Here is a 55,289-nt window from a genome sequence, read left to right on the forward strand (position 1 = left end):
CTCAAGGTCACGGGAAACGGCGGCCAGTATCCTCGCCCCGCCCGCAAAGACCAATACCCCTATTAATAATAAGGGTTGCTCGAACGCCAGCCGATACGAGCAATCGCTTCAGGAATTTTGTGTATGAATACCCGTTTTAAGCCTTGGCGCCGCCTCGTGTGGGCCCTGCCAATGATCGCGCTGCTGGCCGGTTGCGACACCGGCAAGGACGAAAAAGCCAAGCCCCACGCCATTGCTACCTACGTCGGCGCCACCTGGGAAAACCTGCCGGCCGTGTCGGACAGCGACCTGCAAGCCGGCTTCGAATCCTGGCGCAGTGCCTGTCAACGCCTCAAGACTGACCCGGTATGGGGCGCGACGTGCGCGGCATCGGCCACCGTGCCGTCGACCGCAGTGGCGATTCGTGACTTCCTCAAGGCCAACCTCGACGTCTACGGCCTGCGCTCGGCAGACAACAGCCCCAACGGCCTGATCACAGGCTACTACGAACCGGTTTACCCCGGCAGCCTCACCGAAACCGCCACCGCCCATGTACCGGTGTTCGGCGTGCCGGATGACCTGATCATCGTCAACCTGGAAAGCATCTACCCGGAGCTCAAGGGCAAGCGCCTGCGCGGTCGCCTGGAAGGCCGGGTACTCAAACCCTATGACGACGCCAGCACCATCAACCACCAAGGCTCCACCGCCAAGCCCATCGCCTGGCTGACCAACCCGATGGACCTGCAATTCCTGCAGATCCAGGGTTCAGGTCGTATCCAACTGGCCGACGGCCGCCAATTGCGGGTGGGTTACGGCGACCAGAACGGTTACCCGTACCGCCCCATCGGCCGCTGGCTGGTGGAGCAGGGCGAGCTGAAAAAAGAAGACGTGACCATGGGCGCCATCGCGGCCTGGGCCAAGGCGCATCCGCAGCGTATTCCTGAATTGCTGGCAAGCAACCCCAGCTACGTGTTCTTCAGTGCCCGCCCCGACAGCAACGAAGGCCCGCGTGGCTCGCTGAACGTGCCGCTGACTGCGGGGTATAGCGTTGCGGTGGATCGCAAGGTGATTCCACTGGGCAGCCTGTTATGGCTGTCGACTACCCGACCGGATGGTGCGCCGATTGCCCGCCCGGTGGCTGCGCAGGATACCGGTGGTGCAATTACCGGCGAAGTGCGGGCCGACCTGTTCTGGGGAACCGGTGATGCCGCTGGTGAGTTGGCGGGCAACATGAAGCAGCAGGGCCAGATCTGGATGCTGTGGCCCAAAGGCGCAGCGTTGCCAAAAGTGCCGGACGCGCCGACAGGCACCTGAAGAACACCAAGGTCTATGTGGGAGCGGGCTTGTGTGGGAGCGGGCTTGCTCGCGAATGCGGTGGATCAGTCGATACATCCGGTGACTGACACACCGCATTCGCGAGCAAGCCCGCTCCCACACTTGAACAGTGTCAGGCTTCAGATCGAGACGAAGAAGAAGCTCGCAATCAACGCCATCCCTACCGCCCACACCACCGACCGCAGCATCGCCCAGTCCGCCAGGTAGCAGATGATGTAGAGCAACCGGCTGGTGATGAACAGCACCGCCAGGACGTTGATCGTCACCAGCGACGCAACGCCAGCCAGATGGGCAATGATCACCGCCGCCGCAAAGGCCGGGGTCACTTCGAAGCTGTTGAGTTGCGCACTGTGGGCGCGCTTGGCAAACCCCTCGAGGGTGTCGAGGAACGCCCGCGGGTCATGGTTCTGCCGGGGCCCGAACTTGCCGCCGCTGAACTTGGCCACGCCCGTGCACAGGTACGGCAGAAAAATTGCGATCAACACACACCAGAAAGCGACTGTCATAACCCATTCCTTTTTTAGTTTTATCCGACGGTTAGAGTTTCATCACGAACATGCCGATCAGCACCAACCCACAGGCTATGAGCCGTGGGCGGCCGAAAGGTTCTTTCAGGTAACGCATGCCGAACAGCACCACCAGGATCACGCTGACTTCGCGCAGCGCAGCGGCTTCGGCAATCGAGCCCAACTGCATGGCCCAAAGCACCAGAGCGTAGCTCAACAACACGCACAACCCGACACTCAGCCCCAGCCGCCACTGCGTGCGCCAGAACAGCCCGAACGCCGCCCGTTTGCGCACCATCGCCAGCAACGGAAACGGCCATGCGCTTATCAGCGTCAGCCACACCAGGTAGTCCAGCGGGTGTGACCAACGGCGCAATGCCTGGCCATCGAGGAAGGTGTAGCAACCGATACACAGGCCGATCAACGCCACCACCGGCAGCATCGACCAGGGCAACCGGTCGCCACCGCCGCCCTGCCATAACAGGCACAGCATGCCGAACGGAATCAGCAGAATGCCGAGAATCTGCTGGGGACTGAGCACCTCACCGGCAAACACCAGCGTCAGCGCCAGCACCACCAAAGGCGACAAGCCGCGCATCAATGGGTACACCAGGCCCAGGTCACCCACGCGATAGGCCTGGATCAGCAGGTAGCGGTAGAGCAATTCAAACAACGCCGAGGCGATGATCCACGGCCAGATTTCCAGTGGCGGAAACGATACAAACCCCACCGCCAGCACCACAAACAGCAACGCCACCGTGTCCATGCACGCGATGACCAACAGGCGCTCGCCGCTGAATTTGATCAAGGTGTTCCACGTCGCATGCAACAACGCCGCTACCAGTACCAGAGCTGTTGCAATCACGGTGACTCCCCAGTCATAAAAAGCGGAATTGATTCGCCATATTTCAGCACCTGTTTATACTAAAGCCGACCACGCCGCACTCAGTTGCGCAAAGACCTGGACCAATAAATTTTTGCTGCTGCCCGATCTTCGCCGATCCGGGCGTCGGCCTGCGTATGCCTGATCAGAGCGTCGCGATTACCGAAGGAGAACCTCACCTGCCGCTCGGCGCCTGGATCGGCGGGATGGTGGTGGCGGCACTTTTGTTCATCGACCTGCAACGTCGTCGCCCTGCTGCGGTCAACGTAGCCAACTGATAAATGTGTTCTGTGTGGGAGCTGTCGAGCTTTAGCGAGGCTGCGATACAGGCGCTGCGGTCTTGCAGCCTCACCCAGGTGATGCCATCGCAGCCTCGCTGGGGCTCGACAGCTCCCACATATGATCTCTACTCACTCCTCCATCCAAGGACCCCGGATGCTTGAACTTGTCGCTGCGTTTATTTGCCTCACCACCCTGCTCACCTATGTGAACTACCGCTTCATCGGCCTGCCGCCCACCATCGGTGTGATGGTCACGGCACTGATGTTTTCCCTGCTGCTGCAAGGCTTGAGCTTTATCGGCTACCCCGGCCTTGAAGAGCGCATCCAGCAGTTGATCGGCCAGATCGACTTCGGCGACCTGCTGATGAACTGGATGCTCTCGTTCCTGCTGTTCGCCGGCGCCTTGCACGTCAACCTGAGCGACCTGCGCAGCTACCGCTGGCCCATCGGCCTGCTTGCCACCTTCGGCGTATTGATTGCCACGGTGGTGATCGGCAGCCTGGCCTTCTACATCTTTGCCCTGTTCGGCTGGCACGTGAGTTTCCTGTACTGCCTGCTGTTCGGCGCGCTGATTTCCCCCACCGACCCGATCGCCGTGCTCGGTGTGCTGCGGACCGCCAATGCGTCGAAACCACTGAAAACCACCATCGTCGGCGAATCGCTGTTCAACGACGGCACGGCGGTGGTGGTGTTCACCGTGTTGCTGGGCATCGCGCAACTGGGCGAGACGCCTACGGTCGGCGCCACGGCCATGCTGTTTGCCCATGAGGCGATTGGCGGCGTGGTGTTCGGCGGGCTGATCGGCTACATCGTGTATCTGATGATCAAGAGCATCGAGCAGTATCAGATCGAAGTGATGCTGACCCTGGCCCTGGTGATCGGCGGCTCGGCGATGGCCACTGAACTGCACGTCTCGGCACCGATTGCGATGGTGGTGGCGGGCCTGATCATCGGCAACCTCGGCCGCAAGCTGGCGATGAACGACATGACCCGGCGCTACCTGGACGGTTTCTGGGAACTGCTCGATGACATGCTCAACGCCCTGCTGTTTGCGCTGATCGGCATGGAACTGCTGCTGTTGCCGTTCAACTGGCTGCACGTGTTGGCCGCCAGTTTGCTGGCCGTGGCAATCCTGTTGTCACGCCTGCTGACGGTGGCCCCGGCGATCCTGCTGCTGCGGCGCTGGCGCACGGTGCCCCGCGGCACCATCCGCATCCTCACATGGGGCGGCTTGCGCGGCGGGGTTTCCGTGGCACTGGCCCTGGCCCTGCCACTGGGCCCGGAGCGTGACTTGCTGCTGAGCATCACCTACATCGTGGTGCTGTCTTCGATCCTGTTGCAGGGCTTGAGCATCGGCAAGCTGGTCAAGCATGTGACCAAGGATGAGCCGGCGCCTGCTGCGGCGCCGGAGACTCACTGACCCTTGTTGATCTGCTGCGGATGCCTAGGGTCCGCAGCGGCTTTGCCCGGCAGGCTGCTTTCGCTGCGAATCTGCGCATGGCTGATCAGCGCAAAGATAAAGCTGCCGCCGATGATATTGCCCGCCAGCGTCGGCCCGGCGAACACCAGCCAGAAGTCTTTCCACGGCAGCTCGCCGGCGAATACCAGGTACGACACTTCCGCCGAGCCCACCACGATGTGGGTGAAGTCTCCCAGTGCCATCAGGTAGGTGATCAGGATGATGATCCAGATTTTGGCGCTTTCCATGGAGGGGATCATCCACACCATGGTGGCGATCATCCAGCCCGACACGATGCCCTTGGCGAACATCTGGTAGGCGTCGTTTTCCATGACCTTGCGCCCGATTTCCAGGAAGGCCAGGTCGGTCTTGGTGTCAAAGATCGGCAAGTGCAGCATCACGTACGCCACCAGCAAGGTGCCGCACAGGTTGCCCACCAGCACCACGGCCCATAAACGCAGCAGGCGTGCGAAATTCTTCAGCGTGGGTTTGCTCATCACCGGCAACACCGCGGTCAGGGTGTTTTCGGTGAATAACTGCTGACGGGCGAGGATCACGGCAAGAAAGCCGGCGCAGTAACCAAAACTGGTGATCACCTTGAACTCTTCGCCATCCGGCAGGCGCGAGTTGAGCAAGCCCATGCCCATCAGTGACAGGCCCATGGTCAGGCCGGCGGCCAGCGCCGACCACCACAACGCGGCGACGTTGCGCTCCAGTTCCTGATCGCCTTGAGTGCGGATGATTTCATGCAGAACCGCCGCGCGAGGCGGCTGGTTCTTGTCGACGTCGTGCTGCTCTTCCTGCGACAGATTGGGGGTCTTGCCGTCTTCTTGCGTGGCCATGGTGATACCTGAACGGGGGGCGATGTTCAGGTACGACCTATGGTTGATCAAGAGCGTTCACTGGCCCTGCGCAGGATTACTCGCCGAGGCCTTCCGACTGGAACTGATCCTTCACGTACTTGATCTCGGTACGGCCGTGGGGCGCCGGCAGACCGTCTTCACCCAGGTTCACGAAGACCATTTTTTCCACCGTCAGAATGCTCTTGCGCGTGATCTTGTTGCGCACTTCACAGGTCAGGGTGATGGAGGTGCGACCGAACTCGGTGGCGGTGATGCCCAGTTCGATGATGTCGCCCTGGCGCGAGGCGCTGACGAAGTTGATTTCGGAGATGTACTTGGTCACCACCCGCTGGTTGCCCAACTGGACAATCGCGTAGATGGCCGCTTCTTCGTCGATCCAGCGCAGCAGGCTGCCACCGAACAGGGTGCCGTTGGGGTTGAGGTCTTCGGGTTTTACCCATTTGCGGGTGTGGAAGTTCATGTTCACTCCAAAGCGTGTTGCGAAATGATGGGCAACATCATGGCAGAGGCCGGGCCCAAGCTCTATGAGCCATTGCCTATCAACCCCATGAGCGATCTTCATGCCGCCGACAGAAAGGCTTTAGAAGTCAGGCGCAGGCGGCTATAATCGCCTCCGCTTCAAAACGGTCATCTTCGATTGATACCGTTCTCCCGCCACCTGTCCGAGGGGCGCTGCAGCAGGCTCGACCTGTCAGGCTCGGATGGGGCGTTGTCCGGCCTGGTTAGCCAGCTGGATACTAAACGCACAACGGCGCCCATTCGCACACTACGAATGGAGGCTCTTCATGAGCGCTGTAATCACGCCTGCAGGTTTTACCGACTACAAAGTCGCCGACATGTCCCTCGCTGCCTGGGGCCGTCGCGAAACCTTTATCGCCGAATCCGAAATGCCAGCCCTGATGGGCCTGCGTCGCAAGTACGCCGCTGAGCAGCCGCTCAAGGGCGCGAAGATTCTCGGCTGCATCCACATGACCATTCAGACTGCCGTGCTGATCGAAACCCTGGTTGCCCTGGGTGCCGAAGTACGCTGGTCGTCCTGCAACATTTTCTCGACTCAAGACCAGGCCGCTGCCGCTATCGCTGCTGCCGGTATCGCCGTGTTCGCCTGGAAAGGCGAAACCGAAGAAGAGTACGAGTGGTGCCTGGAGCAAACCATCCTCAAGGATGGCAAGCCATGGGACGCCAACATGATCCTCGACGACGGCGGCGACCTGACCGAGCTGCTGCACAAGAAATACCCGCAGATCCTCGACCGCGTCCACGGCGTGACCGAAGAAACCACCACCGGCGTTCACCGCCTGCTGGACATGCTGGCCAAGGGCGAGCTGAAAATCCCGGCCATCAACGTCAACGACTCGGTGACCAAGAGCAAGAACGACAACAAGTACGGCTGCCGTCACAGCCTGAACGATGCGATCAAGCGCGGCACCGACCACCTGTTGTCCGGCAAGCAAGCGCTGGTGATCGGCTACGGTGACGTGGGCAAGGGTTCGTCCCAGTCCCTGCGTCAGGAAGGCATGATCGTTAAAGTCTCCGAAGTCGACCCGATCTGCGCCATGCAAGCCTGCATGGACGGTTTCGAAGTGGTTTCGCCGTTCATCAACGGCCAGAACGACGGCACCGAAGCCAGCATCGACAAGGCCCTGCTGGGCAAGATCGACCTGATCGTGACCACCACCGGCAACGTGAACGTGTGCGACTCGAACATGCTCAAGGCCCTGAAAAAGCGCGCCGTGGTGTGCAACATCGGTCACTTCGACAACGAAATCGACACCGCTTTCATGCGCAAGAACTGGGCATGGGAAGAAGTGAAGCCACAGGTACACAAGGTTCACCGTACCGGTGCTGGCGATTTCGACCCGCAGAACGATGACTACCTGATCCTGCTGGCCGAAGGCCGTCTGGTCAACCTGGGCAACGCCACTGGCCACCCAAGCCGCATCATGGATGGCTCGTTCGCCAACCAGGTACTGGCCCAGATCTTCCTGTTCGGCCAGAAATACGCCGACCTGTCGCCCGCCCAGAAAGCCGAGCGCCTGACCGTGGAAGTACTGCCGAAGAAACTCGACGAAGAAGTGGCCCTGGAAATGGTCCGCGGCTTCGGCGGCGTAGTGACTCAACTGACCAAGACCCAGGCCGACTACATCGGCGTGACGGTCGAAGGCCCGTTCAAGCCGCACGCTTACCGCTACTGATTTGCCTGCTGCCTGCTCCCCATGTGGGGGCAGGCTTTTGTGGGAGCGGGCTTGCTCGCGAAGGCGGTGTGTCAGTCGACTTATCTACTACTGACATACCGCCTTCGCGAGCAAGCCCGCTCCCACATTGACGGTGTGCACCTTCTGGCTTTATGAGTTTCCATAGGTATGACCATGTCCCAAGACCGTCGCTACAGCTTCGAGTTCTTCCCGACCAAGACCGATGCTGGGCATGAAAAACTGATGGCAACTGCCAAGCAGTTGGCCAGCTACCACCCCGATTTCTTCTCCTGCACCTACGGTGCCGGTGGCTCCACCCGCGATCGCACGATCAACACCGTGCTGCAGCTGGAAAGCCAAGTCAAAGTACCTGCAGCTCCGCATTTGTCCTGCGTGGGCGACAGCAAGGCCGACCTGCGCAGCCTGCTGACCCAATACAAGCAAGCCGGCATCAAGCGCATCGTCGCCCTGCGCGGTGACCTGCCGTCCGGCATGGGCATGGCCAGCGGCGAGCTGCGCTACGCCAATGACCTGGTGAGCTTCATTCGCGAAGAAACCGGCGATCACTTCCACATCGAAGTGGCCGCTTATCCGGAGATGCACCCCCAGGCGCGCAATTTCGAAGACGATCTGCAGAATTTCGTGCGCAAGGCCAACGCCGGCGCCAACAGCGCGATCACCCAGTACTTCTTCAACGCAGAGAGCTACTTCTACTTCGTTGAGCGTGTACAAGCGATGGGCGTGAACATTCCGATCGTGCCGGGCATCATGCCGATCACCAACTACAGCAAACTGGCGCGCTTCTCTGACGCCTGCGGCGCGGAAATCCCACGCTGGATTCGTAAACAACTGGAAGCCTACGGCGACGACGTCAAGAGCATCCAGGCGTTCGGCGAACAGGTCATCAGCGAAATGTGTGAACAATTGTTGCAAGGTGGCGCGCCAGGGTTGCACTTCTATACCCTGAACCAGGCTGAGCCAAGCCTCGCTGTCTGGAACAACCTGAAGCTGCCACGCTAAGGTCTGTGCCGAAATGCAAAGGCCCTCATAATGAGGGCCTTTGCCGTTCTAAACGCCCACGGAATTCTGCAGTCCATGAATACAACCGCCCCGACGTCCCGCCCGCAACTGGTCTACCTGGTGTTCGGCGCAGAGACTTACCATCAGGAAGCGGTATTCAGCATCGCCAGCGCCCTGTCGTTCCTGCGGGACGAGCCGGACACAGGCATCGACATCCAGGTCTTCACCGACAACCCCGAGCCCTACCGCCTGCTGCCGGTACGGGTACGCCCGCTGGACGAAGCCACGCGCAAACGCTGGAGCGAGCCTCACGGCTATCACTTTCGCACCAAGCACGTGGTGCTGCGGCAAGTGTTGCAAGAATCCGAAGTGGCGCTGCTGATCGACACCGATACGTTTTTCCATCATTCGCCCCTGGCGCTGTTTGAACGCGTGCAGCCGGGCACCCTGCTGTGCAACGCCTTCTACACCAAGTACGGCGACAACCACGAAAGCATTCTGTACAGCGCCCTGTACCAGCGCCTGCTGGACATGGGCGTGGCCGACGATGACATGATGACCCTCAATTCAGGGGTCATGGGCCTGACGCAGCAGGACGCGCACATCCTCGACCGCTCGATCGATTTGATGGACAAACTGTTTCCCCATGCCCAGGGCGCCTACACCCTGGAAGAGTTCTGCCTGTCCATTGCCGCCTATCGCACCCTCAACGTGCGCGAATGCCCGGACCTGATCCACCATTACTGGAGCCGCAAGCAGCTGTTCCGGGCCAAGGTCAAGGCGTGGATCGCCAAGCATGGGGCAAACCCCACCAGCGCCACGGCCCTCGATGACACGCGCCAGGTTTCCGCCCACCTGCCCCGCCCGCCTCGTCTGCAACGCTTGATGTACAAGCTGATCACCCTGGCACTGCCCAAGCACCAACAGCAGTTCATCCGGGAAATCCTCTACGGCTGCTACGAACATGAAAACGAGTTCGACCAGGCGTGTGGCCCGGTTTGGTGGGACAAGGCCCGACAAAACCAGGAAGAGCGCCAGGGCCGACCGGTGGATGCCCATCTGCTGGAGCACTGGTTTGGCAATCCCGTGGTGCGGCTGATTCTCGGCGAGCGGCGCGAGGCGATCTACGAACACCTGATCAAATCTCCGGACAAGTAAACCTGGCGGGCGCCCGCAGATCACTGTGCCAGAGCTTCTCTTTAGCCCGATACAGTCGTAATCTCAGGGTATGCCTGTCACTTTCCGGTTATTGACTGCTGTTCTTTTCGCTTGCCTGAGCCTCGGTGCCCATGGCGAGAAACTGCGCATTGTCACCGAGCCCTGGGCGCCTTACGTCTACGACGACAACGGCACCATGCGCGGGCTCGACTACGAGACCACGGTGATCGTGTTCCAGCGCCTGGGCATCGATGTGGATTGGCAATTCCTGCCCTGGAAGCGCTGCCTGGCGATGCTCGACCAGGGCCAGGCCGACGGCGCACTGGATATTTTCCATAGCCATGAACGCGACGCGGTGCTGCTGTACCCCAGCGAGCCGCTGTCCGAGGTGGAGTTCGTGCTGTTCTACGCCAATCAGCGCCCACACCCGTTCCAGACCTTCGACGACCTGCGCGGCCTGACCATCGGCACCTCGCCAGGCTACCTCTATGGCGCCGAATTCAGCGAGTCCACCCTCTTCAAGCAGGAGCCGGCCGCCAGCCATGAGGCCAACTTCGGCAAACTGGCCCTTGGCCGGATCGACCTGGTGATCACGGACCGTCGGGTTGGCCAGCATGTACTCAAGGCCCTTGGACTTGAGGACCAGGTCACCCAGGCTCCCCAGGTAGTCAGCAGCCAGCCTCAGTTCCTGGCCGTGCGCCGCGGGGCGGGCATGGATTTGCTGGTGCAACGCTTCGCCGCCGAACTCAAACGCTTCAAGCAAGAGCCTGCCTACGCGGCCTTGAGCGCCAAATATGCAGGCAGCAGCCCGCAAACCAGCGCATCAGCCCTGCCCGTACGCACCGTTGAGCAGCAGGAAAGCGGCGCAGAGTGATTGCTCTGTTATACTCCGGCCTTTCCGCCAGGCTTACGCCCGGACGCTTCGGTCTTGCAAAAGGCACCCGACCCCGCTACAGCGCAGCTTTCAAGCCCGCGCGAGCCGTCTGAGTGCCCGCCAGCCCCAGCAGGACCGGACGGGATTGCGTTCATCTAAACGCCATTCACGCCAGGCAAGACTATCCCTCTGGGCCAAGCCCTAACTAAAACAGGATTACTCATGTCCTTTGCTTCCCTCGGTCTCTCCGAGGCTTTAGTCCGCGCCATCGAGGCAGCGGGCTATACCGAGCCTACTCCGGTGCAACAGCGGGCCATTCCCGCCGTGTTGCAAGGCCGCGACCTGATGGTTGCGGCTCAGACAGGTACTGGTAAAACCGGCGGCTTCGCCCTTCCGATCCTGGAGCGGTTGTTCCCCAACGGTCACCCGGACAAATCCCAGCGTCATGGCCCGCGCCAACCGCGCGTACTGGTCCTGACCCCTACCCGCGAACTCGCCGCCCAAGTGCATGACAGCTTCAAGTTGTATGCCCGCGACTTGAAGTTCGTCAGCGCCTGCATCTTCGGCGGCGTCGGCATGAACCCACAGGTTCAGGCCATGTCCCGCGGTGTCGACGTACTGGTTGCATGCCCGGGTCGCTTGCTCGACCTGTGCGGCCAAGGCAGCGTCGATTTGTCCCACGTGGAAATCCTCGTGCTGGACGAAGCCGACCGCATGCTCGACATGGGCTTTGTCCATGACGTGAAAAAGGTCCTCGCGCGCCTGCCGGCCAAACGCCAGAACCTGCTGTTCTCGGCCACGTTCTCCAACGACATCACCGCGTTGGCGGGCAAGTTGTTGCACAACCCCGAGCGCATTGAAGTCACGCCGCCGAACACCACGGTCGAGCGTATCGAGCAGCGCGTATTCCGCCTGCCGGCCGCCCACAAGCGTTCGCTGCTGGCCCACCTGATCACCGCCGGCGCGTGGGAACAGGTGCTGGTGTTCACCCGCACCAAGCACGGCGCCAACCGCCTGGCCGAGTACCTGGACAAGCACGGCCTCACCGCCGTCGCGATCCACGGCAACAAGAGCCAGAATGCCCGCACCAAAGCCCTGGCCGACTTCAAGGCCGGTGAAGTGCGCATCCTGGTCGCCACCGACATCGCCGCTCGCGGCCTGGACATCGACCAACTGCCCCACGTGGTCAATTTCGAGCTGCCAAACGTCGACGAAGACTACGTGCACCGTATCGGCCGTACTGGCCGGGCCGGTCGTTCGGGCGAGGCCATTTCCCTGGTCGCACCGGACGAAGAAAAGCTGCTGAAAAGCATCGAGCGCATGACCAAGCAGAAAATCGCCGACGGCGACCTGATGGGCTTCGACTCCAGCGCCGTTGAGGCCGAGAAGCCTGAAGTGCGCGAGCGTCCGGACGTGCGCAACCCGCGCAACAACCCACGCGGTCCGAAGGGCGATGGCCCGAACGGCGGCGGCGGTGGTGGCGGTCGTAAAGACAAGGGCAAGGACAAGGGCGGCAAGGACAAGGCTGCGACCAATGGCCGTGGCGAACGCCCGGCCCGTGAGCAAAAGCCCCGTGAAGGCACCCCGGCCCGCGAACAGCGCCAGCCGAGCCAGCCGCCACGTGCTGCTGCCGACCGTGCTCCGGACGAGTTCCTGGACGACGATGTGGACAACTTCGGTAACCGCGTTGACTACGTGCCCCAGGCCAAGCCGGCCCAGGGCCGTGGTCGTCGTCCGGGCGCTCCGGCCCAGGGCGCAGGCGCCGGTACTCCGCGTACCGGCGGCCAGCCACAAGGTCGCCAGAACGGTCCGCGCAGCAGCAACGGCGCCACCACCGGCACCCCGCCTGCCAAGCGCAGCGGCCCGCGCAACGGTGCACCGCGTGACGGCCAGGCCCGTCGCGAAGAGTCGCGCAACCGTCGCCCGGCCCGTGATGATCAACCTCGCCTGTCGGAGCCAGCGGTGCAAAACCCGCGCGGCGGCCCGGCACCGAAGATCATCCACAAAGAGTCGAAAAGCGATCGCACGCTGACACCTGAGCAGTTGGATCAACTGCCGGGCCGTCCACGTGGTGAAAAACCGGCGTTGCTGACCCGCAACCGCTGAGTTTTCAAAGCGCCATAAAAAATGCCCCGGATCGCGAGATCCGGGGCATTTTTGTGTGGCCGGCGAAAATTACTTCGCTTTCACACCTTCAAACGTCACGTACAGCTCAACGTTGTTGGACGCTGGACCCAGGTCCATCTGCTTGCCGAAGTCCTGGCGATTGAAGGAGGTAGTACCTTCAAAGCCGGCACGGTAGCCGCCCCATGGATCCTTGCCTTCACCCAGGAAGGTCGCCTTGACGACGATCGGCTTGGTCACGCCGTGAAAGGTCAGGTCGCCGGTCACGTCAGCAGTGACTTGGCCAGCGGCATTCTTGCCAGTGGTCTTGACGCTGGTGGAGACGAACTTGGCATCGGCAAACTTGCCAACGTCCAGGAAGTCTTTGCTGGCGATGTGCTTGTCACGTTCGGCGTGGTTGGTGAACACGCTGGCGGTGCGGACGTTGAACTCAATCTTGCTGTCTTCAGGCTTGGCAGCATCGAAGCTGAACTTGCCGTCCAGGTCCTTGAAGGTACCGGTGATGAAGCTGTAGCCCAAGTGGCTGATCTTGAAGTCAACGAAGGCGTGTTGGCCTTCCTTGTCGACAACGTAGTCAGCTGCCATCGCCTGACCGGCAGTCAGCAGGGCAGAACCGATGGCCAGAGCGGCGAGAGTCTTTTTCAACATGCTTTCTATTCCTTGTGAGTCGAGGTTGAACATCAGGCTTTGCGCCCCAGCATACGAACCAGGGTCACATCACGATCAATGAAATGGTGTTTCAGCGCGGCCACGCCATGCAGGCCGGCGAACACCACCAATACCCAGGCCAGGTACAAATGCACCACGCCTGCGGTGTCTGCCTGGTCCGGTAGCCCGGAAACCAGTGCAGGAATCTCAAACAGGCCAAACACCGGGATCCCGACACCGTCTGCGGTGGAAATCAGGTAACCGGCAATCATCACGGCAAACAGCCCGAGATACAGGAACGCGTGGCCAAACGCAGCCCCCAGACGCGTCATGCGGCTATAGCTGGCAAGCGGTGGCGGCGGCGGACTGACCAGGCGCCAGACGATCCGCACGAGCATGATGGCGAACAGCGTAATGCCGATGCTCTTGTGCAGGTCCGGGGCGTCTTTGCGCCAGGCACTGTAGTAGTCGAGACCGACCATCCACAGGCCCAATGCGAACAGACCGAACACCACCAGGGCCACGCCCCAGTGCAAAACGATGCTGACCCAGCCATAGCGGGCCGGTGAATTACGTAGTTGCATGTCCCAAATCCCGTAAGAGCTGTGGCAAGACTATCGATTTACCTATCGAATTAAAGCGGAAAATTTCGCTTTGAAATATCGAGAAATACGATCAAGAGCGTATGCAGAGTAAGTTAACAAGAGATTAAGGACTATCCAGAAGAAACGTGACGGACTGTCCTGCGTTTACCACCAATTTACGCTTCAGACTCGCAATGGGTTGTGACACAGGCCTGCATTGCATAGGCTTGCGCGATTGTTTCGCCCGCGCACGTCGCGAGCCGCTTCGAGGAGAATGAACATGGGTTTGAATAACCAGTGGATGCAACGCGACCTTGCGGTGCTGTGGCATCCCTGCACCCAGATGAAAGACCACCAGCAACTGCCGCTGATCCCGATCAAGCGCGGTGAAGGCATCTGGCTGGAAGACTTCGAAGGCAAACGCTACCTCGACGCCGTCAGTTCCTGGTGGGTCAACGTGTTTGGCCACGCCAACCCGCGCATCAACCAGCGCATCAAGGACCAGGTCGACCAGCTGGAACACGTGATCCTCGCCGGTTTCAGTCACCAGCCGGTAATCGAGCTGTCCGAGCGCCTGGTGAAGATGACCCCCGAAGGCCTGACCCGCTGCTTCTATGCCGACAACGGCTCGTCGTGCATCGAAGTCGCGCTGAAGATGAGCTTTCACTATTGGCTCAACCGCGGCCTGCCGAACAAGAAGCGCTTTGTCACCCTGACCAACAGCTACCACGGCGAAACCATCGCCGCGATGTCGGTTGGCGATGTGCCGCTGTTCACCGAGACCTATAAAGCCCTGCTGCTGGACACCATCAAGGTGCCGAGCCCCGACTGCTACCTGCGCCCCGACGGCATGAGCTGGGAAGAACATTCCCGGAACATGTTCCTGGCCATGGAGCAGACCCTGGCCGAAAACCACGACACCGTGGCCGCCGTGATCGTCGAGCCGCTGATCCAGGGCGCCGGCGGCATGCGCATGTACCACCCGGTGTACCTCAAGCTGCTGCGCGAAGCCTGCGACCGTTATGGCGTGCACCTGATCCACGACGAAATCGCCGTGGGCTTTGGCCGCACCGGTACGATGTTCGCCTGCGAACAGGCCGGCATCCGCCCGGACTTCCTGTGCCTGTCCAAGGCCCTGACCGGCGGCTACCTGCCGCTCGCCGCGGTGGTCACCACCGACGATGTGTACGACGCCTTCTACGACGACTACCCGACCCTGCGCGCCTTCCTGCACTCCCACAGCTACACCGGTAACCCGCTGGCCTGTGCGGCGGCCCTGGCGACCCTGGATATCTTCGAAGAAGACAACGTCATCGAAAACAACAAGGCCCTGGCCCAGCGCATGGCGACCGCCACCGCGCACCTGGCGGACCATCCGCACGTCTCGGAAGTGCGCCAGACCGGCATGGTGCTGGCCATCGAGATGGTGCAGGACAAGGCCACCAAGACCGCCTACCCGTGGCAGGAACGCCGTGGCCTGAAGGTGTTCGAGCATGCGCTGGAGCGAGGCGCGCTGCTGCGGCCGTTGGGCAGCGTGGTGTACTTCCTGCCGCCGTATGTGATCACCCCGGAGCAGATCGACTTCCTGGCTGAAGTGGCCAGCGAAGGGATTGATATCGCCACCAACAGCAAGGTCAGCGTGGCGGTGCCCAAGGATTTCCACCCGGGGTTTCGTGATCCGGGCTGATTGAGTTGATCGTTCCCACGCTCCGCGTGGGAATGCAGCCATGGACGCTCCGCGTCCGCCCTGCACACTATTTCCAGAGAACAGAAATGAGACTGTCCCGCTTTTTTGTCGACGCCCCCCTGAGCCTTGGCGACCACGAGTTGCCGGAAGCCCAGGCGCACTACATCAGCCGCGTATTGCGCATGAGCGAAGGCGACCCCGTGCAGTTGTTCGACGGTTCCGGACAGGAGTTTCGCGCCAGCTTGCTGGAAGTCGGCAAAAAACGCGTGGTGGTGCAAGTCACCGAAACCTTCGCCGGGCAGGTCGAGTCGCCGTTGCAGATTCACCTCGGCCAGGGCCTGTCCCGTGGCGAGCGGATGGACTGGGCGATCCAGAAAGCCACCGAGCTTGGGGTGAATGAAATCACCCCGATCTTCAGCGACCGCTGCGAAGTGCGCCTCAAGGACGAACGCGCCGACAAACGCCTGCAGCACTGGCGCCAGGTGGCGATCAGCGCGTGCGAGCAGTGCGGTCGCTCGCGAGTGCCGGTGATTCACCCACCGCTGTTGCTGGCGGATTGGTTGAAACAGGCCGAAGCGGATTTGAAGCTGGTGCTGCACCCGGTGGCCGAGCCCCTGGTGAGCCACGCCAAGCCTGGGAGCCTGGCCTTCCTGATCGGGCCGGAGGGTGGATTGACTGATGGCGAAGTCGAAGCGGCACAAGGTGCGGGGTTTCATGCCGCACGGTTGGGCCCACGGGTGCTGCGTACCGAAACTGCGCCAGTCGTGGCGCTGGCGGTGGCTCAACAACTCTGGGGCGACTTCTAAACCCGTTTTGCAAACCCCATCAAATGTGGGAGCGGGCTTGCTCGCGAATGCGGTGGATCAGTCACACATGTATTGACTGGCACTCCGCTTTCGCGAGCAAGCCCGCTCCCACATTTGGATCGGGTTTGCACTCCGCTACTCCACCGGGTCACTCACAGGCGTCGCAATAATCGCCTTCAACTCACTGGTCATCGGGAATTCCAGGTTCAAGCCCTTGGGCGGGATCGGCTGCTCAAACCAGCGCTGGTAAATGCCGTTGATCTCCCCCGAGCTGTACAGCCCGGCCAGGGTCTCGTTGACCACCGAGAGAAACTGCGGGTCGTCCTTGCGCACCATGCAGCTGTAGATTTCCCGCGACTGTTCTTCCCCGACCACCACCCACTTGTGCGGGTCCCTGGCCTTGGCGCGCTCCCCGTAGAGCAACGCGTCATCCATGTAGAACGCCGCCGCCCGTCCGGATTGCAGCATCTGGAAGGCTTCGCCGTGGTCCTTGGCGCTGATCACCGACATGTTCAGTTTGTGATCAACGTTGTAGCTCTTGAGGAACCGCTCGTTGGTGGTGCCGGCGGTGGTTACCACGTTCTTGCCTTGCAGGTCGGCGAAGCTTTTGATGCCGCTGTCGTTGGCGGTCAGCAACTGGCCCTTCACGTAGATAAACCCGTAGGAAAACGCTACCTGCTTCTGCCGCTCGGCGGTCACGCCGGTGGAACCGCATTCCAGGTCCACGGTGCCGTTTTGCACCAGGGCTATGCGGGTCTGGGAAGTCACCAGGTTGTACTTCACGTTGAGCTTCGGCACACCGGTTTTCTGCTGGATACGCTCGACGATCTTGTTCGCCAGCTCCACCGAATAGCCCATGGGCTTGCCGCTGTGATCCCCCACATAGGAAAACGGCACCGAGGCATCGCGGTAGCCGAGGGTGATGCTCCTGGCGTTGGCGATCTTGCTCAGCGTGCCGTCCAAGGGGGCTTCGGTTGCCTGGGTCTGTGCACTCAATATCAGGGCCAGGAAGAGTATGGGGCTGCTGCGCAGCCCGACGGGGGACGAGCCCCCTCGCCACAGTTTTTGCATTGTTATTCTCCGTTTTTGTTTTAGTTATGGACGGCGCACGGCAATGACGCTGATCTCGACCAGCACGTCCGGTCGCGCCAACTGCGCCTGCAACGTGGTACGCGTCGGTGCCTGCCCCGGCGATAGCCAGGCGGACCAGACTTCATTCATCGGCGCAAAACCCTCCTGGATATTGTTCAGGTAGATGGTCGCATTCAGCAGATGATCCTTGTCGCTGCCGGCCTCGGCCAGCAGCGCATCAATCCTGGCCAGCACCTGTTCGGTCTGGGTCTTTACATCACGGCCTTCGCCCGGCACCTGGCCGGACAAAAACACCAGGTCCTGAAACACCACGGCGCCAGACAAGCGGCTGTTGCTGTTGATTCGGGTGATGGTCATCGAAATATCCTCAAGCGGCACGGGGCGCGAAGCCCTGCATATCAATGGAAGTGGTGTGCCGGCCAATCAACTCGGCCAGTACCTGGCCGCTGCCGCAAGCCAGGGTAAACCCGAGGGCGCCGTGGCCGAGGTTAAGCCACAGGTTGCTGTAGGCGCTGGCACCAATCAACGGCACGCCGGTCGGCGTGGCCGGGCGCATACCGGCCCATTCGACCGCGTGCTGGTAGTCACCGGCCAGCGGGAACGTCTCAAGTGCCTGGCGTTTAATCAGCGCCAGGCGCTTGGGTTCCAGGCGGGTGTCGAAGCCGACAATATCCACCATCGCCGCCACCCGCAGTTGCTCACCGATGCGCGCGTAGACGATCTTGCGGTCGTAATCGGTGATGCTGATGTTCGGCGCCTGATGCTGCGCGCCAATCGGCACGCTCAGGCTGTAACCCTTGAGGGGATACAGCGGCAGCGACATACCCGGCAAGGCCAGCTCGGGGCTGCGGTGCCCGGCGGCCAACACCAGGTGCTGCACCGGCAAGACTTCACTGCCCATTTCGATAGCCTGCACGGCGCCTGCGCTGTGACGAATCGCCGTCACCTTGCGCCCCAACAGGAACGTGCAACGCCCCGACGCTTCAAGGCGCGCCGCCAGTTGCTGGCAGAACCCATGGCAGTCGCCGACCTCTTCATTGGGCGTATAGATGCCGCCGGCAAAACTGGCGCTGTCCAGGGTCGGTTCCAGCCGTGCGCAGTCCGCCGCCGAGAGCACTTGCTGTTGCAGCGGGTCGGTCACTTTATTCAAGGCGCGTTCATAGCTGTCGAGGCTGCGAAAGGTCACCAGCTTGCCGTTGCGCCGCCAGTGGAAACCGCCCAGTTGGTCTTCTTCACGCCAGCGTTGCAGGGTGCCCTGGCTCAAGGACGCCAGGCGCAGCAGGTGGGCCGCATTGCGCTGGTTCACCGAGCCACGGCAGGCGCCCAGGAACGAGGCAATCCAGCGCCACTGCGCCGGGTCCATGCGCGGGCGCAGCTTCAGCGGCGAGTCACCGCGCAGCATCCAGCCGATGGCTTGCAACGGTACGCCCTTGTCGGCCAACGGCGCGACATAGCGGTAGGACAGTTGCCCGCCGTTGGCGAAGCTGGTCTCGCTGCCCAGGGTTTCCCGGGCTTCGACCACCGTCACCTGCATGCCGGCACGCACCAGCGCATAGGCACTCGCCAGGCCGATAACCCCGCCACCGATGATGCAAACCTGCTGAGCCATGTGCGTCCCTTAACCGTGCGATGTCAGGCTTGAAGGTTAGAGGCAGGTGACAGCGGCGGGACAATGAATAAAGATGGGTCACCCATAAACAAAGGTTATGGACTGCCCATGCGCTTGCGTCATATCGAAATCTTCCAGGCCATCCGCCAGACCGGTTCCATCAGCGCCGCCGCCCAGTTGCTGCATGTCTCGCAGCCGGCGGTGAGCAAGGTGCTGCAGCACGCCGAGTTGCAGTTGGGGTTCCCGCTGTTCCTGCGCATACGCGGCAAGCTGCAGCCAACCCCGGAAGCGCTGGCGCTGGAGCGCGAAGTCGACAAGGTGACCGAAAGCCTGCAAGGCGTGCGGCGCCTGGCACAGAACCTGCGCCGCGAGCCGGGCCAGAGCCTGCGTATCGGCGCCACACCCGCGCTGGCCTTGTCGTTGCTGCCGCCGGCCATCCGCGAATGGACCCAACGCTACCCGGACATCGCCTGCGAGCTGTCCAGCGCCCACAGCCGCGAGCTGGTGCAAAACCTGTTGATGCGTGAGGTCGACGTGGCGCTGACCCTGCAACCGCCCGATCACCCGGGCCTGACCGCCCAGGCCCTGGCCCACGGCGTGCTGGTGGCGCTGGCGCCGCAGGGTTACTGGAAGGAAAACGAGCTGGGCAAACCGTTGCCGCTGATGGCCCTGGCGGGCGCGCCGTTGATTGGCCTGTCCAGCGCCGACCCGTTGTCGGCGAAGCTGGACAGCTACCTGGAAGCGGTCGATCCACCGCCACGGGTCAGCATCGCAGTGCAGACCTATTCCCTGGCCAGGGCCATGGTCGAATCCGGCGCCGGGCTGGCGGTGATTGATCCGTTCACCGCCCTCGGCGCATCACCGGCCACCACCTGCATTCGCCCGCTGGCGCCACCGCTGCCAATCACCTTGTACGCCCTGACCCGCGCCGACGAACCGCCGCCGCATATGCTGGCGAGCCTGTTGGAGATCTTCGGCAGCCGGGCCCAGGAGCAATTGGACCGGCTATAACACGTACCCCATGATCGCCACGAAATGCAGCAGGCTGCCGCCAATCACGAACAAATGCCAGATCCCGTGGGAGTGCCGCAAGCGGTCCTCCAGGGCAAAGAAAATAATGCCCACGGTGTACAGCACCCCGCCCGACGCCAGCCAGGCAAACCCGGTAGGCCCCAGCGCAGCAATCAGCGGCTTGACCGCCACCAGCACAATCCAGCCCATCACCGCATAGATCACGATCGACAGAATCCGCGCCTCGGAGCGTGGCTTGATCTCCTGCAGGATGCCGATCACCGCCAGCCCCCACACAATCCCGAACAGCGTCCAGCCCCACGGCCCGCGCAGCGTCACCAGGCAAAACGGCGTGTAGCTGCCGGCAATCAGCAGGTAGATCGAAAAGTGATCGACCTTCTGCATGATCGCTTTCTTGCGCCCGCGCACGCTGTGGTACACGGTCGACGCGCTGTACAGCACCAGCAACGTGAAACCGTAAATGGCCACGCTGACAATCTTCCAGGGGTTGCCGTCCATACTGGCCACCACCAACATCCATACAGCACCCACAAAAGCCGCAACCGCCCCGAGCAAGTGGCTCCAGGCGTTGAATCGTTCCCCGTGATACATGTGTCACTCACCTCGAATAACGGTTATCACCTCGACCATTCTGACGTCACCCACCCAATATCAGGTAACAACCTTTCTTCATTTGCCCAAATACACATGCCGATGGATGATTCGCTTCATCCTGTGGGAGCTGGCTTGCCGGCGATAGCGGTGTATCAGCAGCAGATGCATGTCTGACCCACCGCTATCGCAGGCAAGCCAGCTCCTACATAAAAGCCCCTCATCGGTAACGCCCATGGCCGACCTCGAACCTGCCCAGCCCCACCCGAGTCTGTGGCAATTGTTTTACAACTTCGCCATGGTCGGCCTGTTCGGCTTTGGCGGCGTGATGCCCTGGGCGCGGCAGATGATGGTCGACCGCAGGCAGTGGGTCAGCGAACAAGGCTTCAACGAGTTGCTGACCACCGGCCAATTTTTCCCCGGGCCGAATATCGCCAACGTCGGCATCATCTACGGTCGGCGCCTGCACGGTTTGCCGGGTGCGGTTGTGACCGTGGTCGGCTTGTATCTGTTCCCCTCGCTGATCACCGTCCTGGCCGGCTTCGCCTATGCCAAATGGTGGAGCCATGACGTGGTGCAGCAGATCTTCGGCGCGGTGATGCCGATCGCCACCGGGCTGATGCTCGGCACCACCTTGCGCCTGCTCAAGGCCATGCCGCGGACCCTGGCCAACTACAGCGCGTTCGTCCTGACCTTCGTATTGATGGCGGTGCTGGTGCTGCCGTTGTGGATGGTCCTGCTGATCTGCATTCCTAGCTCCCTGGCCTTGAGTTTCATGGGCAAGCAGAAGGTGGCCGGCTGATGCAGAGCGTGCTGTTTCACCTGATGATCCAATGCGCGCTGTGGTCGCTGATGGCGATTGGCGGCAACACCGTGGCCCTGAGCGATATCCACCGCTACACCGTCACCGACATGAACTGGATCACCGACGCCCAGTTCGTCGCCTTCTTCGCCTTGTCCCAGGCCTTGCCGGGGCCCAATGGCATGTTCCTGGTATTTATCGGCCAGCAAGCCGCCGGGTTGCCCGGCGCCCTGGTGGCCCTGACCGCCAAGCTGGTGCCCTGCTCGGTACTCACATACCTCGGCGCCGGCTGGCTGGAAAAACACAGCAAAACCCCGTGGGTGCAGCGGGTCAAAGGCAGCCTGCTGCCGATCTCCATCGGGCTGATCCTGGCCGCCAGCTACATCCTGATGAACAGCCTGGAAAACAATGCCACCAGCCTGGTGCTGACCCTGGCCAGCGCTGCCGTGGTGTATTACACAAGGCTCAACGCAATCTGGCTGATCATCCTCGGCGTGGTGTTGGGCCTGTGCAGCGCATGGCTGGGAGTGAACTGGTTTTAGGGGCACAATCGACGGCATTCGAACAAGAGTCACGCCCATGCTGATCGACGAAGAGTTCACCCTCAAGAAGCTGGAAATCTTCCTGGCGTTCATGCGCACCGGCAACCTGGCGCGGGCGGCGGCTGAACTGCAGACCAGCAACGTCAGCGTGCACCGGGCGATCCACTCCCTGGAAAACGCCCTGCGCTGCCCGCTGTTCAAGCACGAAGGGCGTAACCTCACGCCGCTGGAAAGCGCCTATGTGCTGGAAGAGCGTGCGCAGAAGCTGGTGCAGGATGTGGTCGACAGCGTGCGGGTGACCCGCGAGGCCGCCGGCTTTTCCGCCGAGCGCTTCAAGCTGGGCTCGCTGTATTCGCTGACGGTGAAGACCGTGCCGCAGTTGATCATGGGGCTGAAGATTCGCCGTAGCGAGCTGAATATCGACCTGATCCTCGGCTCCAATTTCGACCTGCTGTACAAGCTGAAGAACATGGAAGTCGATGCGATCCTGATCTCCCTCGACGAGCACGCCAACGATCCGGACTGCGAGCAGATCGCGCTGTTTTCCGACGACATCTTCCTCGCCACCCCGGCCGATTCACCCTTCGACCGTGAACAGGAAATCGACCTGGCGGACGTGCGCGACGCCACCTTCATCACCCTCACCCAAGGCTTCGCCACCCACCAGGACGGCAACCGCGTATTCAAGCAGGCAGGGTTCGAGCCGAAGGTGGCGATGCAGGTCAACGACATCTTCACCCTGCTGAGCATGGTCAGCTCGGGCGTGGGTTATGCGCTGCTGCCGGGGCGGATTGCGGCGGTGTATGAGAACCGGGTGAAGCTGATTCCCCTGCAACCGCGCTACCGTTTGCAGCAGCACATTGGCGTGGTGTTTCTGAAAGCCAAGGAACGCGACCCGAACCTGCTCGCGCTGTTGGCGGAGTGCCGGATGTATGCGAACCGCCAAACCTGACAATGATCCCCTGTGGCGAGGGAGCTTGCTCCCGCTCGGCTGCGCAGCAGTCGTAAAATCAGCGCCCGTGTTGTTTCAGGATGAATGCATTGGGACCGCTTCGCGCTCCAGCGGGAGCAAGCTCCCTCGCCACAAAAGCGGTCGACACATCTCGGGTCAGCCGACAATCCCGCGCACGATGAAGTACAGCACCGACGGCCCCAGCAAGCACCCAAGCCCGGTGTGAAAGGTGGCGGTCAGTGCGCCATACGGCACCAACCGCCGGTCCGTCGCCGCCAGGCCTGCCGTCACGCCGCTCACCGTGCCGGCCAAACCACCGAACACCATCGCCGAGCGCGGGTTATCCAAGCCCATCCAGCGTGCCGCCATGGGCGTGCCCACCATCACCAGGATCGCCTTGATCAACCCAGTCGCAATGGACAGCGCCACCACATCCGAGCTTGCACCCAACGCCGCCCCGGTCACCGGCCCGACGATGTAAGTCACCGCGCCCGCGCCGATGGTGGTCATGCTGATCGCATCGCGATAACCAAACGCCCAGGCGATACTCGCGCCCACAATAAACGGCAGCACCGTGCCCAGCAGCAAGGCAATCGCACCAATCAAGCCGGCCTTGCGCGCCTCGGTGGCCTGTACTTCAAATGCCGTGGCCACGATGGCAAAGTCCCGCAGCATGGCGCCGCCCATCAAGCCGATCCCGGAAAACAGCGCCACGTCCGCCAGGCCTTTCTGCCCGCCGGTCAAGGTGCCGCCCACCCAGGCCAGCACCAGCCCGATCACAATCGCGATGGCTGAGCCGTGGATGCGTCCGAAGGTCAGGCGCTTGGACAGCACCACCGAAATCCACATCACCACGCCGACAAATGCAAAGGCGGTGACCAAGCCGTTATTTGCCAGGCCTTTCTCGATGAGTTCCCACATATCAGCGACCTCCCGCGACAGGTGCAGCCGCAATCAGCGGCTCTTCATCGGGCAACGGTTCGCCCTTGTGCGTGCGGCTGATCAAGGCAATCGTGCAACCGCACACCACCACCGAACCAATCGCCGCCAGCACCGCCACCGGGCCGCCGTGCAGCGCGGTGACCACGTTCTGTTGCGCCGCCATCGCCACCACCACCGGGATGTACATGGCACCCCAGAAGCCGACACCCATCTCACATTCCTTGGTCATGCCGCCGTGTTTGTGCATCCACAACCGTGCGCAGATCAGCAGGATCATCGCGATCCCCACCCCGCCCACGTTGGATTTGACTCCCAGCAACACGCCGAGCATGTCGCCCAGAATCACGCCGGCCAACATGCAGATCGCCAGCAACGCCACACCGTAAATAATCATGATGGTTGTCCTCAAAGTGCTTCATCGAAATTGTTGTTTTTGTGCTTCGAAAGCCTTGGGCGGCAATGCCGATCCGATAAAGATGAATACCGTACCTGTGGCGAGGGAGCTTGCTCCCGTTGGGCTGCGTAGCGGCCCTGAAATCCTCGGAGCGCTGCGCACTCCAACGGGAGCAAGCTCCCTCGCCACAGGTCATTGGTGACCCGCTCTATCTCTTGACCGACCAGCATCAGCCTTGGTGGAGCTCTATCGGTGATGGTTTCCCTCCTCTCGCAGCAAGGCCTGCAAGGTGTCCAGGCGGGCGCCTTCGAAGGCGATGACGGTGCCTTGCTCGAACACCCGGCGCGCGAGGCCCGTAAGCACGGCACCGGGAGGCAGTTCGATATGCAGGCGCACACCGCGCTCGAAGGCGCTTTGCACGGTGCCGCGCCAGTCGACGATGCGGCACATGTTGAAGGCGAGGTCGTCGCGCAGGTGTTCGCTGTTGTGGATCGGCCGGGCGCGGGTGCTGCTCAGGTAGGTGATGCTCGGCGGTTTCAGTGTCACTTGGGCGAATGCTTCGGCCAGGGCCTCGGCGGGTTTTTCCAGCAGTACGCAATGAGACGGCACGCTGACGGCCAGGCGTTTGGCGACGCCGTTGCCGCGCACCAGATTGGCGACCGCCTTCATGGCCTCATCGCTGCCGGCGATGACCGTCTGGTTGTCGGCATTGATATTGGCCAGGTAAACCGGGGTTTGCGGGCTGTGGACCTGAGCAAGCAAGGCTTCGACGGTGGACAGGTCCGGGCCGATAAGGGCGGTCATGCCGTAGCCGTGGGGATACGCTTGCTGCATCAGTTCGCCGCGCAGGCTGACGAGTTTCAGCGCGTCGGCAAAGTCCAGGGAGCCGGCAATTACAGCGGCTGGATAGGCGCCGATGGACAGGCCGGCGACGTAGTCGGGTGTGTGTTCCAGCAAGCGCGCGCTGGCCACGCCGGCAATCAACAGGCAGAGCTGCACGGCACGGGTCGAGGCCAGCGCTTCGGCAGAATCCAGGGTAAGCACATCCTCATTGAGGGCAGCACTGGCTTCGTCCAGCACCGCACGCGGCAGTTGCTGGAGCATGCCGGGACGCTGGGCGCCCTGCCCCGGGAATGCCAGGAGGCTGCTCATGCCAAGGCCTGCCACGGGTCGAGCACCAACTGCGCGCCACCGGCATTTTTCAGCAGCACGCGACGCGAACCACCGGCCCATTCACGCAACGCGACCGCGCCAAAAGGCGTTTGCAGTTGCAGGTCCACGGCGCACACCGCCGTATCCAGTATCGCCAGCAGGTCCTCTGCATCGCTGCGTTCAAGGCGCTCGGGCGTGCGCAGAATCAAATCCAGATCGCTCTTGGCATGCAACGCTTCGACGCCGCTGGCCAACTCGAAACCCGCACTGCCGGTGACGCCCCAACTCTCTCCCGCCAGCACCGGTCGCAACTGAGCGAGGGCCTGCAACGCCGGCAAATCCCTTGGCGAGATCACACCGCGCAGGTCTTCCGGCACCACGCGCCGCTGCACCGCCGCCATCGGCATCACGGCGGCGAAGCGCTGCTCGCGCAAGCGCCCGCGTACCCCCACCGCTACCTGGCCCGGCGACGCGACGGCACGCCGCACCACCACCGGATGCCCAGCGGCCAATGCTTCCAGCACCCAGGCCGGTGCATCAGCGGGCGCATGCGCCGGGGTCATGCCCCAGAGCAAGTCGTGAGCGTTCACCATTGCTCCCGCAGCAGTTGGCGCACGTGGCTGGAGGCGGCGCGGTTAGTGGCGCCCAGGCGACCGCTCAGGTCCCGACCGCCGGCCTGCACATCCTTGATCGCCTGCACCAGGCAATCGCTGACACGCGCCACATCTTCGGTGGTGGGCTGCTCGATCTGGCTGACCGACAAGGTCTCCCAGAGCAAGCCAAGGCTGGCATAACTGTCGATGTCATAGGCCATCGGCGGCACGCTGGCGGCCAGGGTTTCCAGCTCTTCAACACTGCGCAGGGTTACCCGCGCCGCCGAAGCCTTGCCCATGGCATGCACCATCACGCCGGGGTCGCGCAGGGCAATCAGGCGGTTGGCCTGGTAACCATGGGCGAGGAAGGCGCCGGACATCGCCTTGCCCACCAGCAGCGCGATCACCGGGTGACCGGCCAGGCGGGCACGGGCGTAGCTGTCGGCAGCGGCGGCCAATGCCTGGTGAATGCCCAAGGCCTCTTCGCGACGACCGTAGGCCTGGCTCGGCACATCCACGATGGCAATCAGCGGACGCTTGTCGCCGGTATCGATCGCCTCATCAACGGCCTTGGCCAAGCCCCAGCCTTCCAGCAAACCGACTTCACCGTTGCGAGCGCGAGGGAAGCGGTTTTGTGGGTCGGTGACCACCGCGATAAAGCGCACTGGCTGATCACCGAGCACACCGTCGGCAACTTTCAGCGAGTTCGGCAAACCGCTCACTGGCGCTGCGTCGCCGCTCAATGCGTTGAACCACTGCAAACCTCTCATGAGCGTTCTCCCTGATACAGATCGCGAACCGTCGCCGGGTCGATTTGCGGTTCGGCGTTCAGTGCGGCCAGGCGTTCCAGATAGTGATCAACCTGACGGCTGCGCTGGTTTTCCGGCAAGCCTTGTTGCAGCAGCTCAGTGATCTGCTGCTGAATCTGCGCCACGTCGTCGGCCACATACCGGTCGGCCAAGCCACTGTTGAAACGCTGCTCACCGCCGGTCAGGCTCCAGATGAAGGGCCGGTCACGGGAGTCGTATTCTTCAAGGCCGGCTTCCTGCTCGATCACCTGCGGGCCGTTCAGGCCAAGGCGCGCCTCACGGGTCACCAGCAGATAACTGCACAAGCCTGCCGCGATGGACATGCCGCCAAAACAACCGACGCTGCCCGCCACCACGCCGATCACCGGCTGGTACTGGCGCAGGTCGACAATCGCCGCATGGATATCGGCGATGGCAGCCAAGCCCAGGTTGGCTTCCTGCAAGCGCACGCCGCCGGTTTCCAGCAGCAGGATCGCGCGAGTAGGGATACCGTTGCGGTTGTCTTCAGCAGCCAACTCCAGTGCACCGGCCATCTTTGCGCCGCCGACTTCACCGAGACTGCCGCCCTGGAAATTGCCTTCGATGGCCGCGATGACCACCGGCAAGCCGGCGATGCTGCCCTTGGCGATCACCACGCCGTCATCTGCCTGCGGCACCACGCCCTGGCGGCTCAGCCACGGCGACATGACGCGCTGGAACGGGTCGATCAGTTCGCGATAGCTGCCCGCGTCGAGCAAGGCCTTGGCCCGTTGCCGGGCGCCGAGTTCGACGAAGCTGTGTTTGTTCAGCAAGTCAGTCATGACCGATCTCCTCGAAGCCTTGCTCCAGGCGCAAGCGCACCACGCCGGGTGTGGCGCCGAAGTCGTGGATATCGATGTTCAATGCGGGGGGTGTCTGTTCCTGGAAGATCCGTTCGAACAGATGCTGCCAACGCAGCTGCGCACCGTTCACCGAGGTCTGCACCTGGATCGTCAGGGTGCCGGCGGTGCCCGGTTCCAGCAGCACTTCGAGGTCGCCGGAGCCGACGCAACCTACCAGCGCGCGGCCCTTGGCGGGCTGCCCGGCGGGGAATTCAAAGGATAAGGTTTCCATCACAGCGCTCCGTCGAGGCGGTCGATAAACAGGCAGGCGGCCAACAGGTCGGCGGCGCCACCGGGGGAGGCATTCAGCGCCAGCAGTTGCTGGTCCAGCTCATGCAGTTGGCGGCGGCCGGCGAGGCTTGCGCTGCCGCCGGCGTCCAGTACCGCTTGGGCGCCCTGCTGCATGGCCTGCAAGCCTTCAGGACCGGCGCGGTAGAGCACGCAGGTGTCGGCCAGGTCCGTCATGATCGCCAGCAAGGCATCGAGGCGCGCGTTCTGTTCGCCGTGTTGTTGCAGGCGGCTTTTTTTCAGCTGTGGCAGGCCGCGCTGTAGCACTGACGGGAAGCCCAATTGCGCTTCTTCGCGAGCACCGCGTGCGCCGTAGCGTTGTGCGACCTGGGCGCCGTGGCTCAGCGGTTGCGGTGCGTAACGGTCGTTGAGCAAGGCCAGGCGGGCGGCGCGCAACGTCACCGCGCTGGCAGTGCAGGATTCGGATTGCAGTGCGGCAGCGGCGACTAACAGGCCGAGGGCCCAGATCGCGCCGCGATGGGTATTTACGCCGCTGGTGGTGACGAGCATCGCCTGTTCACCTTCGCGACCGATGCGCCCGAGGGCTTCACGCAGGGGCAAACCGACTTCGCCAAATTCGACAGCGGCCTCGGCCATTTCCTTGAACGCCGGCCACAGCGACAGCGCCGAGGCGTGCATCAAGCCGAGGTGCAAATCGGTATGGGCGCCGTTGCCGCGACGGTCTACCAGGGCGGGTTTCGGCGACAGGTCCGCCTCATCGATCAACGCGTCGACGGCCATGTCGGCCAGGCGTTCGGCCAGTGTCAGGTCGTGCAGTTTGAGTGCGTACATTTACCAGCTCCTGAACTTGGCGGGCGGGTTGTACAAGCCACCGGACCACTCCACCAGATCGGCCACGCTCTTGGCGGCCAGCAGCTCGCGGGTGGCATCGGTGCGGCGGATGCCGAGGTCTTCGGGCAGCGCAATCAAGCCTTCGCGACGCATGCGTGCGGTGTCCTTGGGGTTGTGGCGCAAGCCGATGGCGGTCACCCCGGCCACGGCGGCGATCATCGCCTGGCGCTCTTCCAGGGAACGGGCCTTGTACAGGTATGCGATGCCTTCTTCGGTGAGCAGGTGCGTGACGTCGTCGCCGTAGATCATGATCGGCGCCAGGGGCATGCCGCTTTTGCGGGCGACTTCCACCGCGTCGAGGGTTTCGACAAAGGTGGGTTTGCCGCCTTCCTGGAAGGTCTCCACCATCTGCACCACGAGCTTTTTGCCGCGTTCGAGCAAGGCCTCGGGAGCGTCGTCGTGGCGCATGTCGAGCCAGGCGGGTGTGCCATGGCGGCGACCGCGCGGGTCGTGGCCCATGTTCGGCGCACCACCAAAACCGGCGAGGCGGCCACGGGTAACGGTGGAGGAATGACCGTCGCCATCGACCTGCAAGGTGGCGCCGATAAACAGGTCCACCGCGTACTGCCCGGCCAGCTGGCAGAACATTCGGTTGGAGCGCAGCGAGCCGTCGCGACCCGTGAAGAACACATCCGGCCGGGCGGCGATGTAGTTCTCCATGCCCAGTTCGGTGCCGAAGCAATGCACGCTTTCGACCCAGCCGCTTTCGATGGCCGGGATCAGGGTTGGGTGCGGGTTGAGGGTCCAGTTGCGACAGATCTTGCCCTTCAGGCCCAGGGATTCACCGTAGGTCGGCAGGATCAATTCGATGGCGGCGGTGTTGAAACCGATGCCATGGTTCAGCGACTGAACGTTGTGTTTTTCATAGATGCCGCGGATCGCCATCATCGCCATCAACACATGCACGGGCTTGATGTGGCGTGGGTCGCGGGTGAACAGCGGTTCGATGTAGAAGGGCTTGTCAGCGACCACCACGAAATCGACCCAGCTCGCGGGGATGTCGACGCGCGGCAGGTCGGTGACGTCATCCACCAGTTGGTTGACCTGGACGATGACGATGCCATCGCTGAAGGCGGCCGGCTCGATCAGCGCGGGTGTGTCTTCGGTGCTCGGGCCGGTGTAGATATTGCCGGCGCGGTCGGCCATGAAGCCGGCCGACAGGACCACGTTGGGGATCAGGTCCACCACCAGCCGCGCGTAGAGTTCGATGTAGGTATGAATCGCGCCAATTTCCAGCAGGCCGTCTTCCAGCAACTGGCTGATGCGCAGGGACTGGGTGCCGGCAAAGGAGAAATCCAGCTTGCGGGCGATGCCCTTTTCAAACAGGTCCAGGTGCTCGGAGCGGCCGACGCTGGGCATGATCATGTGCAGGTCGTGGAGCTTGGCGGGGTCGGCCTTGGCCAGGGAGCGCGAGAGGAAATCGGCCTGCTTCTGGTTGTTGCCCTCCAGCACCACGCGGTCGCCGGGGAGGATCAGGGCTTCCAGGGCTTCGACAATGCGCTCGCTGGGGAGCACGGCGCCATCGGCGAAGGATCGCACCAATGCGAGGCGGCGCTGCTTCTCATCGCGCCGCCGCGTCCAGCGCGAGTCGGGGGAAGTTGTTGTTGTCATGGTCGCTCCACGGGATTTGCTGTCGTGGGCTGTACCTTAGGAGGGTATTGGGGGGGCATCAATCAAGCTGCGCGGTGAACCATTACGATTGGAGTAATGGTTCATTAGCAAACGCTGAGGCTCGGGCTCAACACAGTTCAAATGTGGGAGCGGGCTTGCTCGCGAATGCGGTGGGTCAGTTGATAAATCGGGTACTGACACACCGCATTCGCGAGCAAGCCCGCTCCCACATTTGCTCAGCGCTGTTCGGGAGAACGTGCGCAGAAGTCCCAAAATGGGAACGATCAGTCCCTTTTTGGGACCGATCCCACTTCGTCACATCGCCGCTGGGCTCACCTGCTCCAACGCCTGATCAACCAGTAACTGCCCCAGCTCACTCATCTGCTGAATGGCCAGCACCACGCCGCGCTGGGAACCTTCCAATTCAAAGGCCAGGTTGGAAGTCAGGGCGTTGAGTGAGGCAAAGGTTTCAGAAGCGTTGGCCAGCAGGGCTTCGGTGGATTGAGAGGGCGTGACGGTAAAGAGTGACGATGAAGCGGAAGTCGGAAAGTAATGATCCATGGCACGCTCGGCGGCGGCCTGGAGTTTGCGGTGTTCGATTTCAGCGCTGTGGGGCGGATTGGGGGTAGGTTTGAACATGATGAAACTCCTAAACAGATGAGTAAGGAGCGCCACCGTTCGCTTGCACGCGAATAAGGGTGGCGACCGTGCGCAGGTGTGCAAGACCGGGCCTGTTTAGGACACCCAGCAGGTCCGAAGACCTCCTGCGCGCAGCCGCCATAAAGCAGCGAGCACAAAAAACGCCCGTTGAATGGCTGGGCGTTTGTACGCCTAAACAGTTTCGTCGGACTTGCACGTCCGTGTCACCGTTTTTTGCGATGACGCACGAAGACTAGGCGCGATCACATGGCACAACAAGTTCATGCACAGCGCGAGAGGTTGCAGGAAAAATCCGACCGTAAAGCGCACGCCGATGCGATCGTTCCCACGCTCTGCGTGGGAATGCATCCCGTGACGCTCCGCGTCACCACAGCGCGAGACTTAAGCCTTGCATCGCCAGCTGGACGCAGAGCGTCCGAGGCTGCATTCCCACGCGGAGCGTGGGAACGATCATCAACATGTGTAGCTCAGGCCAATCCGGCCTCGACCAACAACGCCTCCAATCCCATCAAGTCCGGCACCCTGGCCACATGCTCCCCCACCTGCACCGCCGCCAACTCCAGCGGGCACAACGGCACGTCCACATAACTCAACTGGCTATCGAGCTTGTACGAACGCGGAATCCCCTGGATCACCAACGCAATAAACTTCAACGTCGGCCGTCCTCCGAGGGTGTTCAACACCACAATCCGCGCCCGCTCTCCCACCACGCCCGACTCGCCACACGCGGCCTCAAAGCTGATCAACGGCAACTGCCGATCCCGCCAGGTAACCTGCCGCAAATACCACGGCGGCGCATCACTGGCCGGTTCGCCGCGCTGGAAGTCGATCAGCTCGGCCACGGCGACGTTGGGCAACAACAGGTGACGGTCGGCCAATGGCAACAGCAAGCCGGTGAGTTGAGTTGCGCGGTGATCAAGCACGGGACTTGCTCCAGTAAGCGATGCTTTCCAGCAGCACCGACTCTTGATAAGGCTTGCCGAGGTAGTCGTTGACGCCAATCGCCATCGCACGATCACGGTGTTTTTGCCCGGTGCGGGAGGTGATCATGATGATGGGCATGCGCATCAGCCGCGGGTCGTCACGCACCTGGATGGCCACTTCGAAGCCGTCCATGCGCGGCATTTCGATGTCGAGCAGCATCAGGTCCGGGGTGTGCTCTTCCAGCACGGCCATGGCGTCGATGCCGTCCTTGGCGGTGAGCACGTTCATGCCGTTGCGCTCCAGCAGGCGGCTGGTGACTTTGCGCACGGTGACCGAGTCGTCCACCACCAGCACCAGCAGCGGGCGCTTTTTCAGCGGGTCGTTGAGGATCAACGGAGCGTCCGCCGCCTGGGCCGGCAACGCCGGTGGCCGGGCGCGGATATGCGCCATCAGGTCGATGATCAGCACCACGCGGCCATCGCCAAGGATGGTTGCGCCAGACACGCCCTTCACCCCGGCAAACTGCGGCCCCAGGCCCTTGACCACGATCTCCCGGGTGCCGGCCATGGCGTCCACTTGCACCGCCACGCGCCGTTCGTTGCATTGCACCAGCAGCACCGGCAGCGGCTGGTACTGGCCCAGCAGGTTCGGCCGGCCGACGGTGTGCAGCAGGTCGCCGAGGTAGAACAGTTCGTAGCGTTGGCCGGCGTATTCGTAGCGCGGCGGGTCCTGCTGATAGTGCCCTTCCAGCTCATGGGGCATGACCCGCACCAGCCCTTCGATGGTGTTCAGCGGGATCGCGTATTGATCGTCGGCACACTGCACCATCATCGCCCGGTTGACCGACACGGTGAACGGCAGGCGAATGCGAAAGTGCACGCCCTCTCCCGGCGTCGAGTCGATGACCATCGAGCCGCCCAGCTGGCGCACCTCTTCATGCACCACGTCCATGCCCACGCCACGCCCGGAAATCTGGGTGATTTTTTCGGCAGTGGAAAACCCCGGTTGCAGGATGAACTGCAACACGTCGCGGTCGCTGATTTCCAGGTTGGGGTCGAGCAAGCCACGCTTGATCGCCTTGCGCCGCACGGCTTCAAGCGGCACGCCGGCGCCGTCGTCGCGCATGTCGAAAACGATGTCGCCGCCTTCGTGGGTCAAATCCAGGGTGATGCGGCCTTTCTCGGGTTTACCGGCCAGCAATCGTGCATCGCGGGATTCCAGGCCGTGGTCGACGGCGTTGCGCAGCATGTGTTCCAGCGGCGCGACCATGCGCTCCAGCACGTTGCGGTCCATCTCGCCTTCGGCATTGCCGACGATAAATTCCACGTCCTTGCCCAGCTCGCCCGCCACCTGCCGCACGATGCGTTTAAGCCGTGGCAGCATGCGTTCGAAGGGCACCATGCGCGTGCGCATCAGGCCTTCCTGCAACTCGGTGTTGATGCGCGCCTGTTGCTGCAGCAGGTTGTGGGCATCCTGGTTGCGGCGGTCGAGGGTTTCCTTGAGATCGAGCAGGTCGGAAGCCGATTCGAACAAGGCCCGGGACAGTTGTTGCAACTGGGAATGGCGGTCCATTTCCAGCGGGTCGAATTCTTCGTAGCCCAGGCGTTCGGCCTCGGCCTGCTGGCGGCTGAGGATGCGGCCCTGGGTCTCGGTGTCGAGGCGGCGCAGTTGATCGCGCATACGCTCGATGGTGGTTTCCACCTCGTTGAGGGCAACGCTCGCATCGTTGACCTGCTGCTCGATACGCCCACGGAAGATCGAAGTTTCACCCGCCAGGTTGACCAGGTCATCCAGCAAGTCGGCAGAGATCTTCACCATGTCGGCGGCCGGATCGCTGGCCGGCACCGCCTCGGTTTTGGTTGCCGTCAACGCCAGCGGTGCGTCCGTCACTTCAGCCGGACGCACCAGACTCTTGATGCGCTCGATCAGCAGGTCCACCGAGCCCACCGGCATGCCCGCCGCCACCGCATCGATCATCTGCGCCAGGCGGTCGTGGCAGCCTTGCAGCAAGGCGAACAGCTCCGCCGAGGGCGCCAGCAAACCTGCCGACAAGCCCTCATAGAGAAACTCCAGCTCATGGGCCAGGTCGCCAATCGGGCCGATCTCGACCATGCGAGCGCCGCCTTTGAGGGTGTGCAGGTCGCGCAGCAGTGTCTCGACTTCCTGGCGATTTTTCGGCTCGGCCTGCCAGCGCAACAGCGCGGCGCCGGAGCTGTCGAGGATGTCGGCGGCCTCTTCGAGAAAGATATCCAGCAGCTCGGGATCACTGCCCGGCGTCTCGACTTCGGCGGCCGCTGCGGGCGCCGCTTGTCCGGTGCCTTGGCGCAACTCACGCAAGTGGCTGATCAGGTCGGAGGAGTCGCTCAACGGTTGCTGGTGTTGCAGTTGCTCAAGCAACAGCGCCAGCCGCTCATGACTGGCCATCAACACATTGGCCAGCTCGCTGGAATAGCTGTAGCGCCGGTCCACCAAACCTTCGTAAAGGTTTTCCAGCTCAAGGGCCAGGTCGCCCACTGCGCCGATTTCAGCCATGCGCGCGCCACCCTTGAGGGTGTGCAAATCCCGCTGCAACGATGACAGCGGCGCTGCGTTATCCGGGTCCAGCAGCCAGCGTTTCAAGGACTGGCCGGCGCTGTCGAGGATGTCCACCGCTTCCTCAAGGAAGATCTCGACGATCTCGTCATCCACCGCGAAGCTCTGGTCGAGCGTCGCCGTAGCGGCGCCCAGCTCGGAGATGCTCAGCGCGCGGCTGCCATCGGTCTTGATCAAGCCGGTGGCGGACGGGTCGAGGCCTTCATCCAGCAGCTCGCGCAGGGCGCGTACCCGGGCCGGCGCCGCGCTGATTTCCTGGCCGGCGGCCAGTTGGTCGAGCATGTTGATCAGGGCTTCGTGGGCCTGTTCGGCCTCGTGGAAGAAGCGCTCGCTGACCGCCAGGCTGCTTTCTTCCACTGCGCCGTAGAGGTCGAGCAAGGCTTCGCACAATTCGTCCATCGGGTGCAGGTCGGCGAGGTGCGCGCCTTCGCCGAGGGTGGTCAGTTCGTCCAGCAGCGCGCTCAGTTCCTGGCGTTCGCCGGGGTGCTGTTGCCAGCGGCGCAGCAGGCTTTCGGCGTCCAGCAGGATGTCCATGCCCTGGGCCAGGAAGTTGGCGATCAACTGCGGGTCGCGCTTGATCCGCAGGCCGGTGTTGGGCGCATTCAGCAAGGCTTCAAGCTGGCTGTTCAGCAGGTTTTGCGTGCGCTCGATCAGCCCTGCTGCACCATTGATGGCCGCGTGAGGGTCACTGTCCAGCTGGCGCACGCCGCGCTGGAACAACGCTTCGGCCTCCAGCAGCAATTCGATTTCATCCAGGTCCAGCGGCAGGCGGTGGGCCTTGTATTCGCGGGTCAGGTGATCCAGCGGGCGCGCCAGTTCGGCGATGGGCAACACACCGGCCATATAGGCGCTGCCTTTGAGGGTGTGCAGTGCGCGTTGCAGGTCATCACTGACTTGCAGCGGCAGGTGCTCGGTGGCCTGTTGCAGGAAGCGGTTGAGGCTGTCGAGGTGGCTCTGGGCTTCGTTGCGGAAGATTTCCAGCAACTGCGGGTCCAGGGCGGCCGGGTCTGTGGCCGACGCTTCGACACGGCTGGCCAGGGCGTGCGCCCGCGCCGCCAGTTCGTCTACGTCATCGCGCTGGCGCTGGGCATTGTCGGCAAAATCGGTGATCAGCTCCGGCAGCAATTCCAACACGTCATCCAGCACTGCTTGCACATCCGGGCCCGGCGCGACGCTGCGCTCCAGCACGCGGTTGAGCAGGTTTTCCACGGCCCAGGCCAGCTCTGCCAACACCAGGGCGCGCACCATGCGGCCACTGCCTTTCAAGGTGTGGAAGGCGCGGCGCATTTCGCTCAGGGTGGCCTTGTCTTCCAGGCTGGCGGTGCCGGCAGGCACATAGCGATGCAGCACGTCGAGAACTTCGGCGGTTTCTTCGAGGAAGACTTCCCGCAGTTCATCATCGATGGCTTCTTCACCGGCGGGCGGCGGCAGCAGGCTGCCGGGACGCTGGAGTGCCGGCGGGTTGAGGCGCGAGGTGGGGCTGGCCAACGCATCGGCGAGGAACGGGGTTTGCTCCGTGGGCGTATCACCCTGCTCAAGCAGTGCCTGGCGCCAGGGTTTTTCGGCCGGCAAATAGCCCAGCGCGGCCAGGCCTTCAGCGGCGACTTCCAGCACCCGTTCGCCCGGGGCGTCGTGGTCCTGAAGCATGCGTTCCAGGTAGTACTCGAGGCTGGTGAGCACATCGGCAAAATGCTCAAGCTGCGCCTCGGAAGGCGCGGCATCGCCGACCATCAGTTGCTCGTTGACGTAGTCATTGCAGCCACGCATCAGGCTCGCCGCACGGGGCAGCGGAATCATCGCCAGCGCGCCGCGCACCTGGGTCAGCAACTCGGGCAGCGACTCCAGGCGCTGGCGGTCCCAATGGGCCTCGATGCAGTCGATCACCAGCTCTTTGGCCTGTGTCAGGCACTGGCAGGATTCGCGGATGACGAGGTGGTGGATCTGCGTCAGGTCGGTGGTAGGCAGGCGGCTTTCTTCGCGGCGCTCCGGCTCGACAGTGCCGACCATCCCGGCCAGCGTGGCCTCGACGTAGAGCAACGCACCGGCAACGTCCATCAATACCGCATCGTTGGGTTCGCGCTGCCCCTGGGCCAGGCCGAGTACCACCGCCAGTTGGTCGATGATCACTTTGCGCGGCTGGCCGAAGCCCAATACGGCGAGGGTATCGGCGATCTGCCGCAGCGGCGCCAGCAACGCCTCAAGGTCCGAGGCGTGCTGACGGTCGCTGCGTACGAACAGGTCCAGGCGTTCCTTGACCCGCACCAGCTCCTCGCACAACGCGCCGAGCACCGAGCCCATCGCGTCGCGGTCCGGGCCGGCCAGGCGGGCGCGTTCGGCGTCCACCACGGCGCTGTCGGGCAAAGCTTCATCGAGGCCATATCGTTCTTTCAAACTTTGCATCCGTGGAGTCGGTCGGGTGACTTTGGCGACGTAGAACAACAGGCTCTTGAGCAGCTCATCCGGGGCCGGGGTGTTGATGCCGTTGATGCCCTGGATCAGCAGGCGCTTGAGTTGCTTGTCGCAGGCCTTGAGCAAACTGCGCAACGCCGGGCTATTGGCAACCACGCCAATGAGCATGCCTTCCACCAGCGCCGAGGTGACCTGCCACAACGGTAACAGCGGCGCACCATGGCACAGGGCTTCGAGGCGGGCGAAGACCCGCGCCATGTCTTCCAGGTTGCTGGGGCCGTGGTCTTCGCGCAGCAAACCGACCAGCGCCTGTTGCAGCATCTGCCGCCACTGGCGCAGCAGTTCGGGGAAATCCTCTGGCGTGCGCTGGGCCAGGGCGTCTTCGGGCAGCGGCGGGATCACCAGCAGTTGCGGGCTGAACAGGCTGGTTTCCGAGAGCAGGCTTTCGCCGCGCACGCTGCGCAGGTCGTTGAGCAGCGGCAGCACCACCAGGGGCAGGTCGCGCCGGGCGCTGTGTACGCGGTCGAGGTACAGCGGCAGTTGGCCAAGGCCCTGTTGCAGCAGGCGAATGCCTTCGTCGCGCTGGCTGACGCGCGCGCCTTGCAGGGCGAGGGCCAGTTGTTCCATTTCTTCAGCGAACAGGGCCGCGCCGTAGAACTCGACCATCAACAGGCTGCCATGCACCTGATGGATGCATTCCAGGCACTGGCCGATGGCCTCGCTGCTGCTTTCTTCAACATAGGCGTCCAGCGCCGAGCGGGCCTGTTTCAGGGTTTCGGCAATTTCGCCCTTGACCCATTCGAGGGCCACGTAGTCGTGCCGATCAACCATAACCGCTCCCGTCTGAATTCATGAGTTGCTGGTAGTGCTGGGTCATGCGTACACCGATCTCAAAACAAAGGAGATCAACTGTGGGAGCGGGCTTGCTCGCGAATGCGGTGGGTCAGACAAAGCGTCGGCGACTGACACACCGCATTCGCGAGCAAGCCCGCTCCCACATTTGCTTTTCGGTGTTTTCGAGGGCGCATTTCATTCATCCACCCGCTTCGCCGCCGGCAAGGTGAACCCCGACACCGACCGCCGCAACTGACTGGCCATTTTTGCCAGGTTGCCGATGCTCTCGGCAGTGGCCGTAGAGCCCGACGAAGTCTGAGTGGTGATCTGCTGGATCACGTTCATCGTCAGGGAAATCTGCCCTGCCGACGACGTCTGCTGCTGCGCCGCGTTGGAGATACTCTGGATCAGCGCCGCCAGGGTTTTCGACACGCCTTCGATCTCTTCCAGCGCAACCCCGGCGTCCTGGGCCAGCCGCGCACCGCGCACCACTTCGGTGGTGGTCTGCTCCATGGAAATCACGGCTTCGTTGGTATCCGTCTGGATCGCCCGCACCAGGGTTTCGATCTGCCGGGTCGCCGCCGAAGAACGCTCAGCCAGGCGCTGTACCTCATCGGCCACCACCGCAAAACCACGCCCGGCATCACCGGCCATGCTCGCCTGGATCGCGGCGTTGAGCGCGAGGATGTTGGTCTGCTCGGCGATGTCATCGATCAGGCTGACGATGTCGCCAATTTCCTGGGACGATTCCCCCAGGCGCTTGATGCGCTTGGCGGTGTCCTGGATCTGTTCGCGAATGTTGTCCATGCCGTGGATGGTGTTGTGCACCACCTCGTTGCCCTTGTTGGCAATCTCTACCGAACGCTCGGCCACTGCCGAAGATTCGGCGGCGTTGGCCGACACCTGGTCGATGGACTGGGCCATCTGGTTGATCGCCGTGGACGCTTCGGCAATCTGCTGTGCCTGATGCTCCGACGCTTGGGCCAGGTGCATGGCGGTGGCCTGGGTGTCCTGCACCGCACCGGCCACCTGGCCGGCAGTGAGGTTGATGGTGGCCACCAGGTCGCGCAGTTGGTCCACGGAATAGTTGATGGAGTCGGCAATGGTGCCGGTGAAGTCTTCGGTGACCGAGGCGGTGACGGTCAGGTCGCCGTCGGCCAAGTCTTCAATCTCATCCAGCAGGCGCATGATCGCGTTCTGGTTGCGCTCGTTCTTCTCGGCGGTTTCCCGCAACTGGCGGTTGGTCTCGCGGACCATCACCAGGCCGATCAGGATGATCGAGGCCAGCGCCAGCAAGCCCAGCACGTAGCCGCCGATGGTGTCGAAAGTGCGCCCGTCCGCGAGGTTTTCAAAGCCGGTGGCCAGGTGCGAGGCTTCGTCCAGCAGGGTTTGCGACAGGTTGAAGATATTGCTCGCCGAGGCGCGCACCTGGAACAGCTGCGGCGAGGTCTCGAGGATTTCGTCCACGGAACCGGAGACGAATTCGAACAGCTCGGAAATCTCCGCCAACCGGGCGCGGGCGTCGTGGTCTTCAACCTGGGTGATGCGCAGCCCGGGATTGCCGTTGAGCATGCCACTGAGCACCACGCCGAAACGGTTGGCATCGCGGCCAAAGGCATCGGCGGCCTGCACGGCAGTCTCGTCCCCCGCCAGCACGGTGTTCACCGCCCCCAGGATGCGTTCGGCCAGCAATGACTGGCGCTGAGCCAACGCTACCTGGCTGGCCGGTGCGCCGCGTTGCAGCAGAATATCGACAACCTTTTCCGACTCCATCTGCAACTGCGGAACGGTTTCCGCCAGGGTCGCGGCCACTTGATGCAGCGACAGCACCGTTTGCTCGCTGGCCAGAATCGCATCGGCGTTTTTCAGCAGCGCTTCCCAGTCGGTCTGCACGGCGCGCATTTCGGCACGCACGGCGGTGGGTGCAGCGGGCAGGCCGGTGGCCGGGTCGCCTTTTTTCAGGTAACCCCAGCGCTGGGCAAAATCGTTGCGCGCATCCCCCAGCAGCTTGAACGCCGCCGCCTTGCCGGCGGCAGCCTCGGTGGCGTTCTTGGCGATGCGCTGGGACAGCACCCGCAGCTCGCCGGCGTGGCCGATGTACTGTTTGTCGTAGGTGGACTGGGTGTTGAGGTACGCGAAGTTGGCGAACAGCAGCATGATGAACACGATCAGCGCGATAAACAGCACGATGATCTGCGAGCGGCTGCGGGAGGCTTCCTGGGGTTTGACCGGGGTGACGGTACTCATGCGGCGACATCCATGAAACCTGGAGCCTGGGCCAGGGCGAAGGGGCTGAAGACCTGCCACAGCTGGTCGCCGTCGAACTGGCCCTGGATAAACGGCGCGCCGCCTGCGGTGCTCGTCGACAACGCGTCTTGTGCGAAATGCTGCATGCCCACCACCTCGTCCACCAACAGGCCGACAAACACGTCCTGATACTCCACCACCAGCACCCGCCGTTGTTTGCGCGCCACCGACAGCTCAAGGCCAAGGAAACCGCCCAGGTCCATCACCGGCAGCAAGCGCCCCCGCAGGTTGGCCACGCCCTTGATCCACGGCTTGACCCCGGGCATCAAGGTACAGCGCGGTTCGTGCAGCACTTCCGCGACCTCGCCCATGGGCGCCACGTACCAGTGTTCGCCCAGGCGAAACCCGATCCCACTCCAGCTGAGCAGCCGGGTTTCCTGGGACGGCAGGTCGGCAGCCAGCAAGCGGCAGCGGCGGTCGATGTCCAGCAGCAGCTCGAAGGCGGTTTGCGACTCGGTCATGGGAACGTGCCGTCAGCCGGCCAGCACCTTGTTCAGGGTGGCGATCAGGGTTTCTTCGTCTACCGGCTTGGTCAGGTAATCCTTGGCGCCCTGGCGCTCGCCCCAGATCTTGTCGGTTTCCTGATCCTTGGTGGTGATGATGATCACCGGGATGTGGCTGGTCTCGGCATCCTTGGTCAACTGACGAGTGGCCTGGAAGCCATTGAGGCCCGGCATCACGATATCCATCAGCACCGCATCCGGCTTTTCCTGACGGGCCAGCGCAACGCCATCGCCGCCGTTCTGGGCCTTGAGGACGGTGTGACCGTGCTTTTCGAGCATTTCGGTCAGTTTGTACATTTCAGTCGGCGAATCGTCGACGATCAGAACACGTGCCATGGTTTTCCCCACTTATCTAGTAGACGCAAGCCCTCGTGGGGCCCCCGTCAGTGTGCTTGTTCTACTGCGGCGAAGCCCGGTACATAGGCCTTGATCGCGCTCAGCAGTTCTTCCTTGCTGAAAGGCTTGGTCAAAAACTGATCAGAGCCGACGATGCGCCCCTTGGCCTTGTCGAACAGACCATCCTTGGAGGACAGCATGATTACCGGGATCGACTTGAACGCCGGGTTGTTCTTCACCAGCGCGCAGGTCTGATAGCCATCCAGGCGCGGCATCATGATGTCGACAAAGATAATGTGTGGATGATGGTCAACAATCTTGGCCAGGGCATCGAAACCGTCGATGGCCGTGATGACATCGCACCCTACGTTCTTCAACAGTGTTTCGGCCGTGCGGCGAATCGTTTTCGAATCGTCGATCACCATCACTTTCAAGGCGTTGGAATGCTGTTCCATATCTGCTCTACCATCGCCACAGCGAATAGGTTTTCGGTGTGTACTGCCTGATGTTGCACAGGACGAGCGCCAAAAGCCTCGGAATTCAAGGGCTGATGTGCCATGGCAGCCTTTTTAGCACAGTCTCAGAACGCAATCTATCGGCCGACCCGCGTGGTGGTTTTTCCTTGACCCACAACAGCCGCAGCGCCACTCTGACGCCACTTTTATGCGCCCTTATTTGCTAGAGGAAATCCCCCATGAGCGTTCGCGTCGGCATTGTCATGGACCCTATCGCCAGCATTTCCTATAAAAAGGACAGCTCGCTGGCCATGCTGCTGGCCGCCCAGGCCCGCGGCTGGAGCCTGTTCTATATGGAGCAGCCGGACCTTTACCAGGGCGACGGTGAAGCGCGGGCGCGGATGCGTCCCCTGCAGGTGTTTGCCAACCCCGAGAAGTGGTTCGAGCTGCAAGACGAAATCGACAGCCCCCTGAGCGACCTCGACGTGATCCTGATGCGCAAGGATCCGCCGTTCGACATGGAGTTCGTCTACTCCACCTACCTGCTGGAGCAGGCCGAGCGCGCGGGCGTGCTGATCGTCAACAAGCCCCAGAGCCTGCGCGACTGCAATGAAAAGCTGTTCGCCACGCTGTTCCCGCAGTGCACGCCGCCGACCGTGGTCAGCCGCCGCGCCGATGTGCTGCGTGAATTCGCCGCCAAGCACGGCGATGTGATCCTCAAGCCGCTGGACGGCATGGGCGGTACCTCGATCTTCCGCCACCGCGCCGGCGACCCGAACCTGTCGGTGATCCTGGAGACCCTGACTGCGCTGGGCACCCAGCAGATCATGGGCCAGGCCTACATTCCGGCGATCAAGGACGGCGACAAGCGCATCCTGATGATCGACGGCGAGCCGGTGCCTTACTGCCTGGCGCGCATTCCGGCCGCCGGCGAGACCCGCGGCAACCTGGCCGCCGGTGGCCGGGGTGAAGCCCGCCCGCTGACGGACAAGGATCGCTGGATTGCAGCCCAAGTCGGCCCGACCCTGCGCGAAAAAGGCCTGCTGTTCGTAGGCCTGGACGTAATCGGCGAGAACCTCACCGAAATCAACGTCACCAGCCCGACCTGTATTCGCGAGATCGACAACGCATTTGGCACGAACATCGGCGAAATGCTGATGGCTGCGATTGCCGCCAAGCTACAAGCCAAGTGACATAGAACAGCCGGACACAAACCAACATTGCGTTATCATGCGCCACCTGTGAAACGCGCGATGTTGGTTTTCTTGTCATGACGCTCCCGTCCGATCTGCCCCCCGAACTCTCCCACAGCGGCGTGCGCCCGGCTGATCGGCTCGGATTTACCCTGTTTCTGGCGGCGTTGATTCACCTGGCGTTGATCCTCGGCCTGGGTTTCACCTTTGCCGAACCCAAGCAGATCACAAAGACCCTGGAAATCACCCTCGCCACGTTCAAAAGCGAAAAGAAGCCCGAAAAGGCCGACTTTCTCGCCCAGGACAATCAGCAAGGCAGCGGCACCCTCGACAAGAAGGCCGTGCCCAAGACCACTGAAGTCGCGCCATTCCAGGACAACAAGGTCAATAAGGTCACGCCACCGCCGGCGCCCAAGCCGGAGGTGAAACAGGCCGCACCCAAGGCGGCGGTCACCACCGTGGCGCCCAAGCCGCAAAAAGCCCCGACCCAGCGCGAAAAGGCCAAGACCGAACCCACGCCGGCCCCGCCTGCCCCGACTTTTGACAGCTCGCAACTCTCCAGTGAGATCTCCAGCCTGGAAGCCGAACTGGCCCACGAACAACAGCTGTACGCCAAGCGCCCGCGGATCTACCGCCTCAACGCCGCCTCCACCATGCGCGACAAAGGCGCCTGGTATAAGGACGAGTGGCGCAAGAAGGTTGAGCGCATCGGCAACCTGAACTACCCGGACGAAGCCCGTCGCCAGCAGATCTACGGCAATTTGCGACTGCTGGTGTCGATCAACCGCGACGGCACCTTGTACGAGGTGCAGGTGCTGGAGTCCTCCGGCCAACCGCTGCTGGACCAGGCAGCGCAACGCATCGTGCGCCTGGCGGCGCCTTTTGCGCCGTTTACCGGAGACCTGAACGACATCGACCGCCTGGAAATCATTCGCACCTGGCGCTTTGCCAAGGGTGATCGGCTGTCGAGCAATTGATGCTGGCGGTGATTTCCTGCGCATCCTCAGCTTGTCAGTTCGCCCCTCCAACGCCACACTAGCGGACATGAAAAATGTCAGCCCGACCTACCTCAAGCACCAATTCCTGATCGCCATGCCCCATATGGCCGACCCGAACTTTGCGCAAACCTTGACCTACATCGTCGAGCACACCGCCAATGGTGCGATGGGGTTGGTGGTCAACCGCCCGCAAGACCTGAACCTGGCCGATATCCTCGAGCAACTGCGCCCGGACATCGACCCACCCGCCAGCTGCCAGCACGTACCGATCTACATCGGCGGGCCGGTGCAGACGGACCGGGGTTTTGTGCTGCACCCCACCGGGCCGAAATTCCAGGCGACCGTGGACCTTGAAGGGTTGTCCCTGTCCACGTCCCAGGACGTCCTGTTCGCGATTGCCGACGGCGTGGGGCCTGATCAAAGTGTGATCACCCTCGGCTACGCCGGCTGGGAAGCCGGGCAACTGGAGGCGGAGCTGGCGAGCAATGCCTGGCTGACCTGCCCGTTCGATGCCGACATCCTGTTCAACACCCCCAGCGAACTGCGCCTGGAAGCGGCCGCCGCCAAGCTGCGGATCAACCTCAGCCTGCTGACCAGCCAGGCGGGGCACGCCTGATGGCCTTGCGTCTGATCCTCGGTTTCGACTACGGCACCAAACAGATCGGCGTCGCCGTCGGCCAGGTGATTACCGGCCAGGCCCGCGAGCTGTGCACCCTGAAGGCCCAGAACGGCGTGCCGGACTGGAACCAGGTCGAAGCCCTGATCAAGGAGTGGAAGCCCGACGCCGTGGTGGTCGGCCTGCCGCTGAACATGGACGGCACCCCGAGCGAGATGTGCCTGCGGGCCGAAAAGTTCGCCCGCCGCCTGAACGGCCGCTACAACCTGCCCTTCTATACCCACGACGAACGCCTGACCACGTTCGAAGCCAAGGGCGAGCGCCGTGACCGTGGCGGGCAGAAAGGCAGTTACCGCGACAACCCGGTGGATGCCATCGCCGCGGCCCTGCTGTTGCAGGGCTGGCTGGATGAAAACACCGCTTTATTTGAATCCTGACTGACGCGGCTTGCCGCGTCTTCTTACGTTTGAGCCCGGACCTTGCCTGCGCGAGGCCTAGAAGGAGCACCCATGAGCCTGCCCAATCCCGCCGACCTGATCAGCCAGATGGCGATCCGCCTCAAGGCGCACCTGGAACACCGTGCCATCAGCGAGCCGCGCTTTATCGGCATCCGCACCGGTGGCGTGTGGGTGGCCCAGGCGCTGCTGGAAGAACTGGGCAGCGACTCGCCCCTGGGCACCCTGGACGTGTCTTTCTACCGTGACGACTTCAGCCAGAACGGCCTGCACCCGCAAGTGCGCCCCTCGGCCCTGCCCTTCGAGATCGAAGGCCAGCACCTGGTGCTGATCGATGACGTACTGATGAGCGGTCGCACCATCCGCGCCGCGATGAACGAACTGTTCGACTACGGCCGCCCGGCCAGCGTGACCCTGGTCTGTTTGCTGGACCTGGACGCCGGCGAATTGCCGATCAGCCCGGACGTGGTCGGCGCCACCCTGTCCCTGGAAGCCCACCAGCGGGTAAAATTGTCCGGTCCCACGCCGCTCGAACTCGAACTGCAAGACCTTGCCCTTTAAACCGCCTTGTAAAGAGTCCCCGCGATGACGCCTCTAGATGCCAAGCGCCCGCTGCAGCTCAATGCTCAGGGCCAGCTGCAACACTTCCTGTCCCTCGACGGCTTGCCCCGCGAACTGCTCACCGAAATCCTCGACACGGCCGACTCGTTTCTCGAAGTCGGCGGCCGGGCGGTGAAGAAAGTCCCGTTGCTGCGCGGCAAGACCATCTGCAACGTGTTCTTCGAGAACTCGACCCGCACCCGCACCACCTTTGAACTGGCGGCCCAACGCCTGTCGGCTGACGTGATCACGCTGAACGTGTCCACCTCGTCGGCGAGCAAGGGCGAAACCCTGCTCGACACCCTGCGCAACCTGGAAGCCATGGCGGCCGACATGTTCGTGGTGCGCCACGGCGATTCCGGTGCTGCGCACTTCATCGCCGAGCACGTGTGCCCGAATGTGGCGATCATCAACGGCGGCGACGGCCGTCACGCCCACCCGACCCAGGGCATGCTCGACATGCTGACCATCCGGCGGCACAAGGGCAGCTTTGAAAACCTCTCGGTGGCCATTGTCGGCGACATCCTGCACTCGCGGGTTGCGCGCTCGAACATGCTGGCCCTGAAAACCCTGGGTTGCCCGGACATCCGCGTGATCGCCCCCAAGACCCTGCTGCCGATCGGCATCGAGCAGTACGGCGTGAAGGTCTACACCGACATGGCCGAGGGCCTCAAGGATGTGGACGTGGTGATCATGCTGCGCCTGCAGCGCGAGCGTATGGCGGGCGGCCTGCTGCCGAGCGAAGGCGAGTTCTATCGCCTGTTCGGCCTGACCACCGCACGCCTGGCCGGCGCCAAGCCGGACGCCATCGTGATGCACCCGGGGCCAATCAACCGTGGCGTGGAGATTGAGTCGGCGGTGGCCGATGGCGCGCAGTCGGTGATTCTCAACCAGGTCACGTACGGCATCGCCATCCGCATGGCGGTGTTGTCCATGGCCATGAGCGGGCAAACCGCGCAACGTCAATTCGAGCAGGAGAACGCCCAGTGAAGCTCAGCATTCTCGGCGCCCGAGTCATCGATCCGGCCAGCGGCCTGGATCAAGTCACCGATCTGCACCTGGAAGCCGGCAAGATCATTGCCATCGGCGCCGCACCCGCAGGCTTCAGCGCCAGCGAAACTATCGACGCCAAAGGCCTGATCGCCGCGCCCGGCCTGGTTGACCTGAACGTCGCCCTGCGTGAGCCGGGCTACAGCCGCAAGGGCAACATCACCAGCGAAACCCGCGCCGCCGCTGCCGGTGGCGTGACCAGCCTGTGCTGCCCGCCCCACACCAAACCGGTGCTGGACACCTCGGCGGTGACCGAACTGATCCTCGACCGCGCCCGCGAAGCCGGCAACTGCAAAGTGTTCCCCATCGGTGCCCTGAGCAAAGGCCTGGACGGCGAACAACTGGCCGAGCTGATCGCCCTGCGCGATGCTGGCTGCGTGGCCTTCGGCAACGGCCTGGAGAGCTTTCGCAGCACCCGCACCCTGTGCCGTGCGCTGGAATATGCGGCGACTTTCGACCTGACCGTGATTTTCCACTCCCAGGACCGTGACCTGGCCGAAGGCGGCCTGGCCCACGAAGGCGCCACCGCGAGCTTCCTCGGCCTGCCGGGCATCCCGGAAACCGCCGAGACCGTGGCCCTGGCCCGCGACCTGCTGCTGGTGGAACAAAGCGGCGTACGCGCGCACTTCAGCCAGCTGACCAGCGCTCGCGGCGTGGCCCTGATCGCTCAGGCCCAAGCCCGCGGATTGCCGGTGACGGCGGATGTGGCGCTGTATCAGCTGATTCTGACGGATGAGGCGCTGATCGACTTCTCCAGCCTGTATCACGTGCAGCCGCCACTGCGTACCCGCGCTGACCGTGACGGTTTGCGGGCGGCGGTGAAGTCCGGGGTGGTTTCGGCGATTTCCAGCCATCACCAACCCCACGAGCGGGATGCCAAGCTGGCGCCGTTCGGCGCGACGGAGCCAGGCATCAGCAGCGTCGAGCTGTTGCTGCCGCTGGCAATGACGTTGGTGGAAGATGGTTTGCTGGACCTGCCGACCCTGCTGGCGCGTCTCAGTGCGGGCCCTGCCGAGGCGCTGCGCCTGCCGGCGGGCAAGCTGGCGGTGGGCTCGGCGGCGGACCTGGTGCTGTTTGATCCGGCCAGCTCCACGATTGCCGGGGAACACTGGCTGTCCAAGGGTGAAAACTGCCCATTCATCGGCCATAGCCTGCCGGCGACTGTGCGTTACACGCTGGTGGATGGGCGGATCAGCTACCAGGCTTGAATCCAATCCGGAGTGGGCACGGTAAATGTGGGAGCGGGCTTGCTCGCGAAAGCGCTGGGTCAGTCAATAGAGATGTCGACTGACACATCGCATTCGCGAGCAAGCCCGCTCCCACATTTGGATCTTCACAAATCTTATCGGCCGCCGTTGCGCTCGGCATTGCGGATCGAAATCTGCGTATTCAGCGTCCAGAAGTCATACAGCACCCCGATCAGGAACAAGCCCCCGGTCAGCAGGTAAATGATCCCGCTGATCCATTTGCCCTGATACATGCGGTGCAAACCGAACACACCCAGGAACGCCAACAGAATCCAGGCCACGTTGTACTCGATCGGCCCGGCGGTAAATCGCAGGTCCGCTTCGCGGTCCATTGCCGGAATCAGGAACAAGTCGATCAACCAGCCAATCCCGAACAAACCGAAGGTGAAAAACCAGATCGTCCCGGTCACCGGCTTGCCGTAATAAAAGCGGTGAGCACCGGTAAAACCGAAAATCCAAAGCAGGTAGCCGATCACCTTGCTGTGGGTGTCTTGTTGCGAAACATCCTGTCGATAGGTGTTCATGGAGTACCTCTTTAGCCTCGATAGATAAATATTTCTGGTTTCTTTGTGACTTTTTTACGGGCGCCCGACATGCGGCAAATGGTATCTTCGCTTCCCTCAAAGCCTTATACCGCCTGACTTGTGTAGGACAATCGCGGCAATTCGTCACGGTTTTCCTGAATTTGACCCCAGGGTTCAGTCGACAAACGGCCTTAGCACGACACAAAAAGCTGTTATAAAGTTGCGCGCAAACCAAAAAGAGCCACGCCTAATGCGACCATTTTTCAAGACATGGCTAACCATTTGCCTATTAATGCCACTGGCCGCCCACGCCACCAATCGTGAGCAACGACTTCCCAACGTTAACGGTTTCACCCCTAAAGTTCACGCCACCACCAGCTCCGCCAAATCGGTAAAGCTGACCGTGAAGCGCCCGACTCAACTGAGCAAGGCCCACGGTAATGCGGCGCCAGGGCTGATGGCCGTCAACACCAAGCAAAGCAGCAACGTCCTCAGCCGTGCCGTCAACGTGCTCGGTACTCCTTATCGTTGGGGCGGCAGCAGCCCAAGTAAAGGGTTCGACTGCAGCGGCTTGGTGAAATATGCGTTTAACGACGTAAAAGCCGTGGATTTGCCGCGCACTTCCAACGCCATGGCCGCCGGCCACGGGCTGAAGGTTGAGCGCAAGGATTTGAAACCGGGTGACCTGCTGTTCTTCAAACTGAAGAGCCGCCAGGTGAACCACGTTGCCATCTACCTGGGCAACGACCGTTTCATCCACGCACCGCGTCGTGGCAAGTCCGTGAGCATCGATACGCTGAAGAAGCCGTTCTGGGACAAGAACTACGTGATTGCCAAGCGTGTCCTGCCTAAAGAACAGAACAACCTGCGGATTGTGCAGCGCTGATATCAGGCTGATGTGAGAGCGGGCTTGTGTGGGAGCGGGCTTGCTCGCGAATGCGGAGTGTCAGTCGATACATGCTTGACTGATACACCGCATTCGCGAGCAAGCCCGCTCCCACATTAGTTTTTCATCGCCCACGCGACCTTAAATATCCCCAGGCACCCTCGCCTTCTCCCGGGCATGTTCCCGGCTGATCAGCCCCTGGCTGACCAACGCCTTCAAACTCATGTCCAGCGTCGTCATCCCCAGCGCCCCACCCGTCTGGATCGCAGAATACATCTGCGCCACCTTGTCCTCGCGGATCAGGTTACGAATCGCCGGCGTGCCGAGCATGATTTCGTGAGCCGCCACCCGCCCGCCGCCGACCTTCTTCACCAGCACCTGAGAGACCACCGCCTGCAATGACTCCGAGAGCATCGAGCGGACCATGGCCTTTTCCCCCGCCGGAAAAACATCCACCACCCGGTCCACGGTTTTAGCCGCCGACGTGGTGTGCAGCGTGCCGAACACCAGATGCCCGGTTTCCGCCGCCGTCAGCGCGAGCCGAATGGTTTCCAGATCGCGTAACTCGCCCACCAGGATTACATCCGGGTCCTCCCGCAATGCCGAACGCAGGGCGGCCGAGAAGCTGTGGGTGTCGCGATGCACCTGCCGCTGGTTGATCAGGGCGCTTTTCGGCTGATGGATAAATTCGATAGGGTCTTCAAGGGTGAGGATGTGCTGGCGACGATGGGTGTTGAGGTAGTCGATCATCGCTGCCAGGGTCGTGGACTTGCCGGAACCGGTCGGCCCGGTGACCAGCACCAGCCCCCGGGGCAAGTCTGCGATGCGCCGGAACACCTCACCCAACCCCAGGTGTTCCAGGCTCTGCACCGTTGAGGGGATGGTACGAAACACCGCGCCCATGCCCCGGTGCTGCTGGAACACATTCACCCGAAACCGCGCCACCTCGGGCAACTCGAAGGCAAAATCCGTTTCAAGAGATGTTTCGAAATCCTTTTGCTGGTGATTGTTCAGCAAAGGGCTGAGCAACGCCGCCACTTGCACCGGCGCAAGTACAGGCCAATCGAGTGGCCAGACCTCGCCATCCACTCGCAGCATCGGCGCCAACCCCGCCGACAGATGCAGGTCGGAGGCCCGCAGGCGTACGCCGGCGGCCAGCAGTTCAGTGATATCCATAGGGCTTTCCATTTCCAGTAGAATGCCGCGGACTCCATATCCACGGGCGCAACTTGAATGTCGACCATAGCAGACAACATCGGCCTGGTTTCCGAGCGGATCCGGGCAGCCGCCGAGGCCGCGCAGCGCGACGCAGGCAGCGTGCACCTGCTGGCCGTGAGCAAGACCAAACCCGCACAGGCCGTGCGCGAAGCCTATGCCGCCGGGATGCGTGACTTTGGCGAGAACTATCTGCAGGAAGCCTTGGGCAAACAGGCCGAATTAACCGACCTGCCCTTGAGTTGGCACTTCATCGGCCCCATTCAATCGAACAAGACTCGTGCGATCGCCGAGAACTTCGCCTGGGTGCATTCCGTGGACCGCCTGAAAATCGCACAACGCTTGTCCGAACAACGCCCGTCTGACCTGCCGCCGCTGAATATCTGCATCCAGGTCAACGTCAGTGGCGAAGCCAGCAAGTCCGGCTGTACACCCGCCGACCTGCCCGCCCTGGCCGAAGCCATCAGCGCCCTGCCGCGCCTGAAGCTGCGCGGCCTGATGGCGATCCCCGAGCCGACCGACGACCGTGCAGAGCAAGACGCAGCCTTCGCCACCGTGCGCGACCTGCAAGCGAGCCTCGACCTGGGGCTCGACACACTTTCCATGGGCATGAGCCATGACCTTGAGTCGGCCATCGCCCAAGGGGCCACCTGGGTGCGGATCGGTACCGCCCTGTTTGGTGCCCGCGACTATGGCCAGCCTTGAATGGCTGACTTCCATCTGAGTAAGGACCTGTCATGAGCAACACGCGTATTGCCTTTATCGGCGCCGGCAACATGGCGGCCAGCCTGATCGGCGGCCTGCGGGCCAAGGGCCTGGAAGCACAACAGATTCGCGCCAGCGACCCGGGCGCCGACACGCGCTCCCGCGTCAGCGCCGAGCACGGCATCGACACCTTCGCCGACAACGCAGAAGCGATTGAAGGCGTGGACGTGGTAGTGCTGGCGGTCAAGCCACAAGCCATGAAAGCCGTGTGCGAAAGCCTGCGGCCTAGCCTCAAGCCCCATCAACTGGTGGTGTCCATCGCCGCCGGCATCACCTGTGCCAGCATGAACAACTGGCTCGGCGCCCAGCCGATTGTGCGCTGCATGCCCAACACCCCGGCGCTACTGCGCAAAGGTGTGAGCGGCTTGTACGCCACATCCGAAGTCACTGCCCAACAGCGCGACCAGGCACAAGAGCTGTTGTCCGCCGTAGGTCTCGCCGTGTGGCTGGAACAAGAGCAGCAACTGGACGCCGTCACCGCCGTCTCCGGCAGTGGCCCGGCGTATTTCTTCCTGCTGATCGAGGCCATGACCGCCGCTGGCGTGAAACTCGGCCTGCCGCAGGAAGTCGCCGAGCAACTGGCCGAGCAGACCGCACTGGGCGCCGCGCAGATGGCCGTGACCAGCGATGTCGACGCGGCCGAGTTGCGCCGTCGCGTGACCTCGCCGGGCGGCACGACCCAGGCGGCAATCGAATCATTCCAGGCCGCGGGCTTTGAAGCCCTGGTGGAAAAAGCACTGGGTGCCGCAGCACATCGTTCGGCCGAAATGGCCGAGCAGCTGGGCAAATAGTCGTCCCCCACATAGGAATCAAACATGCTCGGAATCAATGACGCTGCCATTTTCATCATCCAGACCCTGGGCAGCCTGTACCTGCTGATCGTGCTGATGCGTTTTATCCTGCAACTGGTGCGGGCGAACTTCTACAACCCGCTGTGCCAGTTCGTGGTGAAGGCCACGCAACCGCTGCTCAAGCCTCTGCGCCGGGTGATCCCGAGCCTGTTCGGCCTGGACATGTCCTCGCTGGTGCTGGCGCTGCTGCTGCAGATCCTGCTGTTCGCGGTCATCCTGTTGCTCAACGGCTACCAAGCCACCACGCTGCTGTTGCTGCCGTGGGCCTTGATCGGGATCTTCTCGCTGTTCCTGAAGATCATTTTCTGGTCGATGATCATCAGCGTGATCCTGTCCTGGGTCGCTCCGGGCAGCCGCAGCCCGGGTGCCGAACTGGTGGCACAGATCACTGAGCCGGTGCTGGCACCGTTCCGTCGCCTGGTACCTAACCTGGGTGGCCTGGATATCTCGCCGATCTTCGCGTTTATCGCGATTCAGCTGCTGCAAAGCTGGGTGATTCCACGCCTGGCTTTCTACGCGTTCATGCCCAAAGAACTGTTCGGTCTGATCTGACGACAACGTGGCGAGGGAGCTTGCTCCCGCTGGGCTGCGCAGCAGCCCCAAAACGGCCGACCGCGTTGCATCTGCAAAATCGCGGCAGCCGGACCGGGACCGCTTCGCGCTCCAGCGGGAGCAAGCTCCCTCGCCACAAAAAGCCTTAAAAACACCAGCCGCAGGCCTTTGCTTGCCGCTGGGTGCAGCGGTCTTTAGACTTACGCCTCATTTAAACGAGAGCAGGGTCGATGCCAACTGCCTTCCCCCCCGATTCTGTTGGACTGGTCGTGCCCCAAGTGGCGCACTTCAGCGAACCGCTGGCCCTGGCCTGCGGCCGTTCGCTGCCCGCCTACGACCTGATCTATGAAACCTACGGCCAACTGAACGCCACGGCCAGCAATGCCGTGCTGATCTGCCACGCCCTGTCCGGCCACCACCACGCTGCGGGTTTCCACAGCATGGACGAGCGCAAGCCCGGCTGGTGGGACAGCTGCATCGGCCCCGGCAAGCCCATCGACACCAACAAGTTCTTCGTGGTCAGCCTGAACAACCTCGGCGGCTGCAACGGCTCCACCGGCCCCAGCAGCCTTAACCCGGAAACCGGCAAGCCGTTTGGCGCCGATTTCCCGGTGCTGACCGTGGAAGACTGGGTGCACAGCCAGGCGCGCCTGGCCGACGTACTGGGCATCGCCCAATGGGCTGCCGTGATCGGCGGCAGCCTGGGCGGCATGCAGGCCCTGCAATGGACCATCACCTACCCGGACCGCGTGCGCCATTGCCTGGCCATCGCCTCGGCCCCCAAGCTGTCGGCGCAGAACATCGCCTTCAACGAAGTGGCGCGCCAGGCGATCCTCACCGACCCCGAGTTCCACGGCGGTTCGTTCCAGGAAGCGGGCGTGATCCCCAAGCGCGGGCTGATGCTCGCGCGCATGGTCGGGCACATCACCTACCTGTCGGATGACTCCATGGGCGAGAAATTCGGCCGTGGCCTCAAGAGCGAGAAGCTCAACTACGACTTCCACAGCGTCGAATTCCAGGTCGAGAGCTACCTGCGTTATCAGGGCGAGGAGTTTTCCGGGCGTTTCGACGCCAACACCTACCTGCTGATGACCAAGGCCCTGGACTACTTCGACCCGGCGGCGAACTTCGACGATGACCTGGCGCGTACCTTCGAGGCGGCCACCGCCAAGTTCTGCGTGATGTCGTTCACCACCGACTGGCGCTTCTCCCCGGCCCGCTCGCGGGAATTGGTGGATGCGCTGATGGCCGCCAAGAAAGACGTCTGCTACCTGGAGATCGACGCACCGCAAGGCCACGACGCCTTCCTGATCCCGATCCCGCGCTACCTGCAGGCCTTCAGCAACTACATGAATCGAATAGCACGGTGAGAACGCCATGAGAGCCGACCTGGAAATCATCCAAGACTGGATCCCCGCCGGCAGCCGCGTGCTCGACCTCGGTTGCGGCGACGGCGAACTGCTGAGCTGGCTGCGCGACAACAAGCAAGTCACCGGCTATGGCCTGGAAAACGACCCGGACAACATCGCCCAGTGCGTGGCCAAGGGCATCAACGTGATCGAGCAGGACCTGGACAAGGGCCTCGGCAACTTTGCCAGCAACAGCTTCGACATCGTGGTCATGACCCAGGCCTTGCAAGCCGTGCACTACCCGGACCGGATCCTCGACGAAATGTTGCGCGTCGGCCGCCAGTGCATTATCACCTTCCCCAATTTCGGCCACTGGCGTTGCCGCTGGTACCTGGCCACCAAGGGCCGCATGCCGGTGTCGGACTTCCTGCCGTACACCTGGTACAACACGCCCAACATCCACTTCTGCACCTTTGAAGACTTCGAAGCGCTGTGTGGCGAGCGCGAAGCCAAAGTCATCAACCGCCTTGCCGTCGATCAACAGCATCGTCACGGCTGGGCGAGTAAGCTATGGCCCAACCTGCTGGGTGAGATCGGGATCTACCGGGTCAGCAGCCCGGGCCTGACGGACCACCAGATTGCCGTCTAACCATTTTCAAGGAGGACGATCATGAGTCGCCTGGCTGTTTTTCTACTCACCGCGTGCCTGAGCGTCAGCGCTATGGCGGCGGATGTTATCGATGGTAATCGTCAGAAAGAATTCGGCGATATCACGGTGCACTACAACACCCTGACCACCAGCTTCCTGACGCCGGAAATGGCTCAGGAAGCCGGGATCGTACGCAGCAAAGAGCTGGGCATGATCAATGTGTTCGTAAACAAGGGCGTCGAATCGATAGACGCCACCGTTACCGGCACAATCAAGGATCTGGGCGGCAAGAGCGAGATGCTGACGTTCAAGAAAATCACCCAGAAAGGTTCTACGCTTTACGTCGCCCAGTACCCGGTGCCGCAGCAGGAAACCAAGATTTTCACCATCAACGTTGAAACCGGTGGCAAAGCCCACGGTTTCAGTTTCAACCAGGAACTGTTTCCGGCGCAATGATGAACCTTACTCAACTCGTACTGGCCAGCCATAACGCCGGCAAGCTCAAAGAACTCCAGGCCATGCTCGGCGACTCGGTGCAACTGCGCTCGATTGGCGAGTTCAGCCAGGTAGAGCCGGAAGAGACCGGCCTGTCGTTTGTCGAGAACGCCATCCTCAAAGCCCGCAACGCCGCGCGTATTTCCGGCCTGCCGGCACTGGCTGACGATTCGGGCCTGGCCGTGGACTTCCTGGGCGGCGCGCCTGGCATCTACTCGGCACGTTACGCCGACGGTAAAGGCGATGCGGCCAACAACGCCAAGCTGCTGGACGCCCTCAAGGACGTGCCCGACGCGATGCG

Annotated in this window: 57 protein-coding genes and 1 riboswitch (1 of these 58 only partly in view); of the genes, 29 read left to right on the plus strand and 28 right to left on the minus strand. The window is 62.5% G+C overall.

The window, feature by feature from the left end; all coding sequences use genetic code 11:
- The first annotated feature begins 123 nt into the window (after positions 1–123).
- Positions 124–1,293 carry an MltA domain-containing protein gene (locus V6607_RS30660; RefSeq protein ID WP_102604137.1) on the plus strand — a complete coding sequence of 390 codons (1,170 nt, stop codon included), beginning with the start codon at positions 124–126 and terminating at the stop codon, positions 1,291–1,293.
- 140 nt (positions 1,294–1,433) lie between these two features.
- On the opposite strand, the gene V6607_RS30665 is transcribed toward V6607_RS30660, so the two are convergent.
- Complete coding sequence (locus V6607_RS30665) at positions 1,434–1,820, minus strand: MAPEG family protein (RefSeq protein WP_003216858.1); 387 nt, start codon at positions 1,818–1,820, stop codon at positions 1,434–1,436.
- A 31-nt stretch (positions 1,821–1,851) separates the two neighbouring features.
- Entirely contained in the window at positions 1,852–2,685 is an 834-nt protein-coding gene (locus tag V6607_RS30670; RefSeq protein WP_008434089.1) for an EamA family transporter, read from the minus strand.
- Between the two features lie 155 nt (positions 2,686–2,840).
- Between V6607_RS30670 and V6607_RS30675 the strand changes: the two genes are divergently transcribed.
- Complete coding sequence (locus V6607_RS30675) at positions 2,841–2,981, plus strand: hypothetical protein (RefSeq protein WP_166742182.1); 141 nt, start codon at positions 2,841–2,843, stop codon at positions 2,979–2,981.
- A gap of 157 nt (positions 2,982–3,138) precedes the next feature.
- Positions 3,139–4,404, plus strand: coding sequence for a sodium:proton antiporter (locus tag V6607_RS30680; RefSeq protein ID WP_008434094.1), 1,266 nt, complete (start codon positions 3,139–3,141; stop codon positions 4,402–4,404).
- On the opposite strand, the gene V6607_RS30685 is transcribed toward V6607_RS30680, so the two are convergent.
- Both V6607_RS30685 and V6607_RS30690 read right to left on the minus strand, forming a co-directional pair.
- Positions 4,398–5,285 carry a formate/nitrite transporter family protein gene (locus V6607_RS30685; protein ID WP_134327452.1) on the minus strand — a complete coding sequence of 296 codons (888 nt, stop codon included), beginning with the start codon at positions 5,283–5,285 and terminating at the stop codon, positions 4,398–4,400. The two genes, V6607_RS30680 and V6607_RS30685, sit on opposite strands and share 7 nt — an antisense overlap.
- A gap of 76 nt (positions 5,286–5,361) precedes the next feature.
- On the minus strand, positions 5,362–5,766 hold the full coding sequence (locus tag V6607_RS30690) for a hotdog domain-containing protein (protein ID WP_003216852.1): 405 nt from the start codon (positions 5,764–5,766) through the stop codon (positions 5,362–5,364).
- 198 nt (positions 5,767–5,964) lie between these two features.
- A riboswitch (S-adenosyl-L-homocysteine riboswitch) is annotated at positions 5,965–6,070 on the plus strand.
- Between the two features lie 21 nt (positions 6,071–6,091).
- Here V6607_RS30690 and ahcY point away from each other — a divergent pair.
- The 5 genes from ahcY (at position 6,092) to V6607_RS30715 (ending at position 12,659) form a co-directional block, all read left to right on the plus strand.
- Positions 6,092–7,501, plus strand: a complete 1,410-nt coding sequence (ahcY, locus tag V6607_RS30695; protein ID WP_003216850.1) for an adenosylhomocysteinase — start codon at positions 6,092–6,094, stop codon at positions 7,499–7,501.
- A gap of 174 nt (positions 7,502–7,675) precedes the next feature.
- On the plus strand, positions 7,676–8,521 hold the full coding sequence (gene metF / locus V6607_RS30700) for a methylenetetrahydrofolate reductase [NAD(P)H] (RefSeq protein WP_008434100.1): 846 nt from the start codon (positions 7,676–7,678) through the stop codon (positions 8,519–8,521).
- Positions 8,522–8,596: 75 nt separating this feature from the next.
- A complete protein-coding gene (locus V6607_RS30705) occupies positions 8,597–9,679 on the plus strand; it encodes a hypothetical protein (RefSeq protein WP_134327453.1) in 1,083 nt (360 codons plus the stop codon).
- Positions 9,680–9,749: 70 nt separating this feature from the next.
- Entirely contained in the window at positions 9,750–10,553 is an 804-nt protein-coding gene (locus V6607_RS30710) for a transporter substrate-binding domain-containing protein (RefSeq protein ID WP_087693230.1), read from the plus strand.
- Between the two features lie 222 nt (positions 10,554–10,775).
- Positions 10,776–12,659 carry a DEAD/DEAH box helicase gene (locus tag V6607_RS30715; RefSeq protein ID WP_003216846.1) on the plus strand — a complete coding sequence of 628 codons (1,884 nt, stop codon included), beginning with the start codon at positions 10,776–10,778 and terminating at the stop codon, positions 12,657–12,659.
- Between the two features lie 69 nt (positions 12,660–12,728).
- Here the strand turns inward: V6607_RS30715 and V6607_RS30720 are convergent, their stop codons facing one another.
- Together V6607_RS30720 and V6607_RS30725 are read right to left on the minus strand one after the other, a co-directional pair.
- Positions 12,729–13,325, minus strand: a complete 597-nt coding sequence (locus tag V6607_RS30720) for a YceI family protein (protein WP_003216844.1) — start codon at positions 13,323–13,325, stop codon at positions 12,729–12,731.
- A 32-nt stretch (positions 13,326–13,357) separates the two neighbouring features.
- Positions 13,358–13,909 (minus strand): cytochrome b, encoded by a 552-nt coding sequence (locus V6607_RS30725; protein ID WP_003216842.1) that lies wholly within the window; start codon positions 13,907–13,909, stop codon positions 13,358–13,360.
- 280 nt (positions 13,910–14,189) lie between these two features.
- Here V6607_RS30725 and V6607_RS30730 point away from each other — a divergent pair, with 280 nt between their 5' ends.
- Positions 14,190–15,596 (plus strand): adenosylmethionine--8-amino-7-oxononanoate transaminase, encoded by a 1,407-nt coding sequence (locus V6607_RS30730; protein WP_134327454.1) that lies wholly within the window; start codon positions 14,190–14,192, stop codon positions 15,594–15,596.
- 86 nt (positions 15,597–15,682) lie between these two features.
- Entirely contained in the window at positions 15,683–16,402 is a 720-nt protein-coding gene (locus V6607_RS30735; RefSeq protein ID WP_134327455.1) for a 16S rRNA (uracil(1498)-N(3))-methyltransferase, read from the plus strand.
- A gap of 135 nt (positions 16,403–16,537) precedes the next feature.
- Here the strand turns inward: V6607_RS30735 and V6607_RS30740 are convergent, their stop codons facing one another.
- The 3 genes from V6607_RS30740 to V6607_RS30750 are packed head-to-tail and all read right to left on the minus strand — an operon-like array spanning position 16,538 to position 19,103.
- Complete coding sequence (locus V6607_RS30740; RefSeq protein WP_256662376.1) at positions 16,538–17,473, minus strand: transporter substrate-binding domain-containing protein; 936 nt, start codon at positions 17,471–17,473, stop codon at positions 16,538–16,540.
- A gap of 24 nt (positions 17,474–17,497) precedes the next feature.
- Entirely contained in the window at positions 17,498–17,851 is a 354-nt protein-coding gene (locus V6607_RS30745; RefSeq protein ID WP_008434109.1) for a Rid family hydrolase, read from the minus strand.
- A gap of 10 nt (positions 17,852–17,861) precedes the next feature.
- A complete protein-coding gene (locus V6607_RS30750) occupies positions 17,862–19,103 on the minus strand; it encodes a D-amino acid dehydrogenase (protein ID WP_134327456.1) in 1,242 nt (413 codons plus the stop codon).
- A gap of 108 nt (positions 19,104–19,211) precedes the next feature.
- Here V6607_RS30750 and V6607_RS30755 point away from each other — a divergent pair, with 108 nt between their 5' ends.
- Positions 19,212–20,114: a LysR substrate-binding domain-containing protein gene (locus V6607_RS30755; protein ID WP_003216829.1), complete on the plus strand. Its 903-nt coding sequence runs from the start codon at positions 19,212–19,214 to the stop codon at positions 20,112–20,114.
- Here the strand turns inward: V6607_RS30755 and V6607_RS30760 are convergent.
- A complete protein-coding gene (locus V6607_RS30760; protein WP_003216828.1) occupies positions 20,109–20,726 on the minus strand; it encodes a hemolysin III family protein in 618 nt (205 codons plus the stop codon). The genes V6607_RS30755 and V6607_RS30760 overlap by 6 nt on opposite strands.
- Before the next feature lie 235 nt (positions 20,727–20,961).
- Here V6607_RS30760 and V6607_RS30765 point away from each other — a divergent pair, with 235 nt between their 5' ends.
- The 3 genes from V6607_RS30765 to V6607_RS30775 are packed head-to-tail and all read left to right on the plus strand — an operon-like array spanning position 20,962 to position 23,022.
- Positions 20,962–21,528: a chromate transporter gene (locus tag V6607_RS30765; protein ID WP_134327457.1), complete on the plus strand. Its 567-nt coding sequence runs from the start codon at positions 20,962–20,964 to the stop codon at positions 21,526–21,528.
- Entirely contained in the window at positions 21,528–22,070 is a 543-nt protein-coding gene (locus V6607_RS30770; RefSeq protein WP_134327458.1) for a chromate transporter, read from the plus strand. Before V6607_RS30765 ends, V6607_RS30770 begins: the two co-directional genes overlap by 1 nt.
- Before the next feature lie 37 nt (positions 22,071–22,107).
- Positions 22,108–23,022: a LysR substrate-binding domain-containing protein gene (locus V6607_RS30775; protein ID WP_003216822.1), complete on the plus strand. Its 915-nt coding sequence runs from the start codon at positions 22,108–22,110 to the stop codon at positions 23,020–23,022.
- Between the two features lie 156 nt (positions 23,023–23,178).
- On the opposite strand, the gene madM is transcribed toward V6607_RS30775, so the two are convergent.
- The 16 genes from madM to pilG all read right to left on the minus strand — a co-directional run bounded on the left by madM (position 23,179) and on the right by pilG (position 41,543).
- Positions 23,179–23,943: a malonate transporter subunit MadM gene (gene madM, locus V6607_RS30780; RefSeq protein ID WP_003216820.1), complete on the minus strand. Its 765-nt coding sequence runs from the start codon at positions 23,941–23,943 to the stop codon at positions 23,179–23,181.
- A 1-nt stretch (position 23,944) separates the two neighbouring features.
- Positions 23,945–24,358, minus strand: a complete 414-nt coding sequence (madL, locus tag V6607_RS30785) for a malonate transporter subunit MadL (protein ID WP_003216818.1) — start codon at positions 24,356–24,358, stop codon at positions 23,945–23,947.
- Between the two features lie 246 nt (positions 24,359–24,604).
- The gene (gene mdcH / locus V6607_RS30790; protein WP_134327460.1) at positions 24,605–25,510 is read right to left on the minus strand and encodes a malonate decarboxylase subunit epsilon; all 906 of its coding nucleotides are present in this window, start codon (positions 25,508–25,510) and stop codon (positions 24,605–24,607) included.
- A complete protein-coding gene (locus V6607_RS30795) occupies positions 25,507–26,103 on the minus strand; it encodes a malonate decarboxylase holo-ACP synthase (RefSeq protein WP_102604129.1) in 597 nt (198 codons plus the stop codon). The genes mdcH and V6607_RS30795 overlap by 4 nt, the downstream gene beginning before the upstream one ends.
- Positions 26,097–26,873 carry a biotin-independent malonate decarboxylase subunit gamma gene (mdcE, locus tag V6607_RS30800; protein ID WP_102604128.1) on the minus strand — a complete coding sequence of 259 codons (777 nt, stop codon included), beginning with the start codon at positions 26,871–26,873 and terminating at the stop codon, positions 26,097–26,099. The genes V6607_RS30795 and mdcE overlap by 7 nt, the downstream gene beginning before the upstream one ends.
- Positions 26,870–27,712, minus strand: a complete 843-nt coding sequence (locus tag V6607_RS30805) for a biotin-independent malonate decarboxylase subunit beta (protein WP_102370090.1) — start codon at positions 27,710–27,712, stop codon at positions 26,870–26,872. The genes mdcE and V6607_RS30805 overlap by 4 nt, the downstream gene beginning before the upstream one ends.
- Entirely contained in the window at positions 27,705–28,004 is a 300-nt protein-coding gene (locus V6607_RS30810; protein ID WP_003216806.1) for a malonate decarboxylase subunit delta, read from the minus strand. Before V6607_RS30810 ends, V6607_RS30805 begins: the two co-directional genes overlap by 8 nt.
- On the minus strand, positions 28,004–28,852 hold the full coding sequence (locus V6607_RS30815) for a triphosphoribosyl-dephospho-CoA synthase (protein ID WP_134327461.1): 849 nt from the start codon (positions 28,850–28,852) through the stop codon (positions 28,004–28,006). The genes V6607_RS30810 and V6607_RS30815 overlap by 1 nt, the downstream gene beginning before the upstream one ends.
- Positions 28,853–30,523, minus strand: a complete 1,671-nt coding sequence (gene mdcA, locus V6607_RS30820) for a malonate decarboxylase subunit alpha (RefSeq protein WP_023659312.1) — start codon at positions 30,521–30,523, stop codon at positions 28,853–28,855. It abuts the gene before it with no gap.
- Between the two features lie 315 nt (positions 30,524–30,838).
- Positions 30,839–31,162 (minus strand): DUF6124 family protein, encoded by a 324-nt coding sequence (locus V6607_RS30825; RefSeq protein ID WP_134327462.1) that lies wholly within the window; start codon positions 31,160–31,162, stop codon positions 30,839–30,841.
- 488 nt (positions 31,163–31,650) lie between these two features.
- A complete protein-coding gene (locus tag V6607_RS30830; protein WP_003213725.1) occupies positions 31,651–32,106 on the minus strand; it encodes a chemotaxis protein CheW in 456 nt (151 codons plus the stop codon).
- On the minus strand, positions 32,099–37,939 hold the full coding sequence (locus V6607_RS30835; protein ID WP_134327463.1) for an Hpt domain-containing protein: 5,841 nt from the start codon (positions 37,937–37,939) through the stop codon (positions 32,099–32,101). The genes V6607_RS30830 and V6607_RS30835 overlap by 8 nt, the downstream gene beginning before the upstream one ends.
- Positions 37,940–38,137: 198 nt before the next feature.
- Positions 38,138–40,189 carry a methyl-accepting chemotaxis protein gene (locus V6607_RS30840; protein ID WP_008434142.1) on the minus strand — a complete coding sequence of 684 codons (2,052 nt, stop codon included), beginning with the start codon at positions 40,187–40,189 and terminating at the stop codon, positions 38,138–38,140.
- The gene (locus V6607_RS30845; RefSeq protein ID WP_003213731.1) at positions 40,186–40,710 is read right to left on the minus strand and encodes a chemotaxis protein CheW; all 525 of its coding nucleotides are present in this window, start codon (positions 40,708–40,710) and stop codon (positions 40,186–40,188) included. Before V6607_RS30845 ends, V6607_RS30840 begins: the two co-directional genes overlap by 4 nt.
- Positions 40,711–40,722: 12 nt before the next feature.
- Positions 40,723–41,088, minus strand: a complete 366-nt coding sequence (gene pilH / locus V6607_RS30850) for a twitching motility response regulator PilH (RefSeq protein WP_003213734.1) — start codon at positions 41,086–41,088, stop codon at positions 40,723–40,725.
- Positions 41,089–41,135: 47 nt separating this feature from the next.
- Positions 41,136–41,543 (minus strand): twitching motility response regulator PilG, encoded by a 408-nt coding sequence (pilG, locus tag V6607_RS30855; protein WP_003213736.1) that lies wholly within the window; start codon positions 41,541–41,543, stop codon positions 41,136–41,138.
- A gap of 239 nt (positions 41,544–41,782) precedes the next feature.
- Here pilG and gshB point away from each other — a divergent pair, with 239 nt between their 5' ends.
- The 7 genes from gshB (at position 41,783) to V6607_RS30890 (ending at position 47,663) form a co-directional block, all read left to right on the plus strand.
- A complete protein-coding gene (gene gshB / locus V6607_RS30860; RefSeq protein WP_003213738.1) occupies positions 41,783–42,736 on the plus strand; it encodes a glutathione synthase in 954 nt (317 codons plus the stop codon).
- A 77-nt stretch (positions 42,737–42,813) separates the two neighbouring features.
- Positions 42,814–43,713: an energy transducer TonB gene (locus V6607_RS30865; RefSeq protein ID WP_003213740.1), complete on the plus strand. Its 900-nt coding sequence runs from the start codon at positions 42,814–42,816 to the stop codon at positions 43,711–43,713.
- Positions 43,714–43,780: 67 nt separating this feature from the next.
- Complete coding sequence (locus tag V6607_RS30870) at positions 43,781–44,350, plus strand: YqgE/AlgH family protein (protein WP_003213742.1); 570 nt, start codon at positions 43,781–43,783, stop codon at positions 44,348–44,350.
- Positions 44,350–44,787, plus strand: a complete 438-nt coding sequence (gene ruvX / locus V6607_RS30875; protein WP_003213744.1) for a Holliday junction resolvase RuvX — start codon at positions 44,350–44,352, stop codon at positions 44,785–44,787. Before V6607_RS30870 ends, ruvX begins: the two co-directional genes overlap by 1 nt.
- Before the next feature lie 72 nt (positions 44,788–44,859).
- On the plus strand, positions 44,860–45,366 hold the full coding sequence (gene pyrR / locus V6607_RS30880) for a bifunctional pyr operon transcriptional regulator/uracil phosphoribosyltransferase PyrR (RefSeq protein WP_003213746.1): 507 nt from the start codon (positions 44,860–44,862) through the stop codon (positions 45,364–45,366).
- Positions 45,367–45,390: 24 nt separating this feature from the next.
- Positions 45,391–46,395, plus strand: coding sequence for an aspartate carbamoyltransferase catalytic subunit (locus tag V6607_RS30885; RefSeq protein ID WP_003213748.1), 1,005 nt, complete (start codon positions 45,391–45,393; stop codon positions 46,393–46,395).
- On the plus strand, positions 46,392–47,663 hold the full coding sequence (locus tag V6607_RS30890) for a dihydroorotase (RefSeq protein WP_003213750.1): 1,272 nt from the start codon (positions 46,392–46,394) through the stop codon (positions 47,661–47,663). The genes V6607_RS30885 and V6607_RS30890 overlap by 4 nt, the downstream gene beginning before the upstream one ends.
- A 134-nt stretch (positions 47,664–47,797) precedes the next feature.
- Here the strand turns inward: V6607_RS30890 and V6607_RS30895 are convergent, their stop codons facing one another.
- Positions 47,798–48,226, minus strand: a complete 429-nt coding sequence (locus V6607_RS30895) for a TM2 domain-containing protein (protein ID WP_003213752.1) — start codon at positions 48,224–48,226, stop codon at positions 47,798–47,800.
- Between the two features lie 250 nt (positions 48,227–48,476).
- Here V6607_RS30895 and V6607_RS30900 point away from each other — a divergent pair, with 250 nt between their 5' ends.
- Positions 48,477–49,112 carry a C40 family peptidase gene (locus tag V6607_RS30900; RefSeq protein WP_023659314.1) on the plus strand — a complete coding sequence of 212 codons (636 nt, stop codon included), beginning with the start codon at positions 48,477–48,479 and terminating at the stop codon, positions 49,110–49,112.
- Positions 49,113–49,253: 141 nt separating this feature from the next.
- Here V6607_RS30900 and V6607_RS30905 read toward each other — a convergent pair whose 3' ends face one another.
- Entirely contained in the window at positions 49,254–50,288 is a 1,035-nt protein-coding gene (locus tag V6607_RS30905) for a type IV pilus twitching motility protein PilT (RefSeq protein ID WP_134327464.1), read from the minus strand.
- A gap of 57 nt (positions 50,289–50,345) precedes the next feature.
- On the opposite strand from V6607_RS30905, the gene V6607_RS30910 reads away from it, so the two are divergent.
- From V6607_RS30910 to rdgB, 7 genes are all read left to right on the plus strand, one after another.
- Positions 50,346–51,032, plus strand: a complete 687-nt coding sequence (locus tag V6607_RS30910; RefSeq protein WP_134327465.1) for a YggS family pyridoxal phosphate-dependent enzyme — start codon at positions 50,346–50,348, stop codon at positions 51,030–51,032.
- Positions 51,033–51,064: 32 nt separating this feature from the next.
- Positions 51,065–51,883 carry a pyrroline-5-carboxylate reductase gene (gene proC / locus V6607_RS30915; protein WP_134327466.1) on the plus strand — a complete coding sequence of 273 codons (819 nt, stop codon included), beginning with the start codon at positions 51,065–51,067 and terminating at the stop codon, positions 51,881–51,883.
- A gap of 24 nt (positions 51,884–51,907) precedes the next feature.
- Positions 51,908–52,495, plus strand: a complete 588-nt coding sequence (locus tag V6607_RS30920; protein WP_003213764.1) for a YggT family protein — start codon at positions 51,908–51,910, stop codon at positions 52,493–52,495.
- Positions 52,496–52,725: 230 nt separating this feature from the next.
- Positions 52,726–53,865: a homoserine O-acetyltransferase gene (locus V6607_RS30925; RefSeq protein WP_134327467.1), complete on the plus strand. Its 1,140-nt coding sequence runs from the start codon at positions 52,726–52,728 to the stop codon at positions 53,863–53,865.
- Positions 53,866–53,872: 7 nt separating this feature from the next.
- A complete protein-coding gene (metW, locus tag V6607_RS30930) occupies positions 53,873–54,493 on the plus strand; it encodes a methionine biosynthesis protein MetW (RefSeq protein WP_003213768.1) in 621 nt (206 codons plus the stop codon).
- A 21-nt stretch (positions 54,494–54,514) separates the two neighbouring features.
- Positions 54,515–54,949 (plus strand): DUF4426 domain-containing protein, encoded by a 435-nt coding sequence (locus tag V6607_RS30935; protein ID WP_003213770.1) that lies wholly within the window; start codon positions 54,515–54,517, stop codon positions 54,947–54,949.
- A protein-coding gene (gene rdgB / locus V6607_RS30940; RefSeq protein ID WP_008434161.1) for an RdgB/HAM1 family non-canonical purine NTP pyrophosphatase crosses the window boundary here: on the plus strand, positions 54,946–55,289 show its 5' portion. Its footprint extends 253 nt past the window's final position; 344 of the gene's 597 nt are visible here — the first part of the coding sequence; it begins with the start codon at positions 54,946–54,948; the stop codon falls past the right edge of the window. Before V6607_RS30935 ends, rdgB begins: the two co-directional genes overlap by 4 nt.

Source organism: Pseudomonas sp. KK18 (assembly GCF_037094675.1).
In the GTDB taxonomy this organism is placed as follows: domain Bacteria; phylum Pseudomonadota; class Gammaproteobacteria; order Pseudomonadales; family Pseudomonadaceae; genus Aquipseudomonas.

What these genes read in the sequence shown, in the direction of transcription:
- V6607_RS30660 (WP_102604137.1), top strand. Translation starts at nt 124, where the DNA reads ATGAATACCCGTTTTAAGCCTTGGCGCCGCCTCGTGTGGGCCCTGCCA.
- V6607_RS30665 (WP_003216858.1), bottom strand. Translation starts at nt 1,820, where the DNA reads ATGACAGTCGCTTTCTGGTGTGTGTTGATCGCAATTTTTCTGCCGTAC.
- V6607_RS30675 (WP_166742182.1), top strand. Translation starts at nt 2,841, where the DNA reads ATGCCTGATCAGAGCGTCGCGATTACCGAAGGAGAACCTCACCTGCCG.
- V6607_RS30680 (WP_008434094.1), top strand. Translation starts at nt 3,139, where the DNA reads ATGCTTGAACTTGTCGCTGCGTTTATTTGCCTCACCACCCTGCTCACC.
- V6607_RS30685 (WP_134327452.1), bottom strand. Translation starts at nt 5,285, where the DNA reads ATGGCCACGCAAGAAGACGGCAAGACCCCCAATCTGTCGCAGGAAGAG.
- V6607_RS30690 (WP_003216852.1), bottom strand. Translation starts at nt 5,766, where the DNA reads ATGAACTTCCACACCCGCAAATGGGTAAAACCCGAAGACCTCAACCCC.
- ahcY (WP_003216850.1), top strand. Translation starts at nt 6,092, where the DNA reads ATGAGCGCTGTAATCACGCCTGCAGGTTTTACCGACTACAAAGTCGCC.
- metF (WP_008434100.1), top strand. Translation starts at nt 7,676, where the DNA reads ATGTCCCAAGACCGTCGCTACAGCTTCGAGTTCTTCCCGACCAAGACC.
- V6607_RS30705 (WP_134327453.1), top strand. Translation starts at nt 8,597, where the DNA reads ATGAATACAACCGCCCCGACGTCCCGCCCGCAACTGGTCTACCTGGTG.
- V6607_RS30710 (WP_087693230.1), top strand. Translation starts at nt 9,750, where the DNA reads ATGCCTGTCACTTTCCGGTTATTGACTGCTGTTCTTTTCGCTTGCCTG.
- V6607_RS30715 (WP_003216846.1), top strand. Translation starts at nt 10,776, where the DNA reads ATGTCCTTTGCTTCCCTCGGTCTCTCCGAGGCTTTAGTCCGCGCCATC.
- V6607_RS30720 (WP_003216844.1), bottom strand. Translation starts at nt 13,325, where the DNA reads ATGTTGAAAAAGACTCTCGCCGCTCTGGCCATCGGTTCTGCCCTGCTG.
- V6607_RS30725 (WP_003216842.1), bottom strand. Translation starts at nt 13,909, where the DNA reads ATGCAACTACGTAATTCACCGGCCCGCTATGGCTGGGTCAGCATCGTT.
- V6607_RS30730 (WP_134327454.1), top strand. Translation starts at nt 14,190, where the DNA reads ATGGGTTTGAATAACCAGTGGATGCAACGCGACCTTGCGGTGCTGTGG.
- V6607_RS30735 (WP_134327455.1), top strand. Translation starts at nt 15,683, where the DNA reads ATGAGACTGTCCCGCTTTTTTGTCGACGCCCCCCTGAGCCTTGGCGAC.
- V6607_RS30740 (WP_256662376.1), bottom strand. Translation starts at nt 17,473, where the DNA reads ATGCAAAAACTGTGGCGAGGGGGCTCGTCCCCCGTCGGGCTGCGCAGC.
- V6607_RS30745 (WP_008434109.1), bottom strand. Translation starts at nt 17,851, where the DNA reads ATGACCATCACCCGAATCAACAGCAACAGCCGCTTGTCTGGCGCCGTG.
- V6607_RS30750 (WP_134327456.1), bottom strand. Translation starts at nt 19,103, where the DNA reads ATGGCTCAGCAGGTTTGCATCATCGGTGGCGGGGTTATCGGCCTGGCG.
- V6607_RS30755 (WP_003216829.1), top strand. Translation starts at nt 19,212, where the DNA reads ATGCGCTTGCGTCATATCGAAATCTTCCAGGCCATCCGCCAGACCGGT.
- V6607_RS30760 (WP_003216828.1), bottom strand. Translation starts at nt 20,726, where the DNA reads ATGTATCACGGGGAACGATTCAACGCCTGGAGCCACTTGCTCGGGGCG.
- V6607_RS30765 (WP_134327457.1), top strand. Translation starts at nt 20,962, where the DNA reads ATGGCCGACCTCGAACCTGCCCAGCCCCACCCGAGTCTGTGGCAATTG.
- V6607_RS30770 (WP_134327458.1), top strand. Translation starts at nt 21,528, where the DNA reads ATGCAGAGCGTGCTGTTTCACCTGATGATCCAATGCGCGCTGTGGTCG.
- V6607_RS30775 (WP_003216822.1), top strand. Translation starts at nt 22,108, where the DNA reads ATGCTGATCGACGAAGAGTTCACCCTCAAGAAGCTGGAAATCTTCCTG.
- madM (WP_003216820.1), bottom strand. Translation starts at nt 23,943, where the DNA reads ATGTGGGAACTCATCGAGAAAGGCCTGGCAAATAACGGCTTGGTCACC.
- madL (WP_003216818.1), bottom strand. Translation starts at nt 24,358, where the DNA reads ATGATTATTTACGGTGTGGCGTTGCTGGCGATCTGCATGTTGGCCGGC.
- mdcH (WP_134327460.1), bottom strand. Translation starts at nt 25,510, where the DNA reads ATGAGCAGCCTCCTGGCATTCCCGGGGCAGGGCGCCCAGCGTCCCGGC.
- V6607_RS30795 (WP_102604129.1), bottom strand. Translation starts at nt 26,103, where the DNA reads ATGGTGAACGCTCACGACTTGCTCTGGGGCATGACCCCGGCGCATGCG.
- mdcE (WP_102604128.1), bottom strand. Translation starts at nt 26,873, where the DNA reads ATGAGAGGTTTGCAGTGGTTCAACGCATTGAGCGGCGACGCAGCGCCA.
- V6607_RS30805 (WP_102370090.1), bottom strand. Translation starts at nt 27,712, where the DNA reads ATGACTGACTTGCTGAACAAACACAGCTTCGTCGAACTCGGCGCCCGG.
- V6607_RS30810 (WP_003216806.1), bottom strand. Translation starts at nt 28,004, where the DNA reads ATGGAAACCTTATCCTTTGAATTCCCCGCCGGGCAGCCCGCCAAGGGC.
- V6607_RS30815 (WP_134327461.1), bottom strand. Translation starts at nt 28,852, where the DNA reads ATGTACGCACTCAAACTGCACGACCTGACACTGGCCGAACGCCTGGCC.
- mdcA (WP_023659312.1), bottom strand. Translation starts at nt 30,523, where the DNA reads ATGACAACAACAACTTCCCCCGACTCGCGCTGGACGCGGCGGCGCGAT.
- V6607_RS30825 (WP_134327462.1), bottom strand. Translation starts at nt 31,162, where the DNA reads ATGTTCAAACCTACCCCCAATCCGCCCCACAGCGCTGAAATCGAACAC.
- V6607_RS30835 (WP_134327463.1), bottom strand. Translation starts at nt 37,939, where the DNA reads ATGGTTGATCGGCACGACTACGTGGCCCTCGAATGGGTCAAGGGCGAA.
- V6607_RS30840 (WP_008434142.1), bottom strand. Translation starts at nt 40,189, where the DNA reads ATGAGTACCGTCACCCCGGTCAAACCCCAGGAAGCCTCCCGCAGCCGC.
- V6607_RS30845 (WP_003213731.1), bottom strand. Translation starts at nt 40,710, where the DNA reads ATGACCGAGTCGCAAACCGCCTTCGAGCTGCTGCTGGACATCGACCGC.
- pilH (WP_003213734.1), bottom strand. Translation starts at nt 41,088, where the DNA reads ATGGCACGTGTTCTGATCGTCGACGATTCGCCGACTGAAATGTACAAA.
- pilG (WP_003213736.1), bottom strand. Translation starts at nt 41,543, where the DNA reads ATGGAACAGCATTCCAACGCCTTGAAAGTGATGGTGATCGACGATTCG.
- gshB (WP_003213738.1), top strand. Translation starts at nt 41,783, where the DNA reads ATGAGCGTTCGCGTCGGCATTGTCATGGACCCTATCGCCAGCATTTCC.
- V6607_RS30865 (WP_003213740.1), top strand. Translation starts at nt 42,814, where the DNA reads ATGACGCTCCCGTCCGATCTGCCCCCCGAACTCTCCCACAGCGGCGTG.
- V6607_RS30870 (WP_003213742.1), top strand. Translation starts at nt 43,781, where the DNA reads ATGAAAAATGTCAGCCCGACCTACCTCAAGCACCAATTCCTGATCGCC.
- ruvX (WP_003213744.1), top strand. Translation starts at nt 44,350, where the DNA reads ATGGCCTTGCGTCTGATCCTCGGTTTCGACTACGGCACCAAACAGATC.
- pyrR (WP_003213746.1), top strand. Translation starts at nt 44,860, where the DNA reads ATGAGCCTGCCCAATCCCGCCGACCTGATCAGCCAGATGGCGATCCGC.
- V6607_RS30885 (WP_003213748.1), top strand. Translation starts at nt 45,391, where the DNA reads ATGACGCCTCTAGATGCCAAGCGCCCGCTGCAGCTCAATGCTCAGGGC.
- V6607_RS30895 (WP_003213752.1), bottom strand. Translation starts at nt 48,226, where the DNA reads ATGAACACCTATCGACAGGATGTTTCGCAACAAGACACCCACAGCAAG.
- V6607_RS30900 (WP_023659314.1), top strand. Translation starts at nt 48,477, where the DNA reads ATGCGACCATTTTTCAAGACATGGCTAACCATTTGCCTATTAATGCCA.
- V6607_RS30905 (WP_134327464.1), bottom strand. Translation starts at nt 50,288, where the DNA reads ATGGATATCACTGAACTGCTGGCCGCCGGCGTACGCCTGCGGGCCTCC.
- V6607_RS30910 (WP_134327465.1), top strand. Translation starts at nt 50,346, where the DNA reads ATGTCGACCATAGCAGACAACATCGGCCTGGTTTCCGAGCGGATCCGG.
- proC (WP_134327466.1), top strand. Translation starts at nt 51,065, where the DNA reads ATGAGCAACACGCGTATTGCCTTTATCGGCGCCGGCAACATGGCGGCC.
- V6607_RS30920 (WP_003213764.1), top strand. Translation starts at nt 51,908, where the DNA reads ATGCTCGGAATCAATGACGCTGCCATTTTCATCATCCAGACCCTGGGC.
- V6607_RS30925 (WP_134327467.1), top strand. Translation starts at nt 52,726, where the DNA reads ATGCCAACTGCCTTCCCCCCCGATTCTGTTGGACTGGTCGTGCCCCAA.
- metW (WP_003213768.1), top strand. Translation starts at nt 53,873, where the DNA reads ATGAGAGCCGACCTGGAAATCATCCAAGACTGGATCCCCGCCGGCAGC.
- V6607_RS30935 (WP_003213770.1), top strand. Translation starts at nt 54,515, where the DNA reads ATGAGTCGCCTGGCTGTTTTTCTACTCACCGCGTGCCTGAGCGTCAGC.